The sequence below is a fragment of the Clostridium sp. UBA1652 genome (genome assembly GCF_002320975.1).
Lineage (GTDB): Bacteria > Bacillota > Clostridia > Clostridiales > Clostridiaceae > Clostridium_T > Clostridium_T intestinale.
In genome coordinates this window covers 1-44,912 of sequence record NZ_DCLI01000032.1, presented here as the reverse complement: position 1 = coordinate 44,912, position 44,912 = coordinate 1, and the positions used below count along the sequence as shown (strand labels likewise).

The following is a 44,912-nucleotide window of genomic DNA, read 5'->3' as shown; positions in this document are numbered from 1 at the left end:
AGGGTAGTCTACTTTTCTTCCCACTCATTATTCATCTTTTATAAAAAAATATTCTTAAACTTTTAAAAGGATTAGATTTACTGTGCACCACTGCCCTGTAGGAGCTTCTTCCTTAGTCTCGTTAGATCCCTTTTTACCAATAAGGATTAGACTGACGCTGAGGAAGAGAAGGAACTTGATGAAGTTCTTCGAACTTCTACATATTAGCAGTGCGCGTCTACCGATCATTGGTGCAATTCTTCAATTCTTCAATTCTTCAATTCTTCAATTCTTCAATTCTTCAATAGGCATTTTGGCTTTTCCGTAATTTATTAGCAAGCCTTTCTTAAAAATTTTTCACTTTTCTTTTTAACACTGTGAAAAGAATCTAATGAAACTCTTCGAGTTTCTACAGGGCAGATGGGCAAATGATTTGATGGAGCTTGAGAAAAAGCTCCTACAGGGCATAAGTGTGTAGATTTATTGGGGGTAATGGCATATTAATATATTACCAATTATTTTTTAAGAGGGTGATAATATGGATTTTAGTGAATTAACGGGAAAAGTTGTAACTCCTTATGATAAAGAGTATCCATTTTTGAGGCTTGTTTATAATAGAGCTATTAATAAGTTCCCCATTGCTCTTGTATATTGTTACAGTAGCTTTGATGTTTCTAATGCAGTTAAATGGTGTAGAAAAAATAATGTCGAGCCTCGAATCCGTACTGGAGGCCATAATTATGATGGCTATTGTACAGCTAATGGTGTATTAGTAATAGATACCACCTATATGAATAATGTTTATATAGATACTAAAAAAGATATTGCAAAAATTGAGTCAGGTACAAGACTATGGAAAGTATACTCCTCTCTTGCTAAGGAAGGTTATGGCTTTGCAGGAGGTACCTGTCCAACAGTAGGTATCTCTGGCTTAGTTTTAGGAGGGGGGATAGGTTTATCTTCAAGGCTTTTTGGATTAACTTCCGATAATTTATTATCTTTAGATTTAATAAATAGTAAAGGAAATTCAATTAGGGCAGATAAAAAGATTAATTCTGATTTATTCTGGGCATGTAACGGCGCTGGGTCTGGTAACTTTGGTGTGGCTACAAGCTATACTTTTAATGTTTATAAGGCTAGAAAAGTAACTGTGATTCAACTTAGGTGGGATAAAACATCTAGAAGAGAATTTTTTGAACTATGGCAAAAGTGGTTAAAAACTGCTGATGATAGAATTAGCTGTTTTGCGGGTCTTAATAAAGAAGGAATTTATCTAAATGCATTTTTTTATGGATACGAATATGAGGCTGAAGAAATTTTAAAAGATTTTCTTATGCTTCCTAATTTATTGGAAGAATCATCAATTAAATATGTACCTTTTATTGATGCTGTAAAAGATATCGGATCTTTTTACGGCCCTCCTAATAGTTTTAAGGCAACTGGAAGGTTTGTATATAGGCCTCTATCTAAAGAAAATATAAATAAATTAATCGATTATATTGATACTAGCCCTGAAGGTGCTATTTGTAATATTAGGTTATATAGTTTAGGTGGAGCTGTGAAAAAAGTTCCTATAGATGCCACTGCATATTTTTACAGAAATTCATCTTATATTTTAGGAATTACAGCTGAGTGGGATAAAGATATAAAAGAAGGACTTTATATAAATTGGGTTAATCAGGTATTTAACTATGTAGAGCCTTTAACTCGAGGCTCATATGTCAACTTTCCTTATTCAGAATTAAAAGACTATGGTTATGAATATTGGGGGAAAAATTATTGTAATCTTAGAGAAGTAAAAAGCAAATATGATCCTGATAACTTTTTTAGATACCAGCAATCTATAGAGCCCTATTAACAACAAGATATAAGAGGACCGTTATAGATCTATTAAAATTAATCTATAACGGTCTTTTTGCATTTATAGGTTTTATTTTAGATATATATAGAGATTAATTTTGTGCTACTGTTCTTAATGATGAAGCTGCCGCTGTAAAAAATGCTGCTGCAAAAAGTAATAGTATTCCTATAGAAGGAAGTACCGCATATATCCCTTTATTATTCAACATTACTTCTTTAAGAGCATTTAATACCCAATTTTGAGGTGTAAAACTAGCTACTTTCTGAAAAATTCCTGGTAAGTACTCTACAGAAACAAAACATCCACTTACGGCACCAGTTAGTGTTGCTACCATATTAACTACTATTACACTTTGAGTTTCATTTTTTATCCATCTTGATAATAATAACCCTAAACTTAATATTACAAGAATAAATGCTGTAAATACTAAAAATAAAGCTGTATATGAGTTTCCCCAGTTTACTTTTAATACTATCTTTGTGAATCCCACCATAACAGCTACTTGAATCCACTCAGTGACCAAAAATGATAATAGTAAAGATCCTCCAATAGTAATATTACTATTGGGAGTGGATATACTTCTCCTTAACGTTCCATTCCTCTTAATCTCCATAATCTCATTAACAAAGTATATCATAGTATACATCATGAAACTTATCATTACACCAAGAAAAGCCATGTTAACTGTTTTTGTTTTCTCCTCAGTTGAAAATGTACTTTTCTCAACCTTAACTTTTGAATCTTGAATATTATTAATTAACTTATTCTTTAATTTGTCAGAATTATCGCTGTTAATATTGTTTGCTACTTTAGCTACTAATGTATTATTCATTATAAAAGAATTAATTTTATTACTTACTATATTATCTACATTTCCTTGACTTAGCTTTAATATACTTACTGCTGTACCTTCACTATCAGCTTGCTCTAAGGCAGTGGAGAATTTTTCTGGTATTATTATAGCAAAGGAACTATTTCCACTTTTTACTCTTCTCTCACCATCTTCAAGGGTAACTTTAGTTAAGTTTATAACTCCTGTATCTTTTAATTCATTTATAAGTTCTTCTCCTTTTAGTCCAGTATCTTGATTAACCACATCCACATATATACTAGAGGAGGATACATTTTCACTTTTATTTGTAAAAAGCACTACAATACTTACAACTAAAGTTGGCATAAGCATACCTAAAAGTAATATTTTTTTATCTTTAAGAATCCTCTGCAAATGCATAAAGGAATACTGTATTATCTTCATTTAACTCACCTCTCTAATTATCAAACTTAAATTTCATTATTCCAATAGCAAACCCAATAACCCCTATACTTAATAAAATGACTATATTAGTACTTATATTAGAAATATTGGATCCAACCATTATATTGGTATAGCTATTTGTGAGCCAGTAATTAAGCGTAGTCTTTATTACATTTCTCATAAACCCTGTTACTGAATCTATTGAATAAAAGGTTCCACCAAAAACAGCCATAATCATGATTACTATTGGTAGTACTGTCTTTAAGCTTTTTTGACTCTTAAATATGCTGCCAGCTAATGTTGATATTCCAGCTATGGCAGCTCCATGAGATAGTATTACTATACTAAGTGAACTTATATTGCTTCCCCAGCTAGTTTTTAATATAGCGCTGGTTAAAAGTATATACACTCCAACTTCTATCACTGCAATTAAAAATATTGCCATAGTCTTTCCTAATAAGAAATTCATTTTGCTCATAGACGTAGACTGTAGTCTTTTTAGAGTTCCACTTTCTCTTTCTTTTATAATATTTGAAGCCCCTACTGTTGTTAAAAACAAACTAACCATAATAAGCATACTAACTGCATAATATTGTTTTGAATTTATAACCTTATGGTTTTCAAACAATCCTTCCTTAATATAGTTTTGACTCATAATCTTGCTTAGTTCGTTTTGAAGCTCAATTGAATCAATATTTATTGCCTCTTCATTTAAGGTTTTATTTATTGCTATACTCATATTTAAGTTATTTGTATAAGCTTCAACTATTTCAGAAACAATAGAGCCATTTAACTCTTGTGCTGGAGATTTTATCACCTTAAGTGAAGCATCTTCTCCTAGAAGAGTTTTTTTACTAAAATCCTTTGGAACTATTATCGCAGCACTTACATCTCCTTTTTCTATATCTTCTTCTATGCTTTCAAAATCTCTGTCTTCTCTTAAAGTAATGCTATCTTTTAAATTACTTCCTTTAAATATCTCTTTTATTGATAAAGCTATCTGTCCCTTATCTTCATCTATGATAGATATTTTAAATTCAGGTAACTTAGGCTCTTGATTAAAATACTGTTCATATATAACTCCATTTAATGCAGCTAAAGCAAAAGGCATTACTATATATACAAACACATTAAATTTTATTCCTGATAAAATTTCTTTTAATTCATTCATAAAAATATATAAAAATCTCATCGTTTCCCCCTAATCCCTTAATGCCTTACCAGTAAGACTTAAAAATACAGTTTCAAGAGTAGGTTTTTTTATACTTATATCTTTTATTCCTATCTCTGCTTTAATTAAAACTTCAATAATCTGCTGTATACTTCTTTGGGTATCTTGCATTATTACTGTTAACTTAGAATCCTTATAAACTACTTCTCTTACACTATTAAGCTTCTTAAGTATTAAATCTATCTCGGGTTTATATTCACTTATGGTTATTTCAACTCTCTCTTCATTCATTATCATCCTCTTTATATGATCTTGATCTCCTTTTGCTATAACCTTTCCTTCATCTAAAATACATACCTTACTACAAAGAGCTTCAACTTCCTCCATATAATGACTTGTATATATCAAGGTTGAACCATGTTTTTTATTTAATCCTTTGGTAAACTCTAATATATTATTTCTTGATTGTGGGTCTATTCCCACAGTAGGTTCATCCATTATTACTATTTTGGGATAGTGCATAACTGCACAAGCTATATTAAGTCTTCTTTTCATTCCGCCTGAGAATTTTGATACTTTTTCTTTTCTTCTATCTTTTAATCCTGTAGCTTCTAATGCTTCTTCTATCCTCTCTTTTAATAGATTTCCTTTTAGAGAATACATTTTCCCCCAAAACTTTAGATTATCTATTGCGCTAATGTTTTCATAAAGAGCTATCTCTTGAGGAACAAGACCTATATTCTGCTTAGCCTCTATAGGGTTAGTTTTAATAGAGCTTCCATTTATTATAATATCTCCTTTATCTAATTTAGTAAGTCCACAGATCATAGATATAAGTGTTGACTTCCCAGCTCCATTTGGTCCTAATAAACCAAACAGTTCTCCTTCTTCTATATCCAAACTTATATTATCTACAGCTAATTTATCGTCATACCTTTTAGTAACATCTTTTAATTGAATAATTCCCATATTTATTACCTCCAAACCTTATACATTCATTATAGACAAATCACTAGTCATTACAGTACTGAGTTAAGTCACCTATAAAAATAAAAACCATGACTTAAGTCATGGTTTTGTTAAATCTAATCTACCAACTTATTTTTAAAAGCAAATATAGCTATCTGAGTTCTATCTCTTAACTCTAATTTACCTAGTATTTCTGTTATATTATTTTTAACAGTTCCTTCAGTTAAAAACAACTTTTCTCCTATTTCCTTATTTGAAAGTCCTGAACTTATTGCTTCAATAATATCAATTTCTCTTGAGGTTAACTTATTTCTACTTTTTATTTCTTTTATTCGCTCATCTTGAGAAAGCTCATCTCTATTTTCTATCATCTTATTCGCAACCTCAGGATGCATGATTATATTGCCTCCATAAACACCTTTTATTGCTTCAAAAATTCTTTCATGAGAAGTGTCTTTTAGCATATACCCGCTAGCCCCATAGCGCATAGCCCCTATAATATACTCATCATCTTTAAAGGTAGTGAGTATTAAAACCTTTGTTTCTGGAGAAATACTTTTCACAAGCTTAGTTCCCTGTACACCATCACAGCTAGGCATTCTTATATCCATGAGTATTACATCAACATTCTGATTCTTACATAATTGGTAAGCCGCTTCTCCATCCTCACATACTCCTACAACTTCAATCTCCTTATAGGAGCTAAGTATTATTTTCAATGCTTCTCTTATAAGATTCTCATCATCTGCTATTGCAATTTTTATGCAAGACATTATTTAAGTCACCTACTTCTTTCAACATTATAGTATTTTTTTCTTCTTAGGAAAAATTATATTTATCTCAAATCCACTATTCTTTTCACTGAAAAACTCTATCCTACCATCTAGATTATTAACTCTATCTTGCATACCTCTAAGCCCAAAGTCAGGTGTTAAGTTTTCTACACCTTCACCATTATCCTTTATATTTAACCCTACCTCCTTTTCAGTAAAGTGTAAGTTAATTGCAATAACGGTTGCTTTCCCATGCCTTAATGAATTATTCAAAGCCTCCTGAATAATTCTATACACCGAAAGGTTTTGATCTGATGTAAAAATATACTCACTTTTAGATGTATTAAATTCAACTCTAATCCCTGTATTCTTTTGAAAATTATTAACGAGCTCCTTAAGCACAAATATGCTATTATTATTTTCAAAGCTTATAGGGCTTAATTCCCTAACAGCTCTTCTTACATCTTCTAAGCCGTTTTTAGAATATGTATACATATCATTTAACATTTCTATAGCCTTATCTTTATCACTTTTAACTAAAAAGGGTAGCGCTTGAATCTGAATATTTAGAGTAGATAAAGTGTGTCCTACTGTATCATGTATTTCTCTAGATATTCTATCTCTTTCTCTAAGTACAGAAAGTTCTTCCACTGTATTTGAATATTCTTCTAACCTATTATAAGCCTCTTTAAGTTCTTGTTCCGAAACTCTTATTTTATCATATAGAAGTTGAGCTTCTTGTTTTCTTGCTTTCTCCTCTGCAATAAATCTTCCAAGCCCTCCAAATCCCATAACTATTACAGTATTAAAAATAATATTTGCTATAGGAAATTCCTGAAGATTTTTATAAAGAGGTGTCATACTCTGAAATATAACTGCTAAGTATAAAATTGAAGTTATTATATATGAATATCTTCTATTAAGCATAAGTGATGCATCAATTATCGCTACAAAATAATAAACAAAAGTAAATCCTCCAAAGTTATAGTACAGAAGTGATATTATTCCTATTTCTACAATTAATGATGTTATAATGGCATATGTTGTGTCTGTAAAAAAATATATTCTTACTTGAGTATTTATTATATAAAGCAATAAAAATACTACAAGAATTTTTATATTATCCTTATCTATCTTATTTAAAACAACTATGGACCCTATTACAGTAAAATATATAATATATCTTACTATAAGTATAAAATCCCCTGACTTTTTCTCCATTTATATACCTCTACTTAAACTCTATTTATGAAAATTATACCACAAAGACTACCATTTACATCCTACTAATTCGCTATAAAAGGCAAAAGATGTCTCCTATTTATGAGACGCCTCTTTATATGTTAGATATTAACTATACTTTATTTATACCAATACCTTCAAAATTATTAGTTCTAATCAAAATAATTAAAGCAATTATAAATGTAGCTGTACTTATCATGAAAATCATATAACTATTACCATATTCATATACAAATCCAAATATATATCCAAACAGAGCTCTTCCTATTGAAATTGCAGCATTAAATAATGTAATTGCTGTTCCTAAAACTGATGGATTAACTGAACTTCTAATAAAAGTTAAATTACCAACTGTTACAATAGAAACCCCTAGACAGTGCACAACGCTAACTGCTAAAAATGCATATTGATTTTCGACCAATGAATAAACTCCAAACCTTAAAATCATTGAAGCTACAACTAAAATATAAAATTTCTTAAAGCCTAATTTATTAATAAACTTAATGGCTACCATTAAAAATATAACTTCTGGTAGCACCATAGTAAATGTAAGCCAACTTATAGAAGACTCCGATCCACCTAAAGTTGACACTAGATGGTTTCCTGCATAACTCATAGAAGAGTCTACGATTACAGTTGTTAAAATAGTAATAATTAAAATAAATATATATTTTCTATTGGTTATTAGCTCTTTAAAGCTTCCTTTTTGTACCTTCTCTTTACCCTCAGTTTCTCCTAATGTAGAATCCTTAGGTAATCCAAAGCATATTGGAATAGTAATAAGTAATAAGAAGGCATAACTTGCAAATATTGTTCCATCTAACCCAAATTTATCTGCTAAAAATCCTACTGACATACTTACAATCATATATCCTAGTGATCCCATTGCTCTGATTGAACCATAATTATCACCACTTTCATGACAATAATTAGTAGCTAATGTATCTGCCATAGGCATAGTACCTAATCTTATCATTTCTAATCCTATTGCACATAAAATTATCATTGGATAAGTTGCAGCCTTCCAATATAATGCTACCATTACTAATGCTCCAGCAATTGAAAACTTTAATAATGCATTATATCTTTTGGTTCTATCTCCAACTACTCCCCAAACAGGAATAACACAAACTCCAAAAACCAAACTTAATGCTGTAATTAAACCTATTTGAGAACCGCTTAAACCAGCACTTTTTTCTAAATATACATTTATGTAAGGCATGAAGGCTCCAATTGCCCCCAAATATATAAAGTAGAATAGCTTAAAACTTAGACTATACCTATTTTTCATTACTCGTTCTCCCTTCATCTTAAAATGTCTTCAGTCCTTATTTACCCTTTGTACCACATCTATTATATATCAATATACCCTTAAATTCTTTCCTTTTTTTGAAATAAGAAAAACCATGTTATTAAACATGGTCATACACTTATATTATTCTATTTTTAAATCTATTTAATACACTTACTATAGTCTAAAAATTCTCTTTATATCCTCGTATTTTTCATGGGTAAGCAATGCATCTTTATCTGTGTTTTTTAGTTTTACAACATAAGTCCATCTTCCATATGGATATATTTTTGTAATTAATGATAAATTTATTATATAAGATTTGTGACTTCTAAAAAATTGATTTTTATCTAACTTATCCTCTATGTCTGATAGAGAAATAGATGTAGTAAAGCTATCTGTTTTTGTGTATATAACAGTTGAGCTCTCTTCTCTTTGTATAAGCATTATTTCATTAGTATCAACAAAACTTATACCTTCCTTATTTTTTATCATAAGCTTATCTAAACCTTTTTCATACTTTATAATTTTATCTATACCATCTCCATAGTTAGGTTTATTTAAGCTCTTTATTCTATCTAAAGTCTGCATAACTCTATCTATTTTAAAGGGCTTAACTAAATAATCAAATGCATATAGCTGAAAAGCTTCAGACATATATTCTTGGTGGGCAGTTGCAAATATAATTATTGTTTTAGGCTCTATGTCAGCGAGTCTTTTAGCACATTCAATACCGCTGCATCCTGGTATTTCAACATCTATAAATACTACCTCTGGGCGTAATTCATTAAATACCTCTATAGCCTCTTCTCCATTATCTATATCTCCAACGACTTCAAATCCACCAGACTTTTCTAATATCTTTTTAATTATAGTTCGTATTCCTTTCTCATCATCAACTATAAGCACTTTTATATCCATAATAAATTCTCCTACCCTTTAGAATCTTCTTCTTTTTCTAGTTTTACTTTTGGGTTTCCCAACTATTTCTGAAAGTATAATTGCCTGTTGAAGCCTCACTGAAGTCAAATCCTCCACAATAGAATCTATTACTCCTTGTGGATTTTTACTTACAAACTTTGGACTATTATCCACTAGGTCTTCTTCAGTAGTTTCATCAAATTTTTCATAACTCTCTTGGGTGAATTCTAAATTTGTATTTTCTTTTGCTCTTATGGTTGGTTTGTTAAATCTATTTGCTACCTTCATAGGATCATTTAGTGCTATTGAAAGGTCATTCACTATTCTCATAGCTTCTTTAAATTTCATGTTACCTCACTCTCCTATAAACTTATTTTTTATCCTTATTTTCTTTATCTGTATTAATTAATCCTTGAGACTTATTTCCTGCGCTAGATATAGAACTTCTCATGCTTGTATCTGCAATAACATTTTGCATATCATAGTAGTCCATTATTCCAAGTTTACCTTCTCTAAGTGCATATGCCATGGCTCTTGGTACTTCTGCCTCTGATTCTACAACAGCTGCTCTCATTTCTTGTTCTTTAGCAACCGCCATCGCTCTTCTCTCTTCGGCTTTAGCCTGTGCTATATTTTTATCAGCTTCTGCTTGAAGTGTTTGAAGCTGAGCGCCTATATTTCTTCCTACATCTACGTCAGCTATATCTATAGATAAAATCTCAAAAGCCGTTCCAGCATCTAATCCTTTATTTAATACTGTTTTGGATATAGCATCTGGATTTTCTAATACTATTTTATGGCTATTTGAAGAACCAACAGTAGTTACTATACCCTCTCCAACTCTAGCTAAAATAGTAGCTTCTCCAGCTCCACCAACCAATCTTTCAAGGTTAGCTCTTACTGTAACCCTAGCTTTAACTAGTAGTTCTATACCATCCTTTGCAACAGCTGAAACATTTGGTGTTTCAATTACTTTAGGATTAACACTCATTTTTACCGCTTCCAATACATCTCTACCAGCTAAATCAATAGCTGCTGCCTTTTCAAACTGTAGATCAATATCAGCTCTATGTGCTGCAATTAATGCATTTACTACATTGTCTACATTTCCACCAGCTAAATAGTGAGCTTCTAACTGATTTACAGTTAGTCCCATACCTGCTTTAGTTGATTTTATAAGAGGAATAACAATTTTAGAAGGTACAACTCTTCTTAATCTCATACCAATTAAATTAAATATACTTACCTTAACATTAGCTGCCAAAGATGACACCCATAATCCTAATGGAACAAGTGCAAAAAACACAACAAGAATAATGACAACCACTACTGCTATTATAATTGACTCAATCATTAATAATCTCTCCTTTGAAATATTAATTTATATCTTTACTTTTTTGACTAACAACTTTACTCCACTAACCTTAAATATTTCTACCTTTGTTCCAATAGAAATATATTCCCCATCTGAAATCACATCAAACTTAACTCCATCTATATCTACAGAACCTGAAGGTCTTAAGTCAGTAATTGCAACCCCTCTTTTTCCAAGTAAATAATCTAGATCTGAAGAACTTATATATCCATGTTCTTTTTTCTGCTCGTCTGATAATATTAACGGTTTAAACAACTTTCCTTTAGCAAAAAAAGTCATAACCACTCCAAGCATAATTCCTAAAACAGCTAGTATACCTAGTGACATTACTAAAACTTGTGCAAAGTTCTGGGCCGTTAATATAACTGCTAGTATAAGGCATATTGCACCTATTATTCCTGGTACTCCAAAACCAGGTATATGCATTTCTATAAGCACAAGTCCAAATCCAACTATAAGTAGTAAAATTGTTATAACTGTAATATCTGGTAAAAATACATTCATTCCGTTTTACCTCCCTCCTTACTATAAAAATACAATACCATCACTAGGACTACTTATTAATATAAAATCTCTAAACAATACATTTTTTGATCCAAACTGTCATTACTAACTCTTTTTAGGTAATGTTACTTCAAAACATGTCCTATTTTCATCTGATTTCACAATTACTTTTCCAGCTGAATTTTCAACAATCTCCTTAACAATTGATAACCCAAGACCCTCACCTTTAATTCCCTTAGTTGTAAAACCCTCATCAAATATCTTATCTATAATCTCTTTAGATATTACATCACCATTATTTAATATATTTATTTTTATATTTTCTAAATCTTCCATAAATTCAACTAACATATATCTATAATCTGGTTTTAATTTTAATGCAAATATTCCATTATCTATTATGTTTCCTATTACTCTGCAGAACTCCCAAGGTTCAACATTAAGATGTTTTAAATCACTTTTTATTTCTAATTCCATATCAATTTTATTTTTTTCTGCCATTTGAAGTTTTGCCTGAAGCAGTGCATTTACAGCAGGTTTTGAGGTCTTTAATGCCTTACTAACTCTTACTATGTCCTTGTAGACTGGCTCTATATAATTTCTTGCTTCGTCATACTCTTCTAACTCCATAAGTGAGTATATAACTTGAATATGGTTTAAGTAGTCATGTCTTTGAGATCTCAAAGTCTTATTGAGATTTTCAATATATTTTATTGTATCTATTAAATTAGTACTACCTTTTTTAAATAAAAGATTATAAAATATAATACCAGTAATAATACTATTTATTCCTATACTTACTGCTATTACATAAATAATAAAATTACCATCTACAATGTATGAGTTTTTATTCTTGTAATAGATAAATAATGTTATAAATATGACCTGTATAAAATTTAAAACTATAGATACCAAGACTATTTTAGAGATATTGTAACTCTGCTTTTTCATTCTTCTGCACTTCCTAGCTTCCATATTTATTGTATATACATTTTACCATATTTTTCTTTTAATATCTTATTTGTTATAAACAAAAATAAGGAAATCCTATTATCTATTTAATAAGACTTCCTTATTTTAATAATCTCGTTAATTAACTGCTTCTTCAGCTATTACTTTAGTTTGATGAACAGTTCCACGGGGATGCTGCGGTGGTGCATATATTGAATATAGCTTAATTGGTGTATCCCCAGTATTAATTACATTATGCCACTTTCCTGCTGGCACCATTATTGCAAAACCATCACTAACTCTTCTTTGAAAATCTAAATTATCACGACTATCTCCCATCTGCACAATTCCACTGCCTTCTTCAATTCTAAGAAATTGATCATGAGTTGTGTGGACTTCCAAACCTATATCTTCACCAACATTTATACTCATTAAGGTTACTTGTAGATTCTTTCCGGTCCATAAAGCTGTACGATAATTATTATTTTCAAGTGTCATCTCTTCTATGTTTCCTGCAAATGGCTCTGGACCGTAGTCCATTAAATTCATTTGATTGTCGCTTCTTTCTAACTCATCCATATCATCAAGAAATGGATGGTACATTTTAATGAGTCCTTTAGACATTCTTAATTCATCAAAGTATTGATACATATTATAAGTGTTATATGGATCATAATAGAATGGATTGATATAGTTTCTATACATATTTAAATTCCTTTCATCGATATATACCACTATAATATTTTAATACTTAAATGATTGTTACTAACTTATCACAAAATAGCTTTCTATAAAGTTATTCTTAAATACAATCTCTTTATATTTATTACTCAACTGACTTTAATGCATCAATCATATTTACGCTCTTTAGCTTAATATGCATCATAATCATAACCAAAAGTGAAAATAACAAAGTTATCAGTCCCGAATATATATAACTACTAATATATATATCAGGGAACATCATCATGATATCCGTTTCTGCAGTATTTATTATAAAGATATATAATATCCTTCCCATAAATGAACCTGCGAGTATCCCTAATAATGTTAATATCACATTTTCTCTTAAAATGTACATTGTAACCTCATTATCAAAAAATCCTAATACTTTTATAGTTGATAACTCTCTTATACGTTCAGATACATTTATGTTAGTCAAGTTATACAGTACTATAAATGCTAAACTTCCTGAAGAAATGATTATAACTAGCATTACCAAATTAAGTTTGCTTGCAGAATCTTTACTTGCATTTGATATTGTTGATGTTAATGTTACATTTATTACTTTTTTGCAATCCATAAGTTTAGTTGATATTTCATCCTCTTTTCCATCAGCTGAATCTAATTTTAAGAATTGTGCATTATATACTGCCTTCTCCCCAAATATCTGCTCATAGTATGATGGAGACATATAGATGAAATGAGCAAAATAATTTTCTGCTATTTCTTCAACCTTTACTGTATATGAATTATTATCTTCATCCTTCATAGTAATCATATCTCCAACGGATGCCTTTAGAAGTTTGGCTAACTTCTCGTTAATAATTACACCATTATCTGATAACTTGTATTCTTCTTTTGTTTTTCTATCATGTAAACTTAAAAACTCATTTAAGCTTTCTTCATCTTGTGGCACATACATACTAACAGTTTGTTTGTTCATTCCTTCTTTACTAAAGGTTACTGATTGTTGATGTATGTTTATATTATTTTCATATCCTTCAATCTGATTTAGAGCTACATTATATTCTTTATTATCTTCTTCATTATGCTCATCATTAAAAATCACAATAGCTTGATATTTCCAGACGTTATCAAACTGTTTGCCTATAACCACATTGTTGGCGTTTAGAAGTGCAAATCCAGTAACAAGCATCGCCATACACCCTGCTATTCCAAACACAGTCATTATCATACGTTGCTTATATCTAAAAATGTTTCTAAGTGTAACCTTTTGATTAAAGTTTAATCTTTTCCAAAATATTGTGATTCTCTCTAAGAATATTTTTTTACCTAATTTAGGTGCCTTAGCTTTCATTAAATTAGATGGATTTTCTTGCAGCTCTACCTTTAATACAAATAAAGATGCTCCAACTGTACATATTATTGATGCTGCTAGAGATTGAATTATATAAGCAGGATAATAATATATTTTAAGAGCTGGTAAGCTAAACATCATTCCGTAAGCATTATTAATTACATATGGGAATACATTACTTCCTAATAATATTCCAAAAATGCCTCCAAAGATACTAGCTAATGCCGCATAAATTACAAACTTTCTAGATATCTCTAAATCACTATATCCTAAAGCCTTAAGAGTTCCTATTTCAACCCTGTTTTCTTCCACCATTCTTGTCATAGTAGTTAAACAAATTAATACTGCAAGTAAGAAGAAAAATACAGGAAATACTTTAGCAATGTTGTCTATGCTTTTTATAGCATCTTTAAATCCACCATATCCTGGATTATCAGTTCTATCAAAGAAATAATACTTACTCTTATCTAAATCTTTTAACTTATCTTTTTCTTTATCTATTTTTACTCTTGCATCAACTAATTTTTGCTTATTTTCATTTATTTCTTTTTCACCATCAATAAGCTTTTTCTCTGCATCTTCTAAATCTTTTTTTGCCTTATTAAGTTCTGATATTCCTTGCTTTTTACCATCTTCAAGCTCTTTTTGCCCCTTAGATAATTCTATTTTTGAATTATCTATCTGCTTTTGAGCTTCTTGAATTTGTAACTTACCATCATTAAGTACTTTTAGCTGTGTTTCATATTGTACTTTACCTTGCTGATATTGATTGATTCCACCAACTAAAGTTGTAAGTTTAGTTATATTTTCTCCCAAAACCTTACTTGCAGAGTCAATACCATTAGCTATATTAATAGCTAAACTAACATTACTTGGATTTTGCTCTAATCCACTTACTAAAGTACTTAAGTCTTGTAAGCCTAAGTTAGGATTTGATATTATAGCTTTCCAGTATTGAATTTTATCTTGAGGAATCTCCTCTCCATCTTTAATCTTACTAGTTGTATCTCTTATATCCTTAGATAAAGAACCGTAAGTAGCATTTAAAGTATTAAGTGAGGATATTTGATTCTCATATTCACTAGTTCCTTTGTCAGGATCAATACCTTGCTTTATAAACTCGTCTTTAGCTTTATCTATTTGAACCTTAGCTTGATTAAGCTGATTTTCTCCATCAATTAGCTTTTGCTTTTGTTTATTAAGTTCAGCTTGCCCGTCATTAAGCTGCTTTTCACCATCTTTTAGTTTTAGTTCGCCATCTTTAATTTTCTTTTCGTAATCTTTTAAACCTTGTTCATACTGTTTTTTACCATCGTTAAGTTTTACTTTGCCATCGTCTATTTCTTTTTGTGCATCTCTAAGTTTAATTTCTCCATCTTCTATTTCTTTATAACCTTTATCTAATTCTACCTTAGCATCTGATTTTATTTCTTCTATTCTTTCTACTACTCTGTTAGAAAATAAACTTTCAAGATACTGATTATTTTCTTCCATCTTGTCTTTATATTCATCGCTATATCCATTAACTCCTTGTACATTTTTAAATCTCACATAGATTTCGGTATATACATCCATGGATATATCTGAACTATTTAATACCCCAAAGTAATCAATACTTCCTTTTCCTACAGAAGTTGTACCTCTAGATTCTTTTTCTATATACATTGGATTTTTAACAAATCCAACCACCTTAAAGGTATCTTCCTTAAAGTATTTCATAGTATCTTCATCAGCATCTACTTTATAGGTATCCCCTATTTTCAAGTTATCATCTAAATTGAGCACTTTCTCATCTAATGCTATTTCACCACTATTTTCAGGCAATCTTCCTTCTACAATAATAGGAGTGTTTATAACTTTAGAATTGTTGGGATCATAGGTCATAAATTTTACTACACTATTTTTACTTATAAGATTTACATCTACGCTATGTGTCCCATAATAGTCTAATATTTTATCATTATCTTTAAGTAAATCTAGATCCTTATCTGTAAGTCCTATACTAGATACAATCTTACTATCCATAAGATTTTGGTTACTATAGAAATTGCTTATAGATGCTTTCATATCTGGCCCACTTGACTTTATACCAGAATAAAAAGCTACACCTAAAAATATTATTGCTAATATTGAGGCAAATCTTGCTTTTGACGATGCTATCTCTCTTACTATTGATTTTCTATATGCACTATTTTTCATTTTTCTCCACCTCTACCATTCTATCTCTTCAATTGGTACAGGATTTTCATTAACTTCAACACTTCTAACTTTGGCATCATTAATTTTTATTACCCTATTTGCAATAGGTGCAATGGCTGAATTATGAGTTATAACTATAACTGTTGTACCTGTGTCTTTACAAGTATCTTGTAGAGTTTTCAAAATTTGTTTTCCTGTTTTATAGTCAAGAGCTCCTGTTGGTTCATCACAAAGTAGTAATTTAGGATTTTTAGCAATAGCTCTTGCTATTGACACTCTTTGCTGTTCTCCCCCAGATAACTGTGCTGGGAAATTGTCTTTTCTATGTCCAAGTCCAACTAATTCAAGCGTATTGTCAACATCTAATGCATTTTTTGAAATTTGTGCAGCAAGCTCTACATTTTCCTTTGCAGTTAAATTCTGTACCAGGTTATAGAATTGAAATACAAATCCTACATCATGCCTTCTATATCTAGTAAGTTCTTTTTTATTGAACTTTGATATATCAGTATCATCAATTATAATTTGACCTTCATCACAAGTGTCCATGCCTCCAAGTATATTAAGTACTGTTGATTTTCCTGCACCACTAGGTCCTAAGATTATAACAAACTCGCCCTTTTTAATGGAGAAATTAATTCCATTGTTGGCTACAACAGTGTTATCTCCAATTTTGTATCTTTTATGCTCATCAATTATTTGTATATACGACATTTTCTCCCTCCATTTTCTTTAGTAATTCTTCTATTTATACTAAGAGTTATTAAATAGACATATTGTTGATTCAATAGTACAATATTAGTATAATTAATTAGAAAGCTACTGACAATAATCATATAAAATTTTATTGTTATTAAATGTACATAAACTTTATAATTGTTTAATTGATAATATTTTATTCATAAATATCTAGTTAAATAAGTTCTATAAAAAGGAGGATATACATGCCTGGAGTTAAAGGAAATCGTAGAATTTTGTACACAAAAAGTATAATTAAAGAAAGCTTAATAGATCTACTTGAAACTAAAGAAATTCATCAAGTTACTGTTACTGATATATGCAAAAAAGCTGATATTAACAGAGGAACATTTTATAGTCATTATAAAGATGCTTTTGATCTTCTTCAATCAATGGAAGATGAATTATTTAATCAAGTTATTGTGTATCTCACTGAAATTCCGGTTGAGGATTATACCGACATACTTTTAATTAAAGTCTTTGAATTAATTGCGGAAAATAAAGAACTTTGCAAAGTACTATTTTGTAAACAAAACGATAGTAAAATACTAGATCGCATTCTTTATGTAGCTAATAAAGCAAATTTAGATAAAATAATTAATACTCCAGGTTTTACTGATGCATATTTAAATTACTTACTAAAATATGCAATAGGTGGTATTATTGCCGTTGTACAAACTTGGTTAGAAAATGATTTAGTTGAATCGCCTAGAGAACTCCTTGCAATTATTAATAATATTAATAGGTTTAGTAGCAGTAATTTTGCTCAAAATCTCAAATAACTTAGAAAATTTAAGTAATTGAAAGCAATTTAAACCTATTTGTATCTAATAGCTTATTTCAACTAAAAACAACATCCTTCTATATATTTAATAACTTGTTTTAAGTTATTAAATACCATATAATATCATCATAGCAATTATTTAAATAGTTCGATTAATAATTTTATGGAGGATAATATGTGGTCTAGAAAAGAATTAAAAAGCAAAGCTAAAGAAGTTTTAAGAAGGGGATATTTGAGTGCATTTGGAGTTAGTATAGTTATAACACTAGCTGAAGGTGGTTTGAATTCTAGATTTAATTATAGATCTAGATTTTCAATTGAAAACCCTGATAATATAAACTCAGTTTTTCATTATTTCATCAATTGGAAAATTATTTCTATGTTATTAATCTTTTTTCTAATTGCATTGGTACTACGTATTCTTATTGGATACTGCCTTGAAGTTGGAGGAAGAAAATACTTCATTAAATCCGCTCAATATGATGATAATACAAGATGTTTGCGTTTTGGATTTCAAGATGGGAATTACAAAGGGATAACAACTACAATGTTAGTTAAAAATATTTATATTTTCCTTTGGACTTTACTCTTAATTATTCCTGGTATAATTAAATCCTACGCTTATAGCATGGTTCCATATATTCTTGCTGATAATCCTAATATAGGAATTAATAAAGCTATTGAGCTAAGTAATGATATGACTAGAGGTCATAAACTTGATATGTTTGTGTTGGACCTATCCTTTATAGGATGGTATATACTAGGCATGATACCTTTTGGACTTGGAGTGTTTTTTGTTAATCCTTACTTTAACGCTACAAATGCAGAACTTTATTTGGTTTTAAGAAAAGAAGCCTTAAATAATAATTTATGTAGTTATGAAGATTTAGCATTAGTTTCATCTAATTCAAACGATATTTGGTAATACAATTTAATCCCTCTTAAGTAAAGACTGCCTATAATTAAGCAGTCTTTATTTTAATCTCATATCTTCTTATAACTATTGATTATAAAATAACCCCGCCCCTTGTATAATCTCTTGCTCCTCAAATAGGCTCAAAATAGCCTCATTATACTCAACAAGCTTTTGTGCTTTCTTAATTTTCTTGCCGTATTTTTTGTTATCTGAAAAAATATAAATCATATATCCCCATAATTCTTTCATTCTGAATATGGCGTTTTTCTCTTCATTAAATATCTCAATATAGTTATTAAAGATCTCATCATGGAAATCTTTTAAATCAGCTTTATCCAAATTGCTATTATATTTTATAAGATTTATTAGGCAAGGATTAGCTAATACCCCTCTTCCAAGCATTACTTTGTCTACAGATGGAAACTCCTTTGTGAATTTACTATAATCTTCCTTTGTAAATATATCTCCATTGTAGCATATGGTATTAGTACTTAATGATAATGCATCTTTAAAAACTTCTAAATTAGGTTTATTTCCATAAAAGTCTTCCCTAGTTCTCGGATGAATGATTAGTTCTTCCATAGAATACTTATTATATATCTTAATAAGTTCATAAAACTCCTCCGGACTCTCTTTTCCTATTCTAGTTTTTATAGAAATTTTCATATCATCTATTTTAAATATATCATCTAAAAATCTATCAAGTTCTTCTCTTTTAGCTAAAAATCCTGAACCTCTATTTTTTGAAACAACAGTCCCAGCTGGACATCCTAAATTCAAATTCACCTCATTATAACCTAGTTGCTTAAATTTCATAGAGGTTTCAATAAATCCTTCTGAATCGTTAGTTAATATCTGAGGAACCATGTTTATCCCCTTATTGTTTTCAGGTAAAATATCTCTAAGTTCTTTAGTTTTAAGACTTCTACTCTTGTTTGGTGTAATAAAAGGGGCAAAGTATTTATCTATATTGCCAAAAATCCTCTCATAAGAATTTCTATATATATATCCTGTAATTCCTTCCATTGGTGCTAAATAAAATTTCATCTACTAACTCCTTTATCTCTTTCTAGAGAATATTATATCAGCCTTCCTTTTTCTTATCTACCCACTTCTCATCATAAGCTTGTTTACAATAAATTCCCTATAGTTTATTATGGAAATATATCCAAATTATCTTATGGAAGGACTGTTTATATGAAAAGAAAGCATTTTGTATTTTTATCTACTATTATTTCTATACTTATAATATCAATATTGGTTTATAGATCAATGAATACAGTAAATGTAGTTAATATACCTATAAATACATTAGATAAAATATTTTCAGAAAATATAAAAGCTGAGCTAAATAAAAGAGAAGATTTAAGAGCCATTTTTATAGATGAAATAGACTACACACGAGAGATATTTGTTTGTGAAGAAAAAGGCAACAAAGTTTATATACATGCCTGGCTTAATTGTTCTGGACATAGTTCTGATGACCCAACTCTTACTAAAGCAAAATATCCTGCTATAATAACCTTAAAAAAAGATAAAAATGATTATATATTTGATAAACTAGAGCTTTCAACACTAGATGAAGGTTCAGAGGCAATAAAAATATTCCCCTATAGAATAAGAAATAATTATATAAAAAATAAAAACATGTAGAGTTGGAGTTAATATAATATCTCCAACTTTATTTTTACACTAATTAGGATACAGAAAGGATATATTAATCTGTTAACATATCCTTGGAGGTAAAAGATGGTATATAAATTTTTATTAGTTGAAGATGACAAAGAAATAATAGAAATCATAACTGATTACTTTACCTCAAAAAGCTGCGCTAAATTCGAGGTATACTCAGCTGAAACCGGTAATGAAGGTTATGAAAAATGTATTGAAAATGAATATGATGCAGTGCTTTTAGATGTTATGCTTCCAGAGCTTGACGGCTTTACAATATGTAAGGAACTTAGAAAAAATAGTGATGTTCCTATTATCTTTTTAACAGCAAGAACTAATGAACAAGATAAATTATATGGTTATAACCTTGGTTGTGATGATTATATATCTAAGCCATTTTCATTAGCAGAACTTTACGCAAAGGTTACAGCTCTAATTAGACGTACAAAAGGTACCATAAGAAATGACATCATGATCTCTGGAAAAATAAAATTAAACCCTTATCGCTACACAGTTTTTGTAGAGGATAAAGAAACCACCTTAGCTCCTATTGAATTTACTCTATTAAAAATACTAATGGAGAATCGTAGTAAGATAATGAGTCGTGAAATTCTTTTGATCCGAGTGTGGGGATATGACTTTGAAGGTAATGATAGAGTTGTTGATAATCATATAAAGAAGCTTAGAAAGTCTCTTGGAGCTGCATCTAATCAAATCAAAACCATTATTAAAGTTGGTTATAGATTGGAGGATTAGAAGTTGAAAGAAAATCAAACAAAGAGAACAATTTATGTGCGTACTTTTTCCTCTTTATTTACAGCATACCTTATGCTTATGATAGGGTTTAGCATATTTCTTATAAATAAGGAGAAAAAAGTACAAGAATTACAGTTTAACTCGTTAGCATTACAGATTAATCATACAGCTAATAATATTATCAAAGATAATATTACAGACTTCCCTAAGCTAAAAAGAAAAATGATAGGAAGTTTATCTTTTTATGCTAACTCTGGAACAGAAATTGGAATATTCACAAGTAACTATAATCTAATTTTTAATACTAATGAGAATTGGCTTTGCAGTTATACAGAGAGTATTGAAGGTAACACACATTATACTGGTTATGCATCTTTAAACCCATATGACTGGTTTAGTTATGAAGATATATCAGAACTTGAAAATTATCTCTCTTCAGAACCTAAGGTTGAGAAAGTCGGTGATCTTTCTGGATATATTTTAGACATAGATGGATTTTGGCTAAAAGATGAAATGATTGTTCCTGATAAAATAAGTGTAACTCCTATGTATGCTGACAGAATCAATGAAAATGGTACTGGTTCTAGCTCCGGCTCAGTTAAAAGAAAAGTCTTCTTTTCTTCCAATAATAAACCCACCAATAACTTGCCATACTTTGAACACGGCTCTATACATCCTCTTTATAAAAGAGACAAAGATTATACCGAGTTGCGTAACCTAGTATTAAATGAAGAAAAATTAAGAAAATCTGTTAAAGAATCTATAAATATAACAGTTGAAAAAATTTCTCTATTTACCTATAGATATTATTATCCTATGCCTTATGAAGATACATTAAAAACATTAACCTTCGATGGTAAAAACTTTTATAGTGAATATTGGACAGTTTGTGCCACTGAAGTTAATTTATTAAAACTAACTTACCCAACATTAATATTTTTATGGATAAGTTGCTTCTTAACATTTTTTATAGCAGCTCTTATCATATCTACTCAAACTTATAAGCTTTATAAAAGGAGAGATGACTTAGAAAAATATAGAATAGAGACAACAAATTCACTAGCACATGATTTAAAAACACCACTAAGTATCATATCAGGTTATGCTGAAAATCTTATAGAGAATGTTAATACAGAAAAAAAAGATCATTATGCTGCAAATATTCAAGCTAACGTAAAACGTATGGACAAGATAGTTCTAGGTATGATTGAATTATCAAAATTAGAATCTGATTCCTTTAAAATCAAATATGAAGATGTTTCTCTTTCTGAGGTATGCGATAAATTAATTAATCACTATAGTCCAATCTGTGATGAGAAACAAATTGTTATAAATATGGAGGGTGATGAGGTTATAAAAGCTGATTTTGCATTAATGGAGAGAGTTATTAATAACTTTTTTGTAAATGCACTTGAACACACTCCTAATAGTGGGTCAATTAATATCACTATAAATGAAGATATTCTTGAGTTCTACAACAGTGGAAGTCATATACCTGAAAAAGATTTAACTGAAATATGGAAACCATACAAAAAAGTTGATTCCTCTCGTAGTAATACTAAAGGTACAGGACTAGGTCTTTCTATATCCAGTAAAATACTTGAATTATATAATTTCTCCTATGGCTCAAAAAATTATGATAATGGGGTAATTTTCTGGTTTAAGTGGTAGCAAATATATAAAAAAACTCCTACGCTAATAAACAGCTTAGGAGTTTTTTTGATTTAAACATTATATAAGCACTTTATCTTTTTGTTTAAGAATAACCAATTGACATATAAAAAAGATCAAAGTTGATATATTAAGAAAAGCTGGAGCAATAAATCCTCCAATAGGATAAGGCAGTACCAACATCATAACAAAAACACAAATTAAAATGCCAACTGGATTTAAAAATGCCATCCACTTAGGATACAAGGTTTCATACCTTATAATAATTATTATATATAAAAGGGAACTAACTGTAGCTTCTACGCCTATTATAATTAATGTTATAAGCCAATAATTATCGAACATTTTCATCATATCCCTAACTATCAGATTAGAGGCCCCAGTTTCATAATAAAGTCTCCACCCACTTGCAATATATGCATATGCTATATGAAATCCTACAGCTAACATTAGTGCATGTGCAGTTGAAATAACTACTGCAAGCGACTTAAATTTACCTGCTGGCTTAAGAGAGTAATAAACCATACCTAATCCAGCTATTTGAAATGGAATTACTATAACTCCAAGAAATGTACCAACAGTTATTCTCCATTGAGATAATCCAGCCATGCTTTCAGTGCCAAGTTTCAAAAAATCCATAGCACTATTAGGCCTACCTATTAATATAAAATCACTTATTATAGTTATTATTACAGCAACAATTCCTATTATTCCCATACGAAATACTATTTTAAATTCTTTTGTTTCTTTTATAATTCTACCCTTATATAACTAATTTAAATAAAACTCGCTATATATTTTCCTTTCCATATATTTCAATATATTTTATTTATTTTAATTACATATTATATGCCTCTGATATCTTTTACAGTATACTATACCAATTTATCCTATTACAACTTTTTCAACCTCTAGAGTAAAAGTTCCAATATTAATAGTATAATAATCTTATGATAAATAGAAAAATACTCTTATTAAATTTAAACTTGCAACTATAGGTTGAGAATATTCAAGGTTTATTTGGTAGTGGTGAATTGTCATAATTAGTATACTGATAATACTAAAATAAGGGAGGTCTTATTATGACATTAGGCAAAAGAATACAAGAACTTAGAAAACAGAATAATTTTTCTCAGGAACAATTAGCGGAAAAACTTGAGGTTTCAAGACAGGCTATTTCAAAGTGGGAGTTAGATCAGTCGATTCCAGATACAGATAAAATAATTCAATTAAGCTACTTATTTAGAGTTTCAACGGACTATCTTCTTATAGAAGGATTAACTCTACCTTCAAAAGGAAATACGGATACCTCAACTAATACATCTTCTTTAGATTGCTATAAGGATTTTATTGGGCGTTGGGTAAAGATATTTTTAGATGACAGGGGTTTTGGAGGACTTTATCAAGTAGCTATGCTTAATACTGATGATGATTACCTGCTTTTCCATGATAAAAAAGGCAAAAAAGGACTATTAAAAATCAAAAGCATTCTTTCAATTTCAGATGCAGATATATACAAAAAAACTTCAACAAAGATTCCAGACATATACTTAGATAACCTACCTTTATCAAGTCCTCTTAAATACTTTGAAGGTAAACGCTGCATGATTCGTTATATATGTAAATCAATGTTTACTACACCACAAGGGCATTTTGATGTTTTGGTAGAGAAAATAACTCCTGATGAAATTCTAATAAATAATAAAGATAAAAAGAGTATCATAAAGCTTAATAGAATTCTTATGATAAATGAAAGATAGAATATTTAATTAACCTTATTAGAACTTATATTTCATATATCCCCCTTTTAATTTTATGTAATGCCATATTTTTTGTAGCATCAAATTCGCTCAAGTTTTAGTGTACATAAAAACCAATCATATGTACAAAATAACTTTGAAGGTGGTGATATAGTATGGCTAATAAAAATAACAATTCAAACTTTAAACAACAAAATAGTTGCTCATCTTCTAAGGAGCAAGGTAGCACCTTTAATTCAGAGAATGAGAGCAAAATTGCTAGTCAATATAAAAATGTTGAACCTCTTCCTGAATCCTTCCGTCCAAGAAGAGATGGTCCTGGAGGAGAGGATGGAGAATAATTTATTCTAAATTTCAAAAAAGTAAGTGCCGACATTTAGAAGTATCGGTACTTACTTTTTTTATATTAGTATTGTATTAACTTTTATGCATTAGCATGGTGTCTTCCTCTTGGTACAATAAAAGGTGAATCAGACACTGGATCTTGTATAACTACGCAATCCAAATCAAATACTGTATCTATTAATTCTGAAGTTATAACCTCTTCCGGTGTTCCTTGACTAATTAATTTACCTTTACGTAGAGCAAATATATAATCAGCATATCTAGCAGATAAATTTATATCATGAAGTACCATCACAATAGTAGTTCCTCTTTTACGATTTAGGTCTGTTAATAAATCAAGAATCTCTACTTGGTACGCTATATCAAGATAAGTGGTTGGTTCATCTAAAAGAAGTATATCTGTCTGTTGGGCAAGAGCCATGGCAATCCATACTCTTTGACGTTGACCACCTGATAACTCATCTACACTACGGTTAGCAAGTTCTGTTATTCCCATGATCTCAAGTGCTTCTTCTATAGCATCAAAATCTGCTTTATCCATACTTTTTAAAAATGATTGATATGGATATCTACCTCTTGAAACTAAATCCCAAACAGTTATTCCTTCTGGAACTATTGGGGATTGAGGAAGTAAACCTAAAACTTGTGCTAATTGCTTAGAAGGTATTGAAGTAATCTTCTTACCATCAATTACAATATCTCCTGAAACAGGTTTAATAAGTCTAGCAAGGGTCTTAAGTAGGGTTGATTTACCGCATGCATTAGCACCTATAATAACGCTAATCTTATTACTCGGAATAGTTATATCAATTCCATCTATTATAATCTTTTTATCATATCCAGTTACTACTTTTTTGGCTTCAAATAACGGTTGTTTTTTAGTCATTATGCCTGACCCCTCCTATTTATAACTATTAATAGAAACAGCATATATGGCGCTCCTAAAATTCCTGTAATTACTCCAACAGGGAATCTTGTACCAAATGCAAACTGACCAATAAGATCTGCACTAAGTACTAATAAAGCTCCAACTAGTCCTGCTGATAAAACATTTGGCGATCCCAGTCCAACAAGCCTTGCTGCTATTGGTCCAGCTAAAAATGCTACAAAAGATATAGGGCCTGTAACAGCAGTTGAAAAAGCTATTAGAAATACAGCACTAAGAATCAGCATAATTCTTACTAGATTAATTCTAACCCCAAGTGTAGTTGCAAACTCATCTCCTAATTCTAATACCTGAAGCTGTTTTGTTAAACACAAAATAGTAATTCCAAATACAACAACAACGACAAATAAAAATGGTACATCTTCAATAACCATTCCATTTAAACTTCCATTTAACCATCTAAGTGCAGTTGGTACATCATGCTGTGAAGATTTTGCAAGCAAATATGATATTATAGCATTTATCATTGCCTGCATTCCAATTCCTATAAGTATAAGTCTTCCCCCTGAAAATCCTGAACCTTTAGATAATATATATATAAGTGATGCTACTAGAATTCCAGAAACTACTGCTGCTATAGAAACACCAGTCCCACTTATACGAAGAACTAATATACAGAAAACCGCTGCTACACTAGAACCTGAACTTATACCTATAATATCAGGACTTGCTAATGGATTCCTTAACATAGTTTGAAATGTATTTCCTGCTATACCAAAAGCTAATCCAGCTAAAAGCCCACATAACATTCTTGGTAAACGTAGAGTGCCTATAGTAAAAGTCGCCCCTTGTATCTGTTCTCCAGTAAGAACTCTTATAACTGTATTTAAATCATAAACATTTTTACCATATACAAGCATAATGCCACACAATAGTAAGGTTAGTACAATCAAAATAATATTGACGCTAATCAAACGAGTTTTTCTTCTAGTATAACCTTGTCTAATCGTATTGTGATTAGTTTGTATCATATAGCTCTCACCTTCGCTTTCCTAGCAATCATAATAAGAATTGGTGCTCCTATAAATGCAGTAATAATTCCTACCTGAACTTCACCAGGGCTACCTATTACTCTTCCGATAACATCTGAAATTATTAAAAGAGCTGCACCTCCTATTGCTGATAAAGGAACTATTCCATTTAGGTTTGAACCAAAAATAAGACGTATACTATGTGGTATCATTAACCCTATAAAGGCTATAGGACCAGCTATTGCTGTAGTTGCACCAGATAATATAACCCCTGCAACTGCACATATAATTCTAATAACACCTATATTTACACCTAAACCAGTTGCAACATCGTCTCCTAAAGCTAATACATTTAATGCTGGTGTTGCTGCTATACTTATTATTAACCCAACTATTACAAAAGGAAGTATTAATCTAATACTATCCCAATTAGCACCCCCTATACTCCCAACCTGCCAGAATCTAAACTTATCCATAGCATCACTTCTTGGAAGTATAATTGCACTTACTAAAGAAGTTAAGACTGCACTAGTTGCAGCCCCTGCTAAAGCAAGTTTAATAGGCGTCGCTCCTCCATTTCCAATAGAACCAATAAAATACACAACCACTGCTGTTATCCCTGCTCCAGCCAGTGCTAGCCAAATATATTGATTTGCTGAACTGATATTAAAAAATGCTATTCCTATTACAACAAACAAAGATGCCCCTGTATTAACACCTAAAATACTGGGGTCAGCTATTGGATTTCTTGTTATAGATTGCATAAGGGCTCCTGATATTCCAAGAGAAGCTCCTGCCATAATACCAAAAATTGTTCTTGGGATACGCTCACGAACCACTAATGCAGAAAAGGACAAATCAGTAGGATTTAGCAAGGCATTGATAGCCTCACTAAACCCTACATTCTTTGATCCCCATGCTAATGATGCAAGCACACATAAACCTAGAAAAAGAATACTCCCTAAATATATTCCTATTGTTTTCGTAAGCTTCATTTAACTTTATCTGCTGCCTCTCCAACTATCTTTAAATATTCATCTATTGTTGCAGGAATAGATAATGCACTTGGAGTTGCTGCTGCTGCTAAATCTGAAGTTTCATCAATTAATGCTACAGATCCATTTTTAATTGCTGGAAGTGTTCCTAATAATTTATCTGCTTGAAGTTGTTTTAGTAATTCAGCATTACCATAAGCAACAATCACTTCAACGTCAGCTAATTTATCAATATTTTCAGAACTAATTGTAAGTGCAAAACTATTTGAAGATTTTGCAAGTTCTTTAACACTATCAGCTTCTACTAATCCAAGATCATTTAAGAACGCCGCACGTGGATCTGTTGAAGTATATATGTAGAACTTACTTAAATCAGTTGGACTAAAATAAGCAAAAGCAGTTTTTTTACCTTTAATACTTGGGTATGCAGCTACTTTATCCGATATCAATTTCTCTAAATCTGATACCAACTTAGCACCTTCATCTTTTTTACCCATTGCAGTTGCATTAGTAGTTATTTGATCTCTCCAATATGTTTGCCATGCAAGTTTAGGATAAGCAACAACAGGTGCTATTTTACTTAGCATATCATATTCTTCTTGAGTAAGACCTGAATATGCAGCTAATATAACATCTGGATTAGCATTGCTTATAGCCTCATAATCTAAACCGTCAACATCATCAAATACAACTGGTTTGTCTACTCCTAATTCAGCAAACTTTTTGTCAGTCCATGTCAATAATCCTTTTTCAGTTATTTTACCATAATTAGCTTTAGATATACCAGCTGGTACTACTCCTAATGCTAAAGGTGTATCTGGATTTCCCCAAGAAATTGCAACAACATTTTTCGGTTCCTCTTTTATTACAGATTCACCATAGGCATGTTTAATTGTAATTGGATAAGAAACAGAAGAAGCAGTATCTCCGCCCTTAGATGTATCTTCAGTTTTGTTTGCTTTGCTAGCACAGCCAGTTACTAATAAAGCACAAGCAAGGATCATAGTAGTTAGTCCTTTTAGTTTCATTTTAAATCTCCCTCCGATTATTATGTTAAATTTTATTAAAATCTTTGATTGGTAAAAGATAATGAAAGTAATTATCATTTACATCCCTGTATTATTTTATAGTGTTTCGTAAAATTTGTCAACATTCTATTAACTATTTGTCATAAAACTATCTAATGCTCTATAAGATTGTATAATACTATTTAAAATAAACAAAAACAAGTAACGATATTCACTAATCATCACTTGCTTATTCAAAATAATATTCACTAAATACTCACTAAAGAAATCAAATCCTCTACACTTTCTGAATATCTATCTGCCCCAGTTGATTTCCAGAGCTTTGGATCATTTTTAAAGGCTCCTCCCCCAACAACAATCTTTGGCACTTTAGCTTTTATATTCTCTCTTATGGCTTCAATCATATATTTTACTGATTCTATATGATGATCTATTGTTACTGATATAGCTAATAAATCAGGTTTTTCACTTTTAACTGCATTCACCAAACTTCGAACTGGTACATTAGAACCTAGATAAAGTGATTTTCCCCCTTCTATTTCTAGAGTATCTAAAATCATTTTAAGTCCAATATTATGAAGCTCTGCACCAGCTGTTACCCCCATTACATAACACAAATTTTTCTTTTTTCTTTGCTCTTTGCTTTTTATTTCTCTCATTAAATCCATAGTTACTTCAGAAATAAAGTGCTCCTGCCAAACATCTACTTTTCCACTCTCCCAAAAAGTCCCTACATCCTTTAATGCTTTTTCAAAGATATCAAAATATATAGATTTCATAGGCAATCCTTGGTGATATAGACCTATTATAAAATCTCTTGCATCTGTGCCCTTCCCTTCCAAAAGTAAATTTAAATATATCTTAAAATATTCCTCTTTATTATTTGTTAATAATAATTTCTTCTGAATTATACTGCTATTCTCTTTTCTACTCTCTCGTCCTAATAAAGAGTCCAAAGATACCTCAAATATATCTGCAATTTTTTGAAGTTTCTGAGCATCAGGAACTCTAAGCCCATTTTCATAATTTGCAACAGTAGTTTGTGCTACTCCCAGTAAAGAAGCAAACTCTTTTTGAGTGTACTTTTTTAAACTTCTTAAATATCTTATATTATCAGAAATACTTTTTTCCATAGCAGTCACCTCTTCATATAATTTTAACACATACCGAAATATTTTTATATTAAATATATTGATTTATTTCATATTGTAATATACTATTAATATATAAATAATAACAGTTATTAATAAATAATACAAATTAACTTATAAAGGAGCGATTAAGTTGAAAATTTCATTTAAAATAGCACTAAGATTTTTAAAATCTACAAAAGGTCAAACTGCTCTTATAGCCTTAGGAATAGCAGTTGGTGTTTCAGTTCAGATATTTATAGGCTCCTTAATACAAGGGCTTCAGAAGAGTTTAATTGATAAAACGGTAGGTAATTCTTCTCAAGTAACCTTATCATCAGATACTTCTGATATATTAATATCTGATTATAATAACATAGTTGATAAGATAAAAGAATCAGATTCAAGAATAAAAGATGTTTCGGTAGTATCAGATTCGCCTGCACTTATTAAAACAGATTTTAAAACATACTCAGTTCTAGTACGTGGTATGAATATTGATGATTCAGATAAAATTTATGATCTCAAAGATAGTATTTATGAAGGTACAGTTCCAAGCAATAAATTTGAAACATTAATAGGAAAAGATTTAAAAGAAGAGCTTAACCTTAATCTAAATGATAAGGTTGATTTAATAACTAACTCAGGTGATGTAAAAACTTTAATAGTAACTGGATTTTATGACCTAAAAGTAGCTAGCATCAATAAATCATGGCTTATAACTGATTTATCTTCTGCAAAAGAATTGTTCTCTACGGGTGATAAAATAACTGGTATTGAAATGCAGGTAACTGATGTATTTAAAGCAGATGAGATTGCAGAAGTTATAGATTCCAACATTAGTAGAAGTGATATTAAGGTTGATAACTGGAAAGATCAAAATGCATCATTATTAAGTGGTTTAAACGGTCAAAGCATATCAAGTTATATGATTCAAGTATTTGTTATGGTATCAGTTATATTAGGTATAGCTAGTGTTTTAATTATAACTGTAGTACAAAAATCGAAACAGATTGGAATACTTAAAGCTATGGGAATTAAGGACAGCCAATCAAGTTTAATTTTTCTATTTGAAGGATTTTTATTAGGCTTAATGGGAGCAATACTTGGAGTGGCTTTAGGTTTAGGATTAAGTTTTATCTTTACAAAATTTGCTCTAAATCCTGATGGAACTCCTGTAGTTGAATTATATATCAATTACAACTTTATAATAATATCAGCTGTTATAGCACTTATAGCTTCAACATTGGCAGCATTAATTCCTGCAAGAGGTTCTTCAAAATTAAATCCAATAGAGGTGATTAGAAATGCGTAATATTATTGAAATGAAAAATATAGATAAAGTATATGGTCAAGTACTTAAAACTCAAGTTTTAAATAATGTAAATCTATCCTTTCAAGAAGGTACCTTTAATTCAATTATTGGTGCTTCTGGAAGTGGAAAAAGTACACTTCTTAATATAATGGGAACCTTAGATAAACCAACTAATGGAGAAATATATATTGATGGAATAAGAACAGATACAATGAAAAAGAATCAATTAGCAGATTTAAGAAACAAAACTATTGGGTTTATATTTCAGTTTCATTATCTTCTTCCTGAGTTTACAGCTCTTGAAAATGTTCTAATGCCTTTTATGATAGGAAATTCAAAGCCTTCAAAGGAAATCAAGGAAAGAGCTAATGAACTTCTAGACTTAGTAGGTTTAAGTAAAGTAAAAAATAATATGTCAACCAATATGTCAGGAGGCCAACAACAAAGAACGGCTATAGCAAGAGCTTTAATTAATAACCCTAAAATAGTACTTGCTGATGAACCAACCGGAAACCTAGATTCAGAATCTACTGAAAGTATTTACAATCTTCTTAGAGATATAAATGAAAAAATGAAAACCACTTTTATAGTTATAACTCATGATAATAGAATAGCTGAAAAAGCAGATAGAATAATCGAAATAAAAGATGGAAAAGTTACTAGTGATATAAAAAACAAAAAATTACATCTAATAATTTGATAGAAATATTTTTATAAAAGTAATTTTAAAAAATAAACAAGTGATTATGCTATATTCACTTGTTTATCTTTTTATACAGCTAAAAACAACTACTTTATAATAGCCCCATTAGTTGAGATAACTTCTTTATACCAATGAAAACTTTTCTTTTTATAACGCTCAAGAGTACCCGATCCATCATTATTTCTATCTACATAAATAAATCCGTATCTTTTCTTAAGCTCAGCAGTTGATGCACTTACTAAATCTATACATCCCCAGCTTGTATATCCCATTACTTCAACACCATCCTCTATAGCTTTTCCAAGCTCTAATAGATGGTCATTTAAATATTTTATTCTATAATCATCATTGACTGTTTTTTCACCATTTACTACTTCCAACCTGTCCACTGCACCTAAACCATTTTCAACAATAAATAGTGGCTTTTCGTATCTATCATAAAAATAGTTACAAATATATCTTAATCCCTGAGGGTCTATCTGCCATCCCCACTCTGATTCCTTTAGGTAAGGATTCTTAACTCCTGAAGTAAGGTTGCCTCTGCCTTTTTCATATTTATCTAAGTCCTTAGCTGTACATTTACTCATATAATAACTAAAGGAAACAAAGTCAACAGTATTTTTCAAGATTTCCTCATCATCTTCTTCCATGTTAATTTTTACACCCATCTCCTTAAAAAGTTTCTTAGTGTAATTAGGATATTTACCTTTAACATGTACATCTGTAAAGAACATTAACTGGCGATCTCTCTCCATAACAGCAATCATATCATCTGGATTTGGTGTCATAGGATAGTTTATGGCTCCTAGAACCATACATCCTACCTTTGCACCTGGAATTATCTCGTGAGCAAGCTTAACCGCTAATGCACTTGCAACAAGCTCATGGTGTGCTGCTTGATATATTTCCTGCTTAGATAATTCCTCCTTAGGCGTTAATATTCCAGCTCCCATTAAAGGAAAATGTAAAACTGCATTTATCTCATTGAAAGTAAGCCAATATTTTACCTTACCCTTGTATCTATTAAATACTACTGTACAGTAATTCTCAAAAAACTTAATAAGTTTTCTACTTTTCCATCCATCATATTGTTTTGCTAAATGTAGCGGTGTTTCATAGTGAGAAAGAGTTACTAATGGTTCTATACCGTATTTTAAGCACTCATCTATAACATTTTCATAGAATTTTAATCCTGCTTCGTTTGGTTCTTTTTCATCTCCTTTAGGAAATATTCTAGACCATGCTATAGAAAATCTAAAAGTTTTAAAACCCATTTCTGCAAACAGCTTTATGTCTTCTTTATATCTATGATAAAAATCTATTCCTATTAATTTAAGATTTGATTCTATAGGTCCATCAGAAACGCTTCCTACTATGCCCCTTGGCATTATATCTTGTATAGATAAACCTTTTCCATCTTCTAGGTATGCTCCTTCACACTGATTTGCAGCTATAGCTCCTCCCCATAGAAAATCATCGGGAAACATTGTTTTCACTTAAATCACTCTCCTTATGGAAGAACTCTCAATATAGTCTCTCCCTTATTTATCTGTGTTTTTTCTGTAGGTAAAATATCCATATAGTTAGCTGAATTTGTAACAATAATAGGAGTTATTATATCATATCCTTCTTTTTGTATAGCTTCTTTATCAAACTCTACTAATAAATCCCCAGCCTTTACTTCACTTCCTTGATCTATGTGAGATATAAAGTATTTCCCTTCTAACTCAACAGTATCTATTCCTATATGAATTAAAAGTTCAACCCCATCTTTACTCTTTAAGCCTATAGCATGTTTTGTTTTAAACACAGCCTCTACTGTTCCATCTACAGGTGAGTAAATTTCCCCAACAGATGGCATTATAGCAATCCCTTTTCCCATTATTTCTTGGGAAAACACATCATCTTTAACTTCTGACAATGCTACAACTTTTCCATTTGAAACACTTTTAACAGTCAACTCTCCAACTACTGAAGGAGGAATAGTATTCTCAGAATTCTTACTTTCTTCTCCATCTATATCCTTGAATCCAATAACTATTGATGCAATTACAGTAGCAATAATAGATATAGCAATTGTAATACATGCATTTCTGACATTAGATAAATCGTCTGATATATAAACTGGTATAGCTGCAAATCCTGCTGTTGCTGATGCATAGGTTCTTATTCCTGTTATTCCTGCATACAACCCTGCAACACCACCACCTATCATAGCAGCATATAAAGGTTTCTTTAACTTAAAGTTTACTCCATAAAGAGCTGGTTCTGTGATACCCATATAAGCAGTTATACTACTTGAAAACCCTAATTGTTTTAAATCTTTATTTTTAGTCTTAATAGCAACCATTAATGCAGATGTTGCTTGTGCTATATTGGAAGACAACATTCCTGGTCCTAATATAGTTCCATATCCTAAAGTTGCATATTGAATCTGTTGAATAGGGGCAAAAGTATAATGCATTCCAGTCATAATAAAGAATGGAGTGAAGGTCCCCATAACTACAGGTATAAGCCATCCAGCCTTATTATTTATAAAATTCATTCCTACAGCAATTCCCTGGCCTATTATATTGCCTAAAGGCCCAAGTATAGCAAATCCAATGATTGATGTAAATAAAATAGTAATTAGTGGTACTAAAAATACTTTTACTGCATTTGGTGATATCTTTTTAGCAAATCTTTCAATATAAGATTGAGCAAATACGATTAGTAATATTGGTACAACACTAGATGCATAAGAAATCATCCTTATTGGAATTCCAAAGAAATGAACTGGATCTCCAGTGTTTAAAGCTGTAAAACTTGGATGTAGTAATGCAGCACCTAATACGGCTGCTAAATATGGACTACACTTAAATCTTTTCGCAGCTGAAAATGCTAATATTACTGGTAAAAAATAAAATACAGTATCACTTACAAAAGCTAAGAATATATATGTTTGTGAACCTGCATCTACAAGTCCAAAGGTCTTTAATAATGCAAGCACCGCTTTTATCATACCTGATCCCGCTAAAGCTGGTATAACAGGAGTAAATATTGCAGTTATAGCACCTAAAACTTTATTTATTATTCCAGTTTCCTTATCCTCTGATGAAGATTCATTTTCACCAAAATTACCTAATTTATGAAATTCATCACTTACATTACTTACATTAGTTCCAATTACAACCTGGAATTGCCCATTTTTATTTACAACTCCCTGTACCCCCTCTAACTTTTTAATCTCGTCTGCCTTAGCATTATTGATATCATTTAAGTTAAATCTTAAACGAGTCATGCAATGAGTAACGCTAACAACATTTTTTTCTCCACCTACTAGTTTTAATAAATCAGTAGCTAGTTTTTTATTATTCATGATTACCTCTCCTTTAGTTTTATTTTTATAAAAAAAGACCTAGAGTATACTTAATGGTGTGAAATTTCCATTAAAGCATACTCTAGGTCTTGCCTGCCTTGTCAGTAACAATCCTATTAGATACAATTATTCTTTTTGATTAATAGTAATCCTCTTTATATGAACTGTTAAATATACAAGTTCATCAGAAGATAAATTCTTGTTATATTTATTCTTTATTAAATCCGCAATTTTTAAGCTACATTCATACTCTCTAGGATATCTAACCTTAACTATTTCTTTAAAATCCTCATCTTCATCAGATAGTTCTTTATTCCCATTTAGTATCCTATAAGCAAAAAACTTTAGGTGGGTTATAAACCTGTTGTAATGTAAATCCTCTTCATCAAAATCTATTTTGTATTGATACCTTATTATATTTAAAACATTTTGGATGAACTCAGTAATTTTTATAACATCTTTATTACTTTCAGAACCAAGCTCTGAATTTACAATATGCATAGCTATTGCTGCTGCTTCATCTTCTGGAAGCTCTACATTTAACTCTTCCTTAATTATACTTAAAGCCTTTAATCCAACCTTAAATTCATCAAAATAAAACCTTTTAACCTCCCACAAAAAAGCATTACTAAAATCCATTCCAGATTCCTGTCTTGATATTGCAAAACTTATATGATCAGTTAATAAAATATATATATTTTCATTAAACTCATGATTTAGGTTTTCTTTTGCATACTTTATAATATTTTCAGTAACTCTCATATGCTCCATAGGAATTTGTGCTAAAAGTGAATATAGCTTACCTGCTACATTTTTTGACTTAAGGAAAAACTCTTTCTCTATCTTTCCTGTATCAACCTCATCACCTTTTTTCTTTTGGAAGCCAATTCCAGAACCTAAAAGGATTCTTTCTTGATTTCTCTCATTAACTGCGCAAATTACATTATTATTTATAATACGCGTAATCCTCATAAATACCTCCGAATGCATAGTAGAAAATATATAAATATAAAAAAACCTAAACATTAAGTTAATATACACACATATATACTAACTCAATATTTAGGTCTTGCCTGCTTATCAGTAACAATCCTAATTAATTTAACTTAATTATTTTAACAACAGGATATCATATTATAAATAAGGTGTCAATAGATTTGTAAAAGATTTATGTAATCTTATACAAATCTATTAAATTACTAAAACTCTTTTAATATTGAAGGTATATTTTAAAATAGGGTGCTTATTACTATTCTCATCATTAAGATTATTTTTCTTATACTATTCTACAAAACTATCTGGAATTTTAAATGTTCTTGATTTTCATATTTATTTTAAATTAAAATGTGCACTTATTTATGATATCTACCTAAAATTATTTTTCTATGATACTATAATATTAGTAAAATATTCATTTATCAAGAAGGCACTTTTTTTTGTCATATAGTTACAAAAAAAGTCACCATGGATCTGTGGGGTGATCAAAATTATTGAAATATCAAACATTCATGAAGAATGTTATATTAAAGAAAAATGTGCAAAATACGAAAAATATCCAATGGTTTTGCTACAATACATAGTATCTGGAAAGTAGAAAACACTTATTTTGTGGTATTTAAGTTATAGCAAACTAAGCTTTAGTGATATTTAGAGAAAATTACCTAAAGTTGAATATATTTTAATCGATATAGGCAAAAGATTAATTCCACTCTTAGAAATTATGCACAAATTCTGTACTGAATACTAGATGAAGGTTTTGATAAATCAGAATAAGATCTTCTAATTAAGAAAGGTGAAAAATTTGAGAACATATATTGCTATAAATTTTGAAGATAAAATCAAAAATTATTTTGAACAAATAACATCAAATATAAAAAATAACTGCATTGAGGGCAGCTTTACTCGCAAGAATAACTTTCACCTAACAATTCGCTTTATAGGAGAATCTGATGACCTTCAAATTGAAAAAATAAAAGAAATTATAGATACAGCGGTTTTAACTATCCAGCCTTTTGAATTATACTTAAGTAATTTAGGCGTTTTTAAAAGAAAAAATACCAATATTCTATGGGTGGGAATAGAAGAAAATCCTGTTCTCTCTAAGCTACATAAAGAGTTTTCTACACTATTATTAAAAAACAAAATAGGATTTTATGATAAACTTTTTACACCTCATATAACCTTAGGACGAAGAGTTGTATTTAACGAAGAATCTATAGATTTGGATAACTTAATTCAATATGAGCTAATTAAGATTCCAGTAAAAGCAGTTACATTGATGGCAAGTAAAGAGGTCAACGGAAAATTGGATGGGGTACCTGTTTATGAAGCTTCATTAAATACTTAAGTCAAGTTTGTCTTCTAACTAAGATTATTTAATCTAAGAAAACAGCCTCTTATTTTATATCATGCAGTAAGTAAACTTGTTATAACTCAATAAAAGACAAAGGACTTATACGTTTTATCATATAATCCCTTTGTCTTTTATATTAAGCTTCCACTGGTAATTTCATTACTATTTTGGTGTAGCTGTGTTTTTCTTTTGTATGTCCTGTTGCTCTGTGTGCATCATGAGGAAATGCTATGTAAAACATATCTTTTGATACAAGAATATTGTGACTCTTGTCTCCTTCGAAACGTTCTGCATCTTTTGTATCATCATATTCAATTACTGTTGTGAGATCTTTAATATCTGACCAAGCAACCTCTTCGCTGCCTTCTACAACTATCTGAATATCTATATATTTACGATGAGCTTCAAAAGTTCCCTCATCTAAAGATTTAGTTTCACCTTTTTGAATCATGTAAAATCCACCTTCAAAGGTATACTTACCTTCCTCAAAAACCGCTAATTGTTTTATAGCATTTAACCCAACCTCTAAATTAGGCACCATTGATTTATACAATAAGATATTGTCCATTTTATCGATTATCATAAACGTCTCTCCAATCTATTTATATGTTGCAAAATCCGACTATTTTCTTACTAAATATTATCACATCTATTTCTAAAAACCAATATGTTCTATATCTATTTCATATATATTTAATTAATTGGAACTCTTATCTTGCATATTTTTCTACTTCCTCTTGTAAATACAACATTTAAGTTTTTGCTATCACTTTTAACCTTAAACGTTGCAGTTGCCGTGCATTTTTCTCCTATTCCAATATTCTCAGGTGCCCTACTTTCCTCGGATGCTGGATATATATCAACAATTTTTCCTTCATCATCTAAAATTTGAAAAGCTGATTCACCAATATAAAGCATAGTAACATTATTTACCCCAAAGCTTATATTTTCATAATTATAATCTAATGCTACTACCTGACTACCATTTAGTTCAGACCACCAACCATTTCCTATTGCTTTTGCACCTTCAATAGTTAAATTATAGTTTCCCATTTCGGTTTTTACTGTAAATGGAGTGTTTAAACTCATTGCTTGTACTGCTTCTGAATCTTGATTTTCATTATCGAAAGTATATTCATCAATTCCTAACAACAACTTCGATATTGCAGCACTTTCTTTAATAATCCATTTTTTATCAACCTTTTCCACATCAACATATGATACTCTATCACTATAAGTAACTTGATCTAAATATTTATTAACCAAATTATCAAAATAAGCATTTTTTTCTTTCTCAGATATTTGAACTCCAGAAAGAGCTTGCTCATGTATGTAACTAAAAGTTTCTTCCATAGCCTTTCCTACAATAATATTAAAATCCATACCTTTTATATTAGCCCTAACCCTAGCTCTATCCCCATCAATATTTTCACTCTCTATCTTATAATCTATACCCTTTAGCTTTTTCAATAATTTATTTTGAGTTTCTTCTGAAAAACTATTCCCATTAAAATCTTGCTTAATGTTTTGCTTTGATTCTTCTTCAACCATAGCAAATAACTTTTGAACATCAGTTCTACCTTTTTTGACATCTCTAAAGTAGCTACCTGTATTAACTCTAGGTGTTTCAAACCAACATCCATATAACATGGTTGTTGATATAATTAAAATTAAGCCCACTGCTAGTTTTTTCATTTTATTCATAATCATACCCCTTTTATAAATTATTGCATCAACTAATTTCATCTTAATTACATCTAAATTCTTTGTCAATGACTCTACCATAATTTATAAGAAAGTTTATTGTATGAAATCATTGAACTTAGTAAAAAAAGGTGTTATGCTATCAATGTTAAACTTAATAAAAGTCTTTTCAACATAAACCTAAGTGTGAAATTTAAATTAGTAAATTAATATACTAAGAGCTTATTTTTATAGGCTCTTTTTTAATTGTAAAGAGAGGTAATAATATGATAAAAGCTTATAACTTATCCTACTCATATCCACAAAAAGATCTATATAATAATATTTCATTTACATTAGAAGAAGATCAACATTGTGCCTTTATAGGAACAAATGGTAGTGGAAAGAGTACACTTATAGATATGATAATGGATCCTGAAAAATATATGTTTGATGGTACCCTAGAGATAGACCCTAATTGTAGAATTGGTTATGTAAGTCAATTCCCTAAATTAGACGAAGGGAAAGATGTTACAGTTTTCGAATATATAGGAGAAGATTTCATTAAACTACAAAATGAAATAACAGCTATATGCACTGAAATGGAAACTTCTTCAGATATTGATACTTTATTAGAAAAGTACCAAGAAGCTTTAGATGCTTTTGACGCAATAGGTGGTAATGATTTCGAAAATACTATAGACAAACAACTAAACCTTACAGATTTGATTAAATATAAAAATTCAATGATGTCTGAGCTTAGTGGTGGGCAATTTAAACTTATTCAAGTAGTTAAAGCAATGCTAAATAATCCAAGCTTGATTATTATGGACGAACCTGATGTGTTTTTAGACTTTGAGAACCTTAAATCCCTTAAAGATCTAATCAATTCACACCAAGGAACAATGTTAGTTATTACTCACAACAGATATCTATTAAATCATTGTTTCAATAAAATTCTTCATCTTGAGAACCTGGAACTACAAGAGTTTGATGGAAGCTATATAGATTATAACTTCTCCTTACTTCAAACTAAAATTGAACTTCAAGAACTTGCTGCTGAGGATGATGCAGAAATTGCTAGAAACGAACTCTTAATAAAGAAACTAAGAGATATAGCAACTGATAATGCCGAAGCATTTAGAGGAAGAACATTAAACGCTAGAGTTAAAATCCAAGAAAGATTAGAAAAGCGTAGAATTAAAGCTCCATTTATAGAGATTAAAGAACCTAATATCAATCTATTTACATATGATGAAATTAAAGAAGGTCTTGCTTTAGAAGTTAATGATTATAGTGTTTCCTTTGATGATGTACTTTTAGAAAATGTTACCTTTGAACTTAACCCTACTGAAAAAGTAGCTATTATAGGTTCAAATGGTACAGGGAAAACCACTTTACTACAAGAAATTTTTGCAAATAACAATCCTGCTATCAAAATGAATGAGAATGCTACTGTAGCTTATTTATCTCAGCTTCAAAACAAAACACTAAATGAATCTAATACAATACTTGAAGAGTTCTTTGATGCTGGTTTTAAAACTCGTGATGATATTAAAGCTCATGTTTTAGACTATGGTTTTGATGAAGAATCAGTTAATCAGAAAATAAGTGCTTTATCTGGCGGAGAAAAAAACATGCTTCAATTGGCTAAAATCTCTGCTAGTCAAGCAAATATACTGCTACTTGATGAACCTACAAGTCATTTAGATACATATTCACAAATAGCACTAGAAAAAGCTATAAAAAACTACAAAGGTGCTATCTTAATGATTTCTCATGATTTCTATACCGTAGTAAACTGTATGGATTCTGTTTTAATCATTGAAGATAAGACCATTAGAAAAGTACGTATGCGTAAATTTAGACAAAGAATCTATGCTAATCATTTTGGCAAAGACTACTTAGAAATTGAACAAAATAAAAAGTCAATTGAAACACAAATAGAAGCAGCCTTAAGAGTTAAAGACTTTATGCTAGCAAAAGAACTATCTGAAACATTAGAAAAGCTGGTTAAATTACTATAATATTAGGTAAATAAGCAACCCCTCCACAACATATTTTTCATTGTGGAGGGGTTGTACTTATAATCATTTTGTATATGAAGTTAAATTACTAACTTCATAATTATTTCATCATCATCACGTTCTCCAGTATCTTTAAAACCTAACTTTTCATAAATATGAATTGCATGAGAATTATCAAAATTACAAGTTAATAGAACATCATTTGAATTCCCAAAAGGTTTTGATTTTATATAGTTTATACATAATTTCAGGGCTTCTGTTCCTAATCCTCTCCCCTGGTATTTCTCATCAATCATCATATGCCAGATATTATATGTTTCTTCATCATAATCGTAAATTACCATAACATATCCTACAATAATGTTATCCTCATAAATTGCAAAAGGAGTACATTGATTATAATATACATATGCCTGAGCCAAACTACGAACTGGATGAGATACAAGCTTATCTTGACCATATCCAAGTTTTAAATTAAAGCAATCAATAAAATTGCTTTCATCAACTTTCTTTAAACTTAATTCTTTCTCCATAAAACCCCTCCTCTTCATATGCCAAGTAAACTAATTTATAGAACTCGCTATATGAATCATTGCCATTAAAGCCCTGTAACTTTCTATAATATTATCCGCATTATATAAAACAACATTAGGCTCAATTAATTCTGTACGAGGCATAATTGATGCAACTTCAGCTAAACCACTATTTAGAAAACTAATCTTTAACTCAATTGCCCCACTGACTGTAGTTGAAGGTATATTATCAATCTTTGATAATGCTGTTTTAACCTTTTCTTTAATCATATCATAAACGATTTCTGGAGATATACATTTAGCCGCATATCTTCCTTGAGTTGTTTTTACAACAACTTTTTCTATTTTATCATTTATGGCTGAAACTTCATCAGATAATATGTTATCACCTGAAACCAAAAGCACAGGAACATCAAAATAACCAGCAACAAAAGCATTAATACCAAACTCTCCAACACTTTTTCCATTAATTTTTATATCTGAAACAACACCTCCATGATATGAGTGAGCTAGAACACCTGGAGTATTCATTTTAGAATGATATCCTATTAGAATAACCCCATCATAGGTATCATCAATTCCCTCCATCATTCCAAGTCTTTTAGGGGTACCAGTTATTAGATCTGCTTTTGGATTTAAAGCTTCTATAATAATATTAGTCATAGGTCCATGAGAATCATTTACTACTATCTCCTTTGCGCCAGCTTCAATAGCACCCTCAATAGCTGCATTAACCTCTTTTGTCATAAGCATTCTTGCTCTGTGATAATCATATCCCTCTGGACTAAGCTGAGCTTTACTTACAACCCCACTTATTCCTTCAATATCAGCTGAAATATAAATCTTCAAGTTATCACTCCATTTCCCATCATATTTTCACTATTTATTACGTCTTCAAGACCTTATTAATGATATAATACCATAATCAGTAAACTTATAGGCTTTATCTTATTATAATAGGTATATAAAGTTCAGCAACAAGTTCACCGTTATTATAAAAATAATATTCGATATCATCAGTGTTTCTGTGTTTATATTCTGATTCATTTAACCATATTGAATAGATGTAGTCCCAAGTTTTTTGTACACTTTCTGTTATTGGTCCCATACTTCTAAAGACTGCATAAAAGGATGGTTCTAATCTATGGAGTACCATACCTTCAGGAATATTTTCTATACTCTTAACCTCATGACCTATCATATACTCAAAAACATCATCCTCTGAAAATATACAAATACCCATAATTTCATCAGTATATTTACGCTCTGTTATTTTTTCACTCTCTTTTTCGGTATTCCACTTTTGCCAAAACAACGGTATATCTTGAAGGTTACTACCATCTGCCTTTACCTTCCACTTCTTACCTACCACATATCTTTCAGGGAGCTTTCGAAATAGAGGTGTTAATCCTTCTTTTCTTAACTTCAACTGAAACATCATATAATCAAAGTTCATTGGCTCTCTTATAAAATAAAGCAAATTATCTCTTCTTACCTCTGATGGGTTTCTTCCATAAACTTTTTCAAAGGCTCTACTAAATGCCTCTCTTGATTCGTACCCATAACTTATACCTATTTCCACAATAGACCTATTTGTACCCACTAGTTCCTTTGCAGCTTCAGTAATTCTTCTCTTCCTAATGTAATCTTTGATTGAGTCACCTACAACTCCTTTAAAAATACGATGAAAATGATAAAGAGAATATCCTGCTTCTTTTGCAATAGAAGATAAATCAATATCATCCTGCAAGTGACTTTCTATATAAACTAATGCTTTTTCCATGGAATCTATATAAGACATATTTATCCCCTTATTCTAGACTATTATAACCTTTCCTAAATCCTCAGGTACTTTTATCTTACCATTTGTCAACACATATTCATATAAGGAGTCATAGTTATTATCAACCTCCAGAGCAAGTCTAGATAGATTATCCATTACCTCATAGTCTTCCTCACTCCACTTTTCAATTGCCATACTCTTATATCCTTCCCACATGTCCCATGGCTGCATTGGAATCTTTAATAATGAATTAACGTCTAAAATTAAGTTGCACCTTAAATAGTCATATCCCCACCATTTAAAAATTCCAAATAACTCTGGATTAATTAATCCTTCCCTACACTTAAGCCAAGCTCTTGGTCCTGTTATAAAATATTCTTCACTTACATCTAAATGGTTAAAAGTAATCTTTAGTGCCTTTTGCTGAAGCGTATCTAGCTGTGCATCTACCATTACCCACTGTTTCTTCTCTTCATTCCAATATTCAAGCACCCAATGATCAATATATTTTCCTTTCTCAAAATAACTCGCAAAACCGCATCTTGCTCTTGCAGGAATCCCTACCTCTCTACAAAGTGCAGCTGAAACTACAGAAAAATCTCGACATATTCCTATCATTTTATTTTCATTAGGCTTTTGCTCTGATATATGATTATATCCAAGTTTTTTTAAGAAAATCAGCTTGTCTTCAAAGCTTCTTATAAAGGGTTCTCTCTTTCTTTCCTCTGTAAGTTTCAATCCATAAGCTTCACTCCAATGTTGATGAAGCAATATATTTTGAACATAATCCACAATAGTTTTTATGTCCTTTTCTATGCCACTAACCATATGTTTCATTGTTTTAATTTCTGTCATAATATCATGCTCTTTATAACGTCTAAGAGTATCTTTCATCATAATAACTAACATTCCTT

The 44,912-nt window shown here is 30.2% G+C and carries 42 protein-coding genes; 12 read left to right on the top strand and 30 right to left on the bottom strand.

Features of this window, described 5'->3' with window-relative positions; genetic code table 11:
* Positions 1 to 517 precede the first annotated feature (517 nt).
* Complete coding sequence (locus tag B3N22_RS04950; RefSeq protein ID WP_286905246.1) at positions 518 to 1,837, top strand: FAD-binding oxidoreductase; 1,320 nt, start codon at positions 518 to 520, stop codon at positions 1,835 to 1,837.
* Positions 1,838 to 1,931: 94 nt separating this feature from the next.
* On the opposite strand, the gene B3N22_RS04945 is transcribed toward B3N22_RS04950, so the two are convergent.
* The 14 genes from B3N22_RS04945 to B3N22_RS04880 all read right to left on the bottom strand — a co-directional run bounded on the left by B3N22_RS04945 (position 1,932) and on the right by B3N22_RS04880 (position 17,246).
* Positions 1,932 to 3,095 carry an ABC transporter permease gene (locus B3N22_RS04945; RefSeq protein WP_286905245.1) on the bottom strand — a complete coding sequence of 388 codons (1,164 nt, stop codon included), beginning with the start codon at positions 3,093 to 3,095 and terminating at the stop codon, positions 1,932 to 1,934.
* A gap of 13 nt (positions 3,096 to 3,108) precedes the next feature.
* Positions 3,109 to 4,287 carry an ABC transporter permease gene (locus B3N22_RS04940; protein WP_286905244.1) on the bottom strand — a complete coding sequence of 393 codons (1,179 nt, stop codon included), beginning with the start codon at positions 4,285 to 4,287 and terminating at the stop codon, positions 3,109 to 3,111.
* A gap of 9 nt (positions 4,288 to 4,296) precedes the next feature.
* A complete protein-coding gene (locus tag B3N22_RS04935) occupies positions 4,297 to 5,235 on the bottom strand; it encodes an ABC transporter ATP-binding protein (RefSeq protein ID WP_286905243.1) in 939 nt (312 codons plus the stop codon).
* 116 nt (positions 5,236 to 5,351) lie between these two features.
* Positions 5,352 to 6,008: a response regulator transcription factor gene (locus B3N22_RS04930; protein WP_286905242.1), complete on the bottom strand. Its 657-nt coding sequence runs from the start codon at positions 6,006 to 6,008 to the stop codon at positions 5,352 to 5,354.
* 27 nt (positions 6,009 to 6,035) lie between these two features.
* The gene (locus tag B3N22_RS04925) at positions 6,036 to 7,229 is read right to left on the bottom strand and encodes a sensor histidine kinase (protein WP_286905241.1); all 1,194 of its coding nucleotides are present in this window, start codon (positions 7,227 to 7,229) and stop codon (positions 6,036 to 6,038) included.
* A gap of 133 nt (positions 7,230 to 7,362) precedes the next feature.
* On the bottom strand, positions 7,363 to 8,541 hold the full coding sequence (locus B3N22_RS04920) for an MFS transporter (RefSeq protein WP_286905240.1): 1,179 nt from the start codon (positions 8,539 to 8,541) through the stop codon (positions 7,363 to 7,365).
* A gap of 177 nt (positions 8,542 to 8,718) precedes the next feature.
* Positions 8,719 to 9,462: a LytR/AlgR family response regulator transcription factor gene (locus B3N22_RS04915; RefSeq protein ID WP_286905239.1), complete on the bottom strand. Its 744-nt coding sequence runs from the start codon at positions 9,460 to 9,462 to the stop codon at positions 8,719 to 8,721.
* Positions 9,463 to 9,480: 18 nt separating this feature from the next.
* On the bottom strand, positions 9,481 to 9,810 hold the full coding sequence (locus B3N22_RS04910) for a hypothetical protein (protein WP_286905238.1): 330 nt from the start codon (positions 9,808 to 9,810) through the stop codon (positions 9,481 to 9,483).
* Between the two features lie 22 nt (positions 9,811 to 9,832).
* Entirely contained in the window at positions 9,833 to 10,816 is a 984-nt protein-coding gene (gene floA, locus B3N22_RS04905; RefSeq protein WP_238903544.1) for a flotillin-like protein FloA, read from the bottom strand.
* 27 nt (positions 10,817 to 10,843) lie between these two features.
* Complete coding sequence (locus B3N22_RS04900) at positions 10,844 to 11,341, bottom strand: NfeD family protein (protein WP_286905237.1); 498 nt, start codon at positions 11,339 to 11,341, stop codon at positions 10,844 to 10,846.
* Between the two features lie 105 nt (positions 11,342 to 11,446).
* On the bottom strand, positions 11,447 to 12,292 hold the full coding sequence (locus tag B3N22_RS04895; protein ID WP_286905236.1) for a sensor histidine kinase: 846 nt from the start codon (positions 12,290 to 12,292) through the stop codon (positions 11,447 to 11,449).
* A 138-nt stretch (positions 12,293 to 12,430) separates the two neighbouring features.
* Complete coding sequence (locus tag B3N22_RS04890; protein ID WP_286905235.1) at positions 12,431 to 12,997, bottom strand: cupin domain-containing protein; 567 nt, start codon at positions 12,995 to 12,997, stop codon at positions 12,431 to 12,433.
* A gap of 121 nt (positions 12,998 to 13,118) precedes the next feature.
* The gene (locus tag B3N22_RS04885) at positions 13,119 to 16,532 is read right to left on the bottom strand and encodes an FtsX-like permease family protein (RefSeq protein WP_286905234.1); all 3,414 of its coding nucleotides are present in this window, start codon (positions 16,530 to 16,532) and stop codon (positions 13,119 to 13,121) included.
* Between the two features lie 12 nt (positions 16,533 to 16,544).
* Positions 16,545 to 17,246 carry an ABC transporter ATP-binding protein gene (locus tag B3N22_RS04880; RefSeq protein ID WP_286905233.1) on the bottom strand — a complete coding sequence of 234 codons (702 nt, stop codon included), beginning with the start codon at positions 17,244 to 17,246 and terminating at the stop codon, positions 16,545 to 16,547.
* A gap of 230 nt (positions 17,247 to 17,476) precedes the next feature.
* On the opposite strand from B3N22_RS04880, the gene B3N22_RS04875 reads away from it, so the two are divergent.
* Together B3N22_RS04875 and B3N22_RS04870 are read left to right on the top strand one after the other, a co-directional pair.
* Positions 17,477 to 18,052, top strand: coding sequence for a TetR/AcrR family transcriptional regulator (locus tag B3N22_RS04875; RefSeq protein WP_286905232.1), 576 nt, complete (start codon positions 17,477 to 17,479; stop codon positions 18,050 to 18,052).
* 177 nt (positions 18,053 to 18,229) lie between these two features.
* The gene (locus B3N22_RS04870) at positions 18,230 to 18,979 is read left to right on the top strand and encodes a DUF975 family protein (RefSeq protein ID WP_286905231.1); all 750 of its coding nucleotides are present in this window, start codon (positions 18,230 to 18,232) and stop codon (positions 18,977 to 18,979) included.
* A 75-nt stretch (positions 18,980 to 19,054) separates the two neighbouring features.
* Here B3N22_RS04870 and B3N22_RS04865 read toward each other — a convergent pair whose 3' ends face one another.
* Positions 19,055 to 20,017 carry a tRNA dihydrouridine synthase gene (locus B3N22_RS04865; RefSeq protein ID WP_286905230.1) on the bottom strand — a complete coding sequence of 321 codons (963 nt, stop codon included), beginning with the start codon at positions 20,015 to 20,017 and terminating at the stop codon, positions 19,055 to 19,057.
* 150 nt (positions 20,018 to 20,167) lie between these two features.
* Here B3N22_RS04865 and B3N22_RS04860 point away from each other — a divergent pair, with 150 nt between their 5' ends.
* From B3N22_RS04860 to B3N22_RS04850, 3 genes are all read left to right on the top strand, one after another.
* Entirely contained in the window at positions 20,168 to 20,623 is a 456-nt protein-coding gene (locus B3N22_RS04860) for a hypothetical protein (RefSeq protein WP_286905229.1), read from the top strand.
* 96 nt (positions 20,624 to 20,719) lie between these two features.
* The gene (locus tag B3N22_RS04855) at positions 20,720 to 21,397 is read left to right on the top strand and encodes a response regulator transcription factor (protein ID WP_286905228.1); all 678 of its coding nucleotides are present in this window, start codon (positions 20,720 to 20,722) and stop codon (positions 21,395 to 21,397) included.
* A gap of 3 nt (positions 21,398 to 21,400) precedes the next feature.
* Positions 21,401 to 23,068, top strand: a complete 1,668-nt coding sequence (locus tag B3N22_RS04850; protein WP_286905227.1) for a sensor histidine kinase — start codon at positions 21,401 to 21,403, stop codon at positions 23,066 to 23,068.
* A 60-nt stretch (positions 23,069 to 23,128) separates the two neighbouring features.
* Here B3N22_RS04850 and B3N22_RS04845 read toward each other — a convergent pair whose 3' ends face one another.
* Positions 23,129 to 23,785, bottom strand: a complete 657-nt coding sequence (locus B3N22_RS04845; RefSeq protein WP_286905226.1) for a DUF6796 family protein — start codon at positions 23,783 to 23,785, stop codon at positions 23,129 to 23,131.
* 365 nt (positions 23,786 to 24,150) lie between these two features.
* Between B3N22_RS04845 and B3N22_RS04840 the strand changes: the two genes are divergently transcribed.
* Both B3N22_RS04840 and B3N22_RS04835 read left to right on the top strand, forming a co-directional pair.
* On the top strand, positions 24,151 to 24,828 hold the full coding sequence (locus tag B3N22_RS04840; protein WP_286905225.1) for a helix-turn-helix domain-containing protein: 678 nt from the start codon (positions 24,151 to 24,153) through the stop codon (positions 24,826 to 24,828).
* A 155-nt stretch (positions 24,829 to 24,983) separates the two neighbouring features.
* Entirely contained in the window at positions 24,984 to 25,169 is a 186-nt protein-coding gene (locus B3N22_RS04835; RefSeq protein WP_073018374.1) for a hypothetical protein, read from the top strand.
* An 83-nt stretch (positions 25,170 to 25,252) separates the two neighbouring features.
* Here the strand turns inward: B3N22_RS04835 and B3N22_RS04830 are convergent, their stop codons facing one another.
* From B3N22_RS04830 to B3N22_RS04810, 5 genes are all read right to left on the bottom strand, one after another.
* Positions 25,253 to 26,059 carry an ABC transporter ATP-binding protein gene (locus tag B3N22_RS04830; protein ID WP_286905224.1) on the bottom strand — a complete coding sequence of 269 codons (807 nt, stop codon included), beginning with the start codon at positions 26,057 to 26,059 and terminating at the stop codon, positions 25,253 to 25,255.
* Complete coding sequence (locus B3N22_RS04825; RefSeq protein ID WP_286905223.1) at positions 26,059 to 27,090, bottom strand: FecCD family ABC transporter permease; 1,032 nt, start codon at positions 27,088 to 27,090, stop codon at positions 26,059 to 26,061. Before B3N22_RS04825 ends, B3N22_RS04830 begins: the two co-directional genes overlap by 1 nt.
* The gene (locus tag B3N22_RS04820; protein ID WP_286905222.1) at positions 27,087 to 28,085 is read right to left on the bottom strand and encodes a FecCD family ABC transporter permease; all 999 of its coding nucleotides are present in this window, start codon (positions 28,083 to 28,085) and stop codon (positions 27,087 to 27,089) included. The genes B3N22_RS04825 and B3N22_RS04820 overlap by 4 nt, the downstream gene beginning before the upstream one ends.
* On the bottom strand, positions 28,082 to 29,113 hold the full coding sequence (locus B3N22_RS04815) for an iron-siderophore ABC transporter substrate-binding protein (RefSeq protein WP_286905221.1): 1,032 nt from the start codon (positions 29,111 to 29,113) through the stop codon (positions 28,082 to 28,084). Before B3N22_RS04815 ends, B3N22_RS04820 begins: the two co-directional genes overlap by 4 nt.
* 248 nt (positions 29,114 to 29,361) lie before the next feature.
* Positions 29,362 to 30,246 carry a cobalamin-dependent protein gene (locus B3N22_RS04810; RefSeq protein ID WP_286905220.1) on the bottom strand — a complete coding sequence of 295 codons (885 nt, stop codon included), beginning with the start codon at positions 30,244 to 30,246 and terminating at the stop codon, positions 29,362 to 29,364.
* A gap of 151 nt (positions 30,247 to 30,397) precedes the next feature.
* On the opposite strand from B3N22_RS04810, the gene B3N22_RS04805 reads away from it, so the two are divergent.
* A complete protein-coding gene (locus B3N22_RS04805) occupies positions 30,398 to 31,558 on the top strand; it encodes an ABC transporter permease (RefSeq protein ID WP_286905219.1) in 1,161 nt (386 codons plus the stop codon).
* Positions 31,551 to 32,258, top strand: coding sequence for an ABC transporter ATP-binding protein (locus B3N22_RS04800; protein WP_286905218.1), 708 nt, complete (start codon positions 31,551 to 31,553; stop codon positions 32,256 to 32,258). The genes B3N22_RS04805 and B3N22_RS04800 overlap by 8 nt, the downstream gene beginning before the upstream one ends.
* 89 nt (positions 32,259 to 32,347) lie before the next feature.
* On the opposite strand, the gene B3N22_RS04795 is transcribed toward B3N22_RS04800, so the two are convergent.
* The 3 genes from B3N22_RS04795 to licT form a co-directional block, all read right to left on the bottom strand.
* Positions 32,348 to 33,748 (bottom strand): glycoside hydrolase family 1 protein, encoded by a 1,401-nt coding sequence (locus B3N22_RS04795; protein ID WP_414632224.1) that lies wholly within the window; start codon positions 33,746 to 33,748, stop codon positions 32,348 to 32,350.
* Positions 33,749 to 33,771: 23 nt separating this feature from the next.
* Positions 33,772 to 35,619, bottom strand: coding sequence for a beta-glucoside-specific PTS transporter subunit IIABC (locus B3N22_RS04790; protein WP_286905216.1), 1,848 nt, complete (start codon positions 35,617 to 35,619; stop codon positions 33,772 to 33,774).
* 126 nt (positions 35,620 to 35,745) lie between these two features.
* A complete protein-coding gene (gene licT, locus B3N22_RS04785) occupies positions 35,746 to 36,591 on the bottom strand; it encodes a BglG family transcription antiterminator LicT (protein ID WP_286905215.1) in 846 nt (281 codons plus the stop codon).
* Between the two features lie 829 nt (positions 36,592 to 37,420).
* Between licT and thpR the strand changes: the two genes are divergently transcribed.
* Positions 37,421 to 37,966, top strand: a complete 546-nt coding sequence (gene thpR, locus B3N22_RS04780; protein WP_286905214.1) for an RNA 2',3'-cyclic phosphodiesterase — start codon at positions 37,421 to 37,423, stop codon at positions 37,964 to 37,966.
* Between the two features lie 142 nt (positions 37,967 to 38,108).
* On the opposite strand, the gene B3N22_RS04775 is transcribed toward thpR, so the two are convergent.
* Positions 38,109 to 38,555 (bottom strand): NanQ anomerase/TabA/YiaL family protein, encoded by a 447-nt coding sequence (locus B3N22_RS04775; protein ID WP_286905213.1) that lies wholly within the window; start codon positions 38,553 to 38,555, stop codon positions 38,109 to 38,111.
* A 110-nt stretch (positions 38,556 to 38,665) separates the two neighbouring features.
* Positions 38,666 to 39,676, bottom strand: a complete 1,011-nt coding sequence (locus B3N22_RS04770; protein ID WP_286905212.1) for a hypothetical protein — start codon at positions 39,674 to 39,676, stop codon at positions 38,666 to 38,668.
* Between the two features lie 266 nt (positions 39,677 to 39,942).
* Between B3N22_RS04770 and B3N22_RS04765 the strand changes: the two genes are divergently transcribed.
* The gene (locus B3N22_RS04765) at positions 39,943 to 41,682 is read left to right on the top strand and encodes an ABC-F family ATP-binding cassette domain-containing protein (protein WP_286905211.1); all 1,740 of its coding nucleotides are present in this window, start codon (positions 39,943 to 39,945) and stop codon (positions 41,680 to 41,682) included.
* Between the two features lie 80 nt (positions 41,683 to 41,762).
* Here B3N22_RS04765 and B3N22_RS04760 read toward each other — a convergent pair whose 3' ends face one another.
* The 4 genes from B3N22_RS04760 to B3N22_RS04745 form a co-directional block, all read right to left on the bottom strand.
* A complete protein-coding gene (locus B3N22_RS04760) occupies positions 41,763 to 42,215 on the bottom strand; it encodes a GNAT family N-acetyltransferase (RefSeq protein WP_286905210.1) in 453 nt (150 codons plus the stop codon).
* A gap of 30 nt (positions 42,216 to 42,245) precedes the next feature.
* Positions 42,246 to 43,064 carry a M55 family metallopeptidase gene (locus tag B3N22_RS04755; protein WP_286905209.1) on the bottom strand — a complete coding sequence of 273 codons (819 nt, stop codon included), beginning with the start codon at positions 43,062 to 43,064 and terminating at the stop codon, positions 42,246 to 42,248.
* 94 nt (positions 43,065 to 43,158) lie between these two features.
* Complete coding sequence (locus B3N22_RS04750; protein WP_286905208.1) at positions 43,159 to 44,016, bottom strand: AraC family transcriptional regulator; 858 nt, start codon at positions 44,014 to 44,016, stop codon at positions 43,159 to 43,161.
* A 15-nt stretch (positions 44,017 to 44,031) separates the two neighbouring features.
* The coding region (locus B3N22_RS04745) for a transglutaminase-like domain-containing protein (RefSeq protein ID WP_286905207.1) at positions 44,032 to 44,912 on the bottom strand (881 nt) is incomplete at its 5' end.

Excerpts from the sequence above, each read along its gene's own strand:
- B3N22_RS04950 (WP_286905246.1), top strand. The coding sequence starts at position 518 with ATGGATTTTAGTGAATTAACGGGAAAAGTTGTAACTCCTTATGATAAA.
- B3N22_RS04945 (WP_286905245.1), bottom strand. The coding sequence starts at position 3,095 with ATGAAGATAATACAGTATTCCTTTATGCATTTGCAGAGGATTCTTAAA.
- B3N22_RS04940 (WP_286905244.1), bottom strand. The coding sequence starts at position 4,287 with ATGAGATTTTTATATATTTTTATGAATGAATTAAAAGAAATTTTATCA.
- B3N22_RS04935 (WP_286905243.1), bottom strand. The coding sequence starts at position 5,235 with ATGGGAATTATTCAATTAAAAGATGTTACTAAAAGGTATGACGATAAA.
- B3N22_RS04930 (WP_286905242.1), bottom strand. The coding sequence starts at position 6,008 with ATGTCTTGCATAAAAATTGCAATAGCAGATGATGAGAATCTTATAAGA.
- B3N22_RS04925 (WP_286905241.1), bottom strand. The coding sequence starts at position 7,229 with ATGGAGAAAAAGTCAGGGGATTTTATACTTATAGTAAGATATATTATA.
- B3N22_RS04920 (WP_286905240.1), bottom strand. The coding sequence starts at position 8,541 with ATGAAAAATAGGTATAGTCTAAGTTTTAAGCTATTCTACTTTATATAT.
- B3N22_RS04915 (WP_286905239.1), bottom strand. The coding sequence starts at position 9,462 with ATGGATATAAAAGTGCTTATAGTTGATGATGAGAAAGGAATACGAACT.
- B3N22_RS04910 (WP_286905238.1), bottom strand. The coding sequence starts at position 9,810 with ATGAAATTTAAAGAAGCTATGAGAATAGTGAATGACCTTTCAATAGCA.
- floA (WP_238903544.1), bottom strand. The coding sequence starts at position 10,816 with ATGATTGAGTCAATTATAATAGCAGTAGTGGTTGTCATTATTCTTGTT.
- B3N22_RS04900 (WP_286905237.1), bottom strand. The coding sequence starts at position 11,341 with ATGAATGTATTTTTACCAGATATTACAGTTATAACAATTTTACTACTT.
- B3N22_RS04895 (WP_286905236.1), bottom strand. The coding sequence starts at position 12,292 with ATGAAAAAGCAGAGTTACAATATCTCTAAAATAGTCTTGGTATCTATA.
- B3N22_RS04890 (WP_286905235.1), bottom strand. The coding sequence starts at position 12,997 with ATGTATAGAAACTATATCAATCCATTCTATTATGATCCATATAACACT.
- B3N22_RS04885 (WP_286905234.1), bottom strand. The coding sequence starts at position 16,532 with ATGAAAAATAGTGCATATAGAAAATCAATAGTAAGAGAGATAGCATCG.
- B3N22_RS04880 (WP_286905233.1), bottom strand. The coding sequence starts at position 17,246 with ATGTCGTATATACAAATAATTGATGAGCATAAAAGATACAAAATTGGA.
- B3N22_RS04875 (WP_286905232.1), top strand. The coding sequence starts at position 17,477 with ATGCCTGGAGTTAAAGGAAATCGTAGAATTTTGTACACAAAAAGTATA.
- B3N22_RS04870 (WP_286905231.1), top strand. The coding sequence starts at position 18,230 with ATGTGGTCTAGAAAAGAATTAAAAAGCAAAGCTAAAGAAGTTTTAAGA.
- B3N22_RS04865 (WP_286905230.1), bottom strand. The coding sequence starts at position 20,017 with ATGAAATTTTATTTAGCACCAATGGAAGGAATTACAGGATATATATAT.
- B3N22_RS04860 (WP_286905229.1), top strand. The coding sequence starts at position 20,168 with ATGAAAAGAAAGCATTTTGTATTTTTATCTACTATTATTTCTATACTT.
- B3N22_RS04855 (WP_286905228.1), top strand. The coding sequence starts at position 20,720 with ATGGTATATAAATTTTTATTAGTTGAAGATGACAAAGAAATAATAGAA.
- B3N22_RS04845 (WP_286905226.1), bottom strand. The coding sequence starts at position 23,785 with ATGGGAATAATAGGAATTGTTGCTGTAATAATAACTATAATAAGTGAT.
- B3N22_RS04840 (WP_286905225.1), top strand. The coding sequence starts at position 24,151 with ATGACATTAGGCAAAAGAATACAAGAACTTAGAAAACAGAATAATTTT.
- B3N22_RS04835 (WP_073018374.1), top strand. The coding sequence starts at position 24,984 with ATGGCTAATAAAAATAACAATTCAAACTTTAAACAACAAAATAGTTGC.
- B3N22_RS04830 (WP_286905224.1), bottom strand. The coding sequence starts at position 26,059 with ATGACTAAAAAACAACCGTTATTTGAAGCCAAAAAAGTAGTAACTGGA.
- B3N22_RS04825 (WP_286905223.1), bottom strand. The coding sequence starts at position 27,090 with ATGATACAAACTAATCACAATACGATTAGACAAGGTTATACTAGAAGA.
- B3N22_RS04820 (WP_286905222.1), bottom strand. The coding sequence starts at position 28,085 with ATGAAGCTTACGAAAACAATAGGAATATATTTAGGGAGTATTCTTTTT.
- B3N22_RS04815 (WP_286905221.1), bottom strand. The coding sequence starts at position 29,113 with ATGAAACTAAAAGGACTAACTACTATGATCCTTGCTTGTGCTTTATTA.
- B3N22_RS04810 (WP_286905220.1), bottom strand. The coding sequence starts at position 30,246 with ATGGAAAAAAGTATTTCTGATAATATAAGATATTTAAGAAGTTTAAAA.
- B3N22_RS04800 (WP_286905218.1), top strand. The coding sequence starts at position 31,551 with ATGCGTAATATTATTGAAATGAAAAATATAGATAAAGTATATGGTCAA.
- B3N22_RS04795 (WP_414632224.1), bottom strand. The coding sequence starts at position 33,748 with ATGTTTCCCGATGATTTTCTATGGGGAGGAGCTATAGCTGCAAATCAG.
- B3N22_RS04790 (WP_286905216.1), bottom strand. The coding sequence starts at position 35,619 with ATGAATAATAAAAAACTAGCTACTGATTTATTAAAACTAGTAGGTGGA.
- licT (WP_286905215.1), bottom strand. The coding sequence starts at position 36,591 with ATGAGGATTACGCGTATTATAAATAATAATGTAATTTGCGCAGTTAAT.
- B3N22_RS04775 (WP_286905213.1), bottom strand. The coding sequence starts at position 38,555 with ATGATAATCGATAAAATGGACAATATCTTATTGTATAAATCAATGGTG.
- B3N22_RS04770 (WP_286905212.1), bottom strand. The coding sequence starts at position 39,676 with ATGAATAAAATGAAAAAACTAGCAGTGGGCTTAATTTTAATTATATCA.
- B3N22_RS04765 (WP_286905211.1), top strand. The coding sequence starts at position 39,943 with ATGATAAAAGCTTATAACTTATCCTACTCATATCCACAAAAAGATCTA.
- B3N22_RS04760 (WP_286905210.1), bottom strand. The coding sequence starts at position 42,215 with ATGGAGAAAGAATTAAGTTTAAAGAAAGTTGATGAAAGCAATTTTATT.
- B3N22_RS04750 (WP_286905208.1), bottom strand. The coding sequence starts at position 44,016 with ATGTCTTATATAGATTCCATGGAAAAAGCATTAGTTTATATAGAAAGT.